Origin of the sequence: Streptococcus parasanguinis (assembly GCF_040908565.1) — a bacterium.
GTDB classification, from domain to species: Bacteria; Bacillota; Bacilli; order Lactobacillales; family Streptococcaceae; genus Streptococcus; species Streptococcus parasanguinis_AC.
Genome location: NZ_JBDGEA010000006.1, coordinates 1 through 56,313, shown reverse-complemented (window position 1 = coordinate 56,313; position 56,313 = coordinate 1). Strand labels below are relative to the sequence as shown.

General features: G+C 40.4%; 67 protein-coding genes, 2 tRNA genes, 1 other RNA gene and 1 pseudogene (1 of these 71 only partly in view). 7 read left to right on the top strand and 64 right to left on the bottom strand.

The annotated features are described in order from the left end of the window. The 7 genes from AB5Y61_RS04370 to truB all read right to left on the bottom strand — a co-directional run. On the bottom strand, positions 1-124 hold the 5' portion of the coding sequence (locus tag AB5Y61_RS04370; protein ID WP_368403295.1) for a phosphate ABC transporter substrate-binding protein PstS family protein. It extends 743 nt beyond the left edge of the window; 124 of the gene's 867 nt are visible here — the first part of the coding sequence; it begins with the start codon at positions 122-124; its stop codon lies beyond the left edge, outside the window. A 107-nt stretch (positions 125-231) separates the two neighbouring features. Further along, positions 232-1,536, bottom strand: a complete 1,305-nt coding sequence (locus AB5Y61_RS04365) for an RsmF rRNA methyltransferase first C-terminal domain-containing protein (RefSeq protein WP_368403294.1) — start codon at positions 1,534-1,536, stop codon at positions 232-234. Next, positions 1,537-2,307 (bottom strand): inositol monophosphatase family protein, encoded by a 771-nt coding sequence (locus AB5Y61_RS04360; protein WP_195189732.1) that lies wholly within the window; start codon positions 2,305-2,307, stop codon positions 1,537-1,539. Continuing rightward, the gene (locus tag AB5Y61_RS04355; RefSeq protein WP_288598793.1) at positions 2,297-2,575 is read right to left on the bottom strand and encodes a UPF0223 family protein; all 279 of its coding nucleotides are present in this window, start codon (positions 2,573-2,575) and stop codon (positions 2,297-2,299) included. The genes AB5Y61_RS04360 and AB5Y61_RS04355 overlap by 11 nt, the downstream gene beginning before the upstream one ends. A gap of 12 nt (positions 2,576-2,587) precedes the next feature. Beyond that, a complete protein-coding gene (locus tag AB5Y61_RS04350; RefSeq protein WP_195189730.1) occupies positions 2,588-2,989 on the bottom strand; it encodes a Spx/MgsR family RNA polymerase-binding regulatory protein in 402 nt (133 codons plus the stop codon). Between the two features lie 170 nt (positions 2,990-3,159). Further along, positions 3,160-4,080: a bifunctional riboflavin kinase/FAD synthetase gene (locus AB5Y61_RS04345; protein ID WP_368403293.1), complete on the bottom strand. Its 921-nt coding sequence runs from the start codon at positions 4,078-4,080 to the stop codon at positions 3,160-3,162. A 4-nt stretch (positions 4,081-4,084) separates the two neighbouring features. Continuing rightward, on the bottom strand, positions 4,085-4,981 hold the full coding sequence (gene truB, locus AB5Y61_RS04340; RefSeq protein ID WP_368403325.1) for a tRNA pseudouridine(55) synthase TruB: 897 nt from the start codon (positions 4,979-4,981) through the stop codon (positions 4,085-4,087). A 180-nt stretch (positions 4,982-5,161) separates the two neighbouring features. On the opposite strand from truB, the gene AB5Y61_RS04335 reads away from it, so the two are divergent. After that, positions 5,162-6,478, top strand: a complete 1,317-nt coding sequence (locus AB5Y61_RS04335) for an FAD-containing oxidoreductase (protein WP_368403292.1) — start codon at positions 5,162-5,164, stop codon at positions 6,476-6,478. 33 nt (positions 6,479-6,511) lie between these two features. On the opposite strand, the gene AB5Y61_RS04330 is transcribed toward AB5Y61_RS04335, so the two are convergent. From AB5Y61_RS04330 to pcrA, 3 genes are all read right to left on the bottom strand, one after another. Next, positions 6,512-7,312, bottom strand: coding sequence for an alpha/beta fold hydrolase (locus tag AB5Y61_RS04330; RefSeq protein ID WP_439145112.1), 801 nt, complete (start codon positions 7,310-7,312; stop codon positions 6,512-6,514). A 3-nt stretch (positions 7,313-7,315) separates the two neighbouring features. Beyond that, positions 7,316-8,590 (bottom strand): DUF2130 domain-containing protein, encoded by a 1,275-nt coding sequence (locus AB5Y61_RS04325; RefSeq protein ID WP_368403291.1) that lies wholly within the window; start codon positions 8,588-8,590, stop codon positions 7,316-7,318. Positions 8,591-8,960: 370 nt separating this feature from the next. Continuing rightward, positions 8,961-11,246 (bottom strand): DNA helicase PcrA, encoded by a 2,286-nt coding sequence (gene pcrA / locus AB5Y61_RS04320; protein ID WP_368403290.1) that lies wholly within the window; start codon positions 11,244-11,246, stop codon positions 8,961-8,963. Positions 11,247-11,397: 151 nt separating this feature from the next. Here pcrA and AB5Y61_RS04315 point away from each other — a divergent pair, with 151 nt between their 5' ends. Then, positions 11,398-12,588: a cation diffusion facilitator family transporter gene (locus AB5Y61_RS04315; RefSeq protein WP_368403289.1), complete on the top strand. Its 1,191-nt coding sequence runs from the start codon at positions 11,398-11,400 to the stop codon at positions 12,586-12,588. Positions 12,589-12,883: 295 nt separating this feature from the next. Here the strand turns inward: AB5Y61_RS04315 and AB5Y61_RS04310 are convergent. From AB5Y61_RS04310 to AB5Y61_RS04080, 47 genes and pseudogenes are all read right to left on the bottom strand, one after another. After that, positions 12,884-13,366: pseudogene (locus AB5Y61_RS04310) on the bottom strand (transporter substrate-binding domain-containing protein); the annotation flags it as partial. A gap of 204 nt (positions 13,367-13,570) precedes the next feature. Beyond that, positions 13,571-14,131, bottom strand: a complete 561-nt coding sequence (gene lepB, locus AB5Y61_RS04305) for a signal peptidase I (protein ID WP_254732604.1) — start codon at positions 14,129-14,131, stop codon at positions 13,571-13,573. A gap of 165 nt (positions 14,132-14,296) precedes the next feature. Beyond that, positions 14,297-15,802 (bottom strand): pyruvate kinase, encoded by a 1,506-nt coding sequence (pyk, locus tag AB5Y61_RS04300; RefSeq protein WP_368403288.1) that lies wholly within the window; start codon positions 15,800-15,802, stop codon positions 14,297-14,299. 69 nt (positions 15,803-15,871) lie between these two features. Continuing rightward, positions 15,872-16,885 (bottom strand): 6-phosphofructokinase, encoded by a 1,014-nt coding sequence (pfkA, locus tag AB5Y61_RS04295; protein WP_368403287.1) that lies wholly within the window; start codon positions 16,883-16,885, stop codon positions 15,872-15,874. 84 nt (positions 16,886-16,969) lie between these two features. Continuing rightward, on the bottom strand, positions 16,970-20,071 hold the full coding sequence (locus AB5Y61_RS04290; RefSeq protein WP_368403286.1) for a DNA polymerase III subunit alpha: 3,102 nt from the start codon (positions 20,069-20,071) through the stop codon (positions 16,970-16,972). Between the two features lie 84 nt (positions 20,072-20,155). Then, positions 20,156-20,243, bottom strand: a tRNA-Ser gene (locus AB5Y61_RS04285). A gap of 346 nt (positions 20,244-20,589) precedes the next feature. Continuing rightward, positions 20,590-21,903: a hypothetical protein gene (locus AB5Y61_RS04280; protein WP_368403285.1), complete on the bottom strand. Its 1,314-nt coding sequence runs from the start codon at positions 21,901-21,903 to the stop codon at positions 20,590-20,592. Between the two features lie 33 nt (positions 21,904-21,936). Continuing rightward, positions 21,937-22,683, bottom strand: a complete 747-nt coding sequence (locus AB5Y61_RS04275; protein WP_368403284.1) for a CHAP domain-containing protein — start codon at positions 22,681-22,683, stop codon at positions 21,937-21,939. Between the two features lie 9 nt (positions 22,684-22,692). Further along, on the bottom strand, positions 22,693-23,022 hold the full coding sequence (locus AB5Y61_RS04270; RefSeq protein ID WP_368403283.1) for a phage holin: 330 nt from the start codon (positions 23,020-23,022) through the stop codon (positions 22,693-22,695). After that, positions 23,006-23,470 carry a phage holin family protein gene (locus AB5Y61_RS04265; protein ID WP_368403282.1) on the bottom strand — a complete coding sequence of 155 codons (465 nt, stop codon included), beginning with the start codon at positions 23,468-23,470 and terminating at the stop codon, positions 23,006-23,008. The genes AB5Y61_RS04270 and AB5Y61_RS04265 overlap by 17 nt, the downstream gene beginning before the upstream one ends. 18 nt (positions 23,471-23,488) lie before the next feature. Beyond that, a complete protein-coding gene (locus AB5Y61_RS04260) occupies positions 23,489-24,160 on the bottom strand; it encodes a hypothetical protein (RefSeq protein WP_368403281.1) in 672 nt (223 codons plus the stop codon). Further along, complete coding sequence (locus AB5Y61_RS04255; RefSeq protein WP_368403280.1) at positions 24,160-24,381, bottom strand: hypothetical protein; 222 nt, start codon at positions 24,379-24,381, stop codon at positions 24,160-24,162. Before AB5Y61_RS04255 ends, AB5Y61_RS04260 begins: the two co-directional genes overlap by 1 nt. 11 nt (positions 24,382-24,392) lie before the next feature. After that, positions 24,393-27,800 carry a phage tail spike protein gene (locus tag AB5Y61_RS04250; RefSeq protein WP_368403279.1) on the bottom strand — a complete coding sequence of 1,136 codons (3,408 nt, stop codon included), beginning with the start codon at positions 27,798-27,800 and terminating at the stop codon, positions 24,393-24,395. A gap of 32 nt (positions 27,801-27,832) precedes the next feature. Beyond that, positions 27,833-28,558, bottom strand: coding sequence for a phage tail protein (locus tag AB5Y61_RS04245; protein ID WP_368403278.1), 726 nt, complete (start codon positions 28,556-28,558; stop codon positions 27,833-27,835). Next, positions 28,552-31,644 (bottom strand): phage tail tape measure protein, encoded by a 3,093-nt coding sequence (locus AB5Y61_RS04240; protein ID WP_368403277.1) that lies wholly within the window; start codon positions 31,642-31,644, stop codon positions 28,552-28,554. Before AB5Y61_RS04240 ends, AB5Y61_RS04245 begins: the two co-directional genes overlap by 7 nt. A gap of 278 nt (positions 31,645-31,922) precedes the next feature. Then, on the bottom strand, positions 31,923-32,321 hold the full coding sequence (locus AB5Y61_RS04235; protein WP_070594916.1) for a hypothetical protein: 399 nt from the start codon (positions 32,319-32,321) through the stop codon (positions 31,923-31,925). 15 nt (positions 32,322-32,336) lie between these two features. Next, positions 32,337-32,909, bottom strand: coding sequence for a major tail protein (locus AB5Y61_RS04230; protein WP_368403276.1), 573 nt, complete (start codon positions 32,907-32,909; stop codon positions 32,337-32,339). An 11-nt stretch (positions 32,910-32,920) separates the two neighbouring features. After that, positions 32,921-33,244, bottom strand: a complete 324-nt coding sequence (locus AB5Y61_RS04225) for a hypothetical protein (RefSeq protein WP_049483850.1) — start codon at positions 33,242-33,244, stop codon at positions 32,921-32,923. Next, positions 33,241-33,588, bottom strand: a complete 348-nt coding sequence (locus tag AB5Y61_RS04220) for an HK97 gp10 family phage protein (protein WP_070594919.1) — start codon at positions 33,586-33,588, stop codon at positions 33,241-33,243. The genes AB5Y61_RS04225 and AB5Y61_RS04220 overlap by 4 nt, the downstream gene beginning before the upstream one ends. Continuing rightward, on the bottom strand, positions 33,585-33,884 hold the full coding sequence (locus tag AB5Y61_RS04215) for a phage head closure protein (protein ID WP_021152936.1): 300 nt from the start codon (positions 33,882-33,884) through the stop codon (positions 33,585-33,587). Before AB5Y61_RS04215 ends, AB5Y61_RS04220 begins: the two co-directional genes overlap by 4 nt. 1 nt (position 33,885) lies before the next feature. Beyond that, positions 33,886-34,152 (bottom strand): hypothetical protein, encoded by a 267-nt coding sequence (locus tag AB5Y61_RS04210; protein ID WP_368403275.1) that lies wholly within the window; start codon positions 34,150-34,152, stop codon positions 33,886-33,888. A gap of 1 nt (position 34,153) precedes the next feature. Continuing rightward, complete coding sequence (locus AB5Y61_RS04205) at positions 34,154-34,492, bottom strand: hypothetical protein (protein ID WP_368403274.1); 339 nt, start codon at positions 34,490-34,492, stop codon at positions 34,154-34,156. 11 nt (positions 34,493-34,503) lie between these two features. Continuing rightward, a complete protein-coding gene (locus AB5Y61_RS04200; RefSeq protein WP_368403273.1) occupies positions 34,504-35,676 on the bottom strand; it encodes a phage major capsid protein in 1,173 nt (390 codons plus the stop codon). Further along, the gene (locus AB5Y61_RS04195) at positions 35,673-36,251 is read right to left on the bottom strand and encodes an HK97 family phage prohead protease (protein WP_368403272.1); all 579 of its coding nucleotides are present in this window, start codon (positions 36,249-36,251) and stop codon (positions 35,673-35,675) included. Before AB5Y61_RS04195 ends, AB5Y61_RS04200 begins: the two co-directional genes overlap by 4 nt. Beyond that, entirely contained in the window at positions 36,238-37,440 is a 1,203-nt protein-coding gene (locus AB5Y61_RS04190; RefSeq protein ID WP_368403271.1) for a phage portal protein, read from the bottom strand. The genes AB5Y61_RS04195 and AB5Y61_RS04190 overlap by 14 nt, the downstream gene beginning before the upstream one ends. A 20-nt stretch (positions 37,441-37,460) precedes the next feature. Then, the gene (locus AB5Y61_RS04185) at positions 37,461-39,191 is read right to left on the bottom strand and encodes a terminase large subunit (RefSeq protein WP_368403270.1); all 1,731 of its coding nucleotides are present in this window, start codon (positions 39,189-39,191) and stop codon (positions 37,461-37,463) included. Next, positions 39,184-39,576 (bottom strand): P27 family phage terminase small subunit, encoded by a 393-nt coding sequence (locus AB5Y61_RS04180; protein ID WP_195422981.1) that lies wholly within the window; start codon positions 39,574-39,576, stop codon positions 39,184-39,186. The genes AB5Y61_RS04185 and AB5Y61_RS04180 overlap by 8 nt, the downstream gene beginning before the upstream one ends. A 170-nt stretch (positions 39,577-39,746) precedes the next feature. Beyond that, positions 39,747-40,079, bottom strand: coding sequence for an HNH endonuclease (locus AB5Y61_RS04175; RefSeq protein WP_195422979.1), 333 nt, complete (start codon positions 40,077-40,079; stop codon positions 39,747-39,749). A 114-nt stretch (positions 40,080-40,193) separates the two neighbouring features. Beyond that, a complete protein-coding gene (locus AB5Y61_RS04170; RefSeq protein ID WP_347087750.1) occupies positions 40,194-40,397 on the bottom strand; it encodes a hypothetical protein in 204 nt (67 codons plus the stop codon). Next, positions 40,394-40,915, bottom strand: a complete 522-nt coding sequence (locus AB5Y61_RS04165; RefSeq protein ID WP_368403269.1) for a DUF1642 domain-containing protein — start codon at positions 40,913-40,915, stop codon at positions 40,394-40,396. Before AB5Y61_RS04165 ends, AB5Y61_RS04170 begins: the two co-directional genes overlap by 4 nt. A 138-nt stretch (positions 40,916-41,053) precedes the next feature. Continuing rightward, complete coding sequence (locus tag AB5Y61_RS04160; protein WP_049483908.1) at positions 41,054-41,596, bottom strand: site-specific integrase; 543 nt, start codon at positions 41,594-41,596, stop codon at positions 41,054-41,056. 42 nt (positions 41,597-41,638) lie between these two features. Continuing rightward, positions 41,639-41,711: transfer RNA gene (locus AB5Y61_RS04155), tRNA-OTHER, on the bottom strand. A gap of 99 nt (positions 41,712-41,810) precedes the next feature. Further along, positions 41,811-42,215, bottom strand: coding sequence for a transcriptional regulator (locus tag AB5Y61_RS04150; protein WP_368403268.1), 405 nt, complete (start codon positions 42,213-42,215; stop codon positions 41,811-41,813). 280 nt (positions 42,216-42,495) lie between these two features. After that, the gene (locus tag AB5Y61_RS04145; RefSeq protein ID WP_368403267.1) at positions 42,496-42,750 is read right to left on the bottom strand and encodes a hypothetical protein; all 255 of its coding nucleotides are present in this window, start codon (positions 42,748-42,750) and stop codon (positions 42,496-42,498) included. A 57-nt stretch (positions 42,751-42,807) separates the two neighbouring features. After that, a complete protein-coding gene (locus AB5Y61_RS04140) occupies positions 42,808-43,338 on the bottom strand; it encodes a DUF1642 domain-containing protein (protein WP_368403266.1) in 531 nt (176 codons plus the stop codon). A gap of 1 nt (position 43,339) precedes the next feature. Further along, a complete protein-coding gene (locus AB5Y61_RS04135) occupies positions 43,340-43,786 on the bottom strand; it encodes a hypothetical protein (protein WP_368403265.1) in 447 nt (148 codons plus the stop codon). Beyond that, complete coding sequence (locus AB5Y61_RS04130; protein WP_368403264.1) at positions 43,786-44,268, bottom strand: DUF1642 domain-containing protein; 483 nt, start codon at positions 44,266-44,268, stop codon at positions 43,786-43,788. The genes AB5Y61_RS04135 and AB5Y61_RS04130 overlap by 1 nt, the downstream gene beginning before the upstream one ends. After that, entirely contained in the window at positions 44,261-44,764 is a 504-nt protein-coding gene (locus AB5Y61_RS04125; RefSeq protein WP_368403263.1) for a MazG-like family protein, read from the bottom strand. The genes AB5Y61_RS04130 and AB5Y61_RS04125 overlap by 8 nt, the downstream gene beginning before the upstream one ends. A gap of 12 nt (positions 44,765-44,776) precedes the next feature. Further along, complete coding sequence (locus AB5Y61_RS04120; protein ID WP_061604983.1) at positions 44,777-45,166, bottom strand: helix-turn-helix domain-containing protein; 390 nt, start codon at positions 45,164-45,166, stop codon at positions 44,777-44,779. A gap of 20 nt (positions 45,167-45,186) precedes the next feature. Continuing rightward, complete coding sequence (locus AB5Y61_RS04115) at positions 45,187-45,384, bottom strand: hypothetical protein (protein WP_368403262.1); 198 nt, start codon at positions 45,382-45,384, stop codon at positions 45,187-45,189. Next, positions 45,384-46,277, bottom strand: coding sequence for a phage replisome organizer N-terminal domain-containing protein (locus tag AB5Y61_RS04110; RefSeq protein ID WP_368403261.1), 894 nt, complete (start codon positions 46,275-46,277; stop codon positions 45,384-45,386). The genes AB5Y61_RS04115 and AB5Y61_RS04110 overlap by 1 nt, the downstream gene beginning before the upstream one ends. A 14-nt stretch (positions 46,278-46,291) precedes the next feature. Beyond that, entirely contained in the window at positions 46,292-46,705 is a 414-nt protein-coding gene (ssb, locus tag AB5Y61_RS04105; RefSeq protein ID WP_368403260.1) for a single-stranded DNA-binding protein, read from the bottom strand. Continuing rightward, positions 46,698-46,997, bottom strand: coding sequence for a DUF3310 domain-containing protein (locus AB5Y61_RS04100; protein ID WP_256263201.1), 300 nt, complete (start codon positions 46,995-46,997; stop codon positions 46,698-46,700). Before AB5Y61_RS04100 ends, ssb begins: the two co-directional genes overlap by 8 nt. Beyond that, positions 46,994-47,203, bottom strand: a complete 210-nt coding sequence (locus tag AB5Y61_RS04095; protein ID WP_368403259.1) for a hypothetical protein — start codon at positions 47,201-47,203, stop codon at positions 46,994-46,996. The genes AB5Y61_RS04100 and AB5Y61_RS04095 overlap by 4 nt, the downstream gene beginning before the upstream one ends. Then, entirely contained in the window at positions 47,190-47,468 is a 279-nt protein-coding gene (locus AB5Y61_RS04090) for a hypothetical protein (RefSeq protein WP_368403258.1), read from the bottom strand. Before AB5Y61_RS04090 ends, AB5Y61_RS04095 begins: the two co-directional genes overlap by 14 nt. Further along, on the bottom strand, positions 47,465-47,632 hold the full coding sequence (locus AB5Y61_RS04085; protein WP_368403257.1) for a hypothetical protein: 168 nt from the start codon (positions 47,630-47,632) through the stop codon (positions 47,465-47,467). The genes AB5Y61_RS04090 and AB5Y61_RS04085 overlap by 4 nt, the downstream gene beginning before the upstream one ends. Positions 47,633-47,701: 69 nt before the next feature. Further along, positions 47,702-48,010 carry a hypothetical protein gene (locus tag AB5Y61_RS04080; protein WP_368403256.1) on the bottom strand — a complete coding sequence of 103 codons (309 nt, stop codon included), beginning with the start codon at positions 48,008-48,010 and terminating at the stop codon, positions 47,702-47,704. Between the two features lie 52 nt (positions 48,011-48,062). On the opposite strand from AB5Y61_RS04080, the gene AB5Y61_RS04075 reads away from it, so the two are divergent. Then, positions 48,063-48,785 carry a DUF4145 domain-containing protein gene (locus AB5Y61_RS04075; RefSeq protein WP_368403255.1) on the top strand — a complete coding sequence of 241 codons (723 nt, stop codon included), beginning with the start codon at positions 48,063-48,065 and terminating at the stop codon, positions 48,783-48,785. Positions 48,786-48,842: 57 nt separating this feature from the next. Here AB5Y61_RS04075 and AB5Y61_RS04070 read toward each other — a convergent pair whose 3' ends face one another. Both AB5Y61_RS04070 and AB5Y61_RS04065 read right to left on the bottom strand, forming a co-directional pair. Next, on the bottom strand, positions 48,843-49,589 hold the full coding sequence (locus tag AB5Y61_RS04070; protein WP_368403254.1) for a phage antirepressor: 747 nt from the start codon (positions 49,587-49,589) through the stop codon (positions 48,843-48,845). A 1-nt stretch (position 49,590) separates the two neighbouring features. Next, complete coding sequence (locus AB5Y61_RS04065; protein WP_070594941.1) at positions 49,591-49,776, bottom strand: helix-turn-helix domain-containing protein; 186 nt, start codon at positions 49,774-49,776, stop codon at positions 49,591-49,593. A 273-nt stretch (positions 49,777-50,049) separates the two neighbouring features. Between AB5Y61_RS04065 and AB5Y61_RS04060 the strand changes: the two genes are divergently transcribed. From AB5Y61_RS04060 to AB5Y61_RS04045, 4 genes are all read left to right on the top strand, one after another. Next, positions 50,050-50,394: a helix-turn-helix domain-containing protein gene (locus tag AB5Y61_RS04060; protein WP_368403253.1), complete on the top strand. Its 345-nt coding sequence runs from the start codon at positions 50,050-50,052 to the stop codon at positions 50,392-50,394. A gap of 11 nt (positions 50,395-50,405) precedes the next feature. Next, positions 50,406-50,786: an ImmA/IrrE family metallo-endopeptidase gene (locus AB5Y61_RS04055; RefSeq protein WP_155167831.1), complete on the top strand. Its 381-nt coding sequence runs from the start codon at positions 50,406-50,408 to the stop codon at positions 50,784-50,786. A 13-nt stretch (positions 50,787-50,799) separates the two neighbouring features. Further along, on the top strand, positions 50,800-51,294 hold the full coding sequence (locus AB5Y61_RS04050) for a hypothetical protein (protein ID WP_368403252.1): 495 nt from the start codon (positions 50,800-50,802) through the stop codon (positions 51,292-51,294). A 124-nt stretch (positions 51,295-51,418) separates the two neighbouring features. Next, the gene (locus tag AB5Y61_RS04045) at positions 51,419-52,504 is read left to right on the top strand and encodes a tyrosine-type recombinase/integrase (RefSeq protein WP_368403251.1); all 1,086 of its coding nucleotides are present in this window, start codon (positions 51,419-51,421) and stop codon (positions 52,502-52,504) included. A gap of 151 nt (positions 52,505-52,655) precedes the next feature. Here the strand turns inward: AB5Y61_RS04045 and ssrA are convergent. The 5 genes from ssrA to rpoD form a co-directional block, all read right to left on the bottom strand. Further along, positions 52,656-53,004, bottom strand: a transfer-messenger RNA (tmRNA) gene (ssrA, locus tag AB5Y61_RS04040). 102 nt (positions 53,005-53,106) lie between these two features. After that, on the bottom strand, positions 53,107-53,901 hold the full coding sequence (locus AB5Y61_RS04035) for a hypothetical protein (protein WP_368403250.1): 795 nt from the start codon (positions 53,899-53,901) through the stop codon (positions 53,107-53,109). A gap of 9 nt (positions 53,902-53,910) precedes the next feature. After that, entirely contained in the window at positions 53,911-54,618 is a 708-nt protein-coding gene (locus tag AB5Y61_RS04030) for an ABC transporter ATP-binding protein (RefSeq protein ID WP_049483884.1), read from the bottom strand. A gap of 172 nt (positions 54,619-54,790) precedes the next feature. Further along, positions 54,791-55,120, bottom strand: a complete 330-nt coding sequence (locus tag AB5Y61_RS04025) for a metal-sulfur cluster assembly factor (protein ID WP_049483885.1) — start codon at positions 55,118-55,120, stop codon at positions 54,791-54,793. Between the two features lie 309 nt (positions 55,121-55,429). Next, positions 55,430-56,313 (bottom strand): RNA polymerase sigma factor RpoD (rpoD, locus tag AB5Y61_RS04020; protein WP_368403249.1); only part of this gene is annotated, 884 nt, incomplete at its 5' end.

Genomic DNA, 56,313 nt, shown 5'->3' with positions numbered 1-56,313 from the left:
GCAAGGCAGTGGATCCAACAGCAGTGATGGATTCTCCGCGATTGATCCAAGAAGCACAAGCAGATAAACTTCCTGCTAATGCGATCGTCGCTAGTCCTAGGATCAGCTTTTTAGACTTTTTCAAATCATGTCTCCTTGATATTTCACTATTTCACTTATGATTTTGACAAGTTTTTTTCAAAAAAAACTGTACTTCCACTATATCATAGAACGGGTTCTTTGCCCAGCATTTTACCTAAAACGAAGCCCCTTTGGATAGAAATTTTTCAGGGTCTGTCCGGTCACTTTAGCAAAGCCCAAACCATTGCCTTCGACCAGGACCTGGTACCATCCATTTGGATGCGTTTCACTCAATTCAACCGTCTCTCCCGCCACATAATGAACAAAGTCCTCAGGCGTGATCGAAACTGTCTCTTTGACTTCACTCGGTCTCAATACTAGACCAAGGGCAAAACTAGGTTCAAATCGATTTTTCTTGAAGGTCCCTAGGTGCAAGCCATTTCGGGCGATTTTTACTTTTCGCAAATCTGGTAAACCTAAAGGAACCAAATACAGCTCGTCACCAAAGGTTTCGAGGACACCTTCTAGAGTGATCTTCAAGTGTTTCTTAGCAAATTCCTGCCACCATTTCTTTTGTTCTGCAGATAATTGGTCCTTCTTCGAAGGGACTTTGGCAGGTCGATTCTCTCCTAGATAGCGGAAGCGAGCGACAAATTGGCCCTCCCCTTTAAAGAGATGAGGATACATCCGTGCGGTTTCTGGATAGTCGATGCCTTCTGCCATACCATTGATCTTCTCAATCGTTTCCAGCTCCAGATCATAGTTTTCCACAAGCCAGGATACGATCTCTTCATTTTCCTCAGGAGCCCAGGTACAGGTTGAATAAACCAAGGAACCTCCTGGAACCAACATCTTGAGGGCATCCTCTAGAATCTCTCTTTGAAGGAGACTACACTCTCGAGGGTAATTGACAGACCAATAGTCCATGGCATCTGGTTGCTTGCGGAACATCCCCTCACCTGAACAAGGGGCGTCTAGTACAATCAGATCAAAAAAGCCTGAGAAAACTTTGGCCAGACGATCGGCAGACTCATTGGTTACTAGCACATTTCGCGCACCAAAGCGTTCGACATTCTCTACAAGAATTTTCGAGCGCCCCTTGTGGATTTCATTGGAGACCAAGAGTCCTTGATTGTCCAAATAAGACAAGAGTTGCGTCGTCTTACCACCAGGTGCTGCGGCTAAGTCTAGGACCTTCATCCCAGGCTTTGGCTGGGCAACTTGGGCCACTATCTGAGCTGCTGGCTCTTGCGAATAGACCAAGCCCGTTGCATGCTCAATGGATTTTCCTGAGACCTTTCCATAATGGCCCCAAGGGGTATTGGGAATCGGATTATCAAATACTTTTTGCGCTTCTTTCAAAGGATTAGTCCGAAAGGCCGAAACTGCTTCTTGATCAAAGGTCGCAAAAAAAGCAGCAGCATCCTCTCCTAGAAGATGCTGGTATTTTTCTTTAAAACCATTGGGAAAATTCATTTAACTTCTCCCTTTCTTAAGATAGGTTTGAATCTCTGTTAACTTCACTTTTGGAACCATCATAATGGGCTCTACTGTTTGGTAATTGGGTTTATCCCCATTTAGATTTAAAACGGTATAGCCTAAGCGTTCGCCCATAATCGCTGCTGCTGCATAATCCCAAGGCCAGATGTAACTAAAATAAGCCAGAACACCACCTGAGAGAATTTTTGCAAAACTAATACCGGCACTACCATAGACTCGAATTCCAAGAGAAGCCATACCAAGATCGGCCATGCCCCAGTCATTTTTCTCAAGCATGCCGACATTTGAAGCAATCAGAAAGTTTTCCAGAGGTTGGTCCACAAAAGGCGTCAATTCAAACTCATTGCGATAAACCGGGAATTCCCCACCCCCATAAAAAAGGTGATCCCGCATAACATCGTAGATCAAGCCAAACTGACCAATTCCTTCTTCAAAATAAGCCACCATCACCGCAAAATCTTCCTTTTGGGTCACAAAATTATTGGTTCCATCAATGGGATCGATCACCCAAACCGATCCTTCTGAAATCGGTGAACGTAGACCATCTTCTTCTGCAAAAATTCGATCATCTGGGTAGCGATTTGTGATTTTATCGACCAAATTTTGTTGAACCTGTTGGTCCATCTGGGTCACCAGGTCTGTTGGTCCTGTCTTTTTGGTAATTGTCAAGGCATCATGGAGATGAAGACGTAAATACTCTCCAGCCTCCAGGACGATTTGTTTAGCAAACTCTAATTTATTCTTCAAGAGAAAACCATCCTTCCTCTTTTTGCTTTGCAGCCTGGGTCGCGCGATAGAGAGAATAACCGCTCACTTCTTCAAACTCTCGTCCGAGACGCTTTTCTTCTCCGATACTAGGTACGACCTTCTTAAAAGCGCGGTAGACTTCCATATATTCTTTGGCCTCTACCTTACTTTCATAGGCTTCTTCGACTTTATTGAAAAAAGAAAGCACTGAAGCAAGCTCTTCAGTGCTCCACGATAAGTCCAGTGGGTAACTATAATTTTTTTGCATTCGACATACTTCTTAGTTTATTTCTGCTCTTAGAGTGGCAGAGCGTAACTCTTGTTTGCGATAACTCCGTGGCAAGAAGGCCCGAATTTCATCTTCGTTAAAACCTATTTGCATGCGTTTGTTATCTAAAATAATGGGTCTGCGTAAGAGACTAGGATTTTCCTCAATCAAACGGATCAAGGCTGAAATCGATAGCTCTTCGACATCAACATCCAATTTTTGAAAAATTTTTGAACGAGTTGAAATAATGTCGTCTGTTCCGTTTTCGGTCAAGGCCAATATACTTGTCAACTCCTGTTTGCTCAAAGGACTTGTCATAATATTGTGTTCTTTAAATGGAACATCGTGCTTTTTTAACCAAGCCCGAGCTTTTCGACATGATGTACAACTCGGTGATAAAAATAATGTAATCATGTGGTTCACTTCTTTTTTTATATATAACTATCTAACTCTATTATACAAAAAAAATAGGTGCTTGAAAAGCGCTTTTTTGATTTCTCTAAGATTTTTCTGCATTTCTTCAAAAATATGAAATTGCTTTCATTTTTTTATTTGGAAAAGATAGAAAAAGATTAGGTCTTCTCCTAATCCTCTCTCCAGTTTCGTGCGACCACCTCATCCTCTTTTAATTGAGCCACAAGCTGGTCGATCGTATCAAATTTAATCATCTCACGGATCTTATCCAACCAATGAATCGTCAAAGTATGCCCGTAGATATCTCCAGTAAAGTCAAAGAGGTTAGCCTCGAAACGAAGCTCTTTCCCGTCAAAAGTTACATTTTTACCGACAGAAGCCATCCCCCGGTAAGTCTGCCCCTTATATAACACATCAACCACATAGACACCATCAGACGGCAGATAAGTTCGGTCAATCGGTGCTAGATTTGCAGTAGGGTAACCAATAGTCCTTCCCCGTGCATCCCCATGCACCACGATTCCACGACTGGATAAGGGCTCCCCTAGCAGTCGAGCAGCTTCCTTGACACGCCCTTTTATAATAGCTTGACGAATGCGGGTCGAGCTAATTTTTTCGCCCTGATCCAATACAGGTGGAATGACTTCGATCTGACCATCAAAATAAGCGGATAAGTTAGAGACATTATTTTTATCCGAACCAAAACTGTAATCAAATCCTGCAATTAAGACTCGAGCTCTCAAAGCTCTAACATACTGATCAATAAATTCTTTCGCTGTCTTAGAGGCAAAATCTGTCGTAAAATCGATAAGAAAGAGCTCATCTACTCCTAGTTCTTTTAGTTTTTGGAACCGATCCTCAGGGCTCTGCAAATGGAGTAATAATTCTGGTTGGTAGCGAACAAAGGCTAACTTAGGTGATTCAGGAAAGGTTAACAAAGCCACCTTCAATCCCTTTTCATCCGCAATCTGACGTGCCTTTTTAAAAAGTTTTTGGTGCCCCAGATGCAGACCATCAAAATAGCCTAGAACCAAAACGGTCTCACTCTCCAAGTGGATCTGGTTAGCAGTAGTTATCAAACGAATATTCATAAATTTATTGTAACACACTTTCTGTCAGAAAAACCTTGCGAGGTTTGTAAAGTTCTTCCCTTTTTTCCAAAATGGCTACCAATTTCCCTTGGTAAAAAGCAGCTAACTCTCTGGCTTCGCTCTCAACTGGAATAAAGCGTCCCACTTGGACTTCACCGACCTCTTCTACAGTCAGCTCTACTTTTTCCAGATCTCCGATCCCAATCTCAAGTGGGTGAAGGAAGCTCAAATCTCCTTGCGTTACCTTTTCAGCAAGCTCTTCCAGGGTCAAGGCATCATCCAGTGACAAACCGGCAGCACTTGTCCGTGTTAAGTGGGACATATGAGCCGCATAACCCAACTTTTGACCAAGGTCCACCGACAAGGTCCGGATATAGGTTCCCTTGCTGCATTTTACCCGGAAGCGAAAACGGGCCAGGCCTTCTTCATAGCTAATCTCACTAGTGCGCGTGAATTCATAAATCGTCACCTGTCGGACAGGCCGTTCCACTTCTTCTCCTGCCCGTGCATATTCATAGAGTTTGCGCCCATTGACCTTGACAGCTGAGTACATGGGCGGAACTTGAGTAATGGTTCCAGTCAAACTAGCAATCGCTTGATCTACAACGGTTTCATCTAAAGGAGACAAGACCGGCGTCTCAGCAACTACTTCTCCACTAACATCTTCCGTCGTGGTAGAAAAGCCCAAAGTGATTTCTCCCTCGTAGATTTTACCTTCATCCTGCATAAATTCAACCATCCGGGTCGCTTTTCCTACGGCAATCGGAAGCACCCCGACCACATCCGGATCCAAAGTTCCTCCATGGCCAATCTTCTTGGTGCCTAAGATTTTCCGCAGTTTAAAGACCACATCATGCGAAGTCATGCCCGCTTCTTTTTTTACATTGATAATTCCGTCCATCTGATTTGCTCTTTCTAACTCATGTGTGACCATGACGGTCACCGACCTCTTATTATACCATGAAAGCAGGCTTCTTGTCCCTCTTTCCCCCTTCCCATGAGCTTCCAAAAAATCCCGTAGCAGAATTCAGACTTTTTAAAATGGGTTTGATACAATAGAAAACGAAAGAAGGTGTAACATATGTTAATGTATGATGTTATTGTGATTGGATTTGGTAAAGCTGGTAAAACACTTGCAGCGAAATTATCAAGCCAAGGAAAAAAAGTCGCTCTGATTGAAAAGAGCAAATCTATGTACGGTGGTACTTGTATCAATATAGCTTGTATTCCCACCAAGACCTTGATTGTTGCCGCAGAAAAAGGCTTGGATTTTGAACAAGCCATGAATGAAAAAAATGCGGTCACTACTCGTCTCAATGGCAAGAACTACGCAACCATTGCTGGAACTGGTGTAGACATCATCGACGCGACTGCTCGTTTCCTTTCCAACAAGGTCATCGAAATTCAAGCTGGAGATGAAAAGGAAGAATTGACAGCTGAAACCATTATTATTAATACTGGTGCTGTGCCAACTATTCTTCCAATCCCAGGATTGGCTGAAAGTAAATTTGCTGTGGATTCAACTGGTATTCAACGGCTGGAAAACCTACCAAAACGCCTGGGCGTCCTTGGTGGTGGACCTATCGGATTGGAATTTGCCCATCTCTACAATACCTTGGGTAGCCAAGTAACAGTATTGGATGCTTCTGAAGCATTCTTGCCACGGATCGAGCCAAGCATTGCAGCTCTTGCAAAAGGCTACCTTGAAGAAGATGGCATTCAATTCTTGCAAGGCGTTCATACCCAAGAAATCAAAGATGGTGAAGCTAGTTTAACCCTTGTAACCGATAAAGGAGACTTCGAGTTTGATGTCCTTCTCTACGCAACAGGACGTAAGCCAAATACAGCTGGTCTTGGTCTTGAGAACACAGACATCCAAGTTACTGATCGTGGAGCGATTCAAGTCAACCGTCATTTGGAAACCAGCGTCCCTGGTGTATTTGCAGTTGGGGATGTCAATGGTGGTCCTCAGTTCACCTATATGTCCCTCGATGACTTCCGCATCGTCTTCAACTACCTTACAGGAGATGGTAGCTACAATCTCGAAACACGCGGAAACTATGCGACAACACTCTTCATTGCTCCTCCATTGGCCCAAGTCGGCTTGACTGAGCAAGAAGCACGCGACAAAGGACTTCCAGTGGCTGTCAAAGAATTGCCAGTTGCTGCCATGCCACGTGGCCATGTCAATGCAGACCTTCGAGGTGCTTTCAAAGCCGTAGTCAATCCAGAAACCAAAGAAATCCTTGGAGCAACTCTCTTTGGGGAAGCCGCAGGTGAACTCATTAACCTGATCACCATGGCCATGGACAACAAGATTCCTTATACTTACATCGCAAAACAAATCTTTACCCACCCAACCATGGCAGAAAACCTAAACGATCTCTTTGCGATTTAACTAACATAAAAAAGCTGGAAAATTCCAGCTTTTTTAGTTTAAAAATCCACAGACAGCCTCTTGAAATGCTTTATTTTCTTCATACAGAGCATGACCTGAATGCTTAAGAATAAGGAGCTGACAACCCGAAATCGCTTTTGCCAGTTCCTTGGATCCCTTCACACCAATCACATCATCTTCAAGGGCACCAAGGATCAGGGTCGGACAATGAATGTACTTTAAGACCTCAAGGCTATTATGTTCCAGGCAAGACTGAGATTGAATGGCAATTCGTTTCTTATCCTTAATTCGTCCCAAGCGACCCATGATATTATAAAGCAACCGCCACTTTTGATAGCTCTTTTGCGTGTAGGAGTGCTTTGCAATATCCAGCATGAGATCTCTAAAAGTTCCAGATTGACTAAGCTTTTGCCAATGCTCAATTCGCTCTCTAGCAAGTTGACTAGGCTTCGCTGTTGTCACAGCTAGGATGAGCTTTTGAACCCTTTCTGGAAAATCTGCAGCTAGCCATTGAGCAATCATTCCACCTTGTGAAATCCCTATGACATAAGCGGCATCTAGGTTTAGTGTCTCCATTGCTTCTGCTACATCTGCTGCCATATCCCGTGTTGCATAGCCCTGCCTCAACTCATTGATTCGAGAAAAAACATAGATTTTATAATGCTTAGCAAGTAGACGATAAGAGAGGGAAAAGAGTTGGGCCTTTCCTTTAACCGTCTGCGGCCCATCCCCCAAGCCTGGTATGATAACGAGAGGCTTCTTTCCTTTACCAAATGTCACATAGTCCATGGTTTTCCCATTCATGGACAAGGTAGCGTTCTTAGCTGAATACAAAGATTATTCCCCCTTCAAGGCATCAAACTTTGCTTTCATAGTCGGATTCTTCCGAGTCAATTTTTTAACGGAAACATCATCCAACTTGTTGTTGGCAAGGCGGAGTTGATTTTCTGATGTGGTCAAGAATTTCTTGACTTCTTCCATCCGCTTGATGGCCTTGTCGATTTCATCAATGGCCTTACCGAAGTTGACCGAAGCTGAATTGTAGTTCTTAGCAAAGGCAACCTTGAAGGCGTCTAGGTCCTCTTCAAAGTGAGTGATATCAATATTTTGTTCACGAATAAGCGATAACTCCTGCTTGTATTTAAGAGAGTTAAGAGCCGCATTGCGTAAGAGACCAATCAACTGGATAAAGAACTGAGGACGAACGACATACATCTTATCATACTCATGACTGACATCCACAATCCCTGTGTTGAAGTAGTCATTATCGGCTTCTAACATCGATACTAATACAGCATACTCACAGTTCTTTTCTCGACGATCCTTATCCAATTCCTTGTAAAAATCAGCGTTTTTATGCTTCTTCTCTGTCCCGTCGGCTTCATTCTTCATCTCAAACATGATGGAAATGAATTCCAGCCCATTTTCATCAAAGTCACGGAAGATAAAGTCCCCTTTAGAACCACGAGCAGAGACCTTGTTGTCCTTTTCGAAATAAGCGTTTGGAAAGGCGAAACTACGAACCTTGTTAAACTCGCTCTCCGCATACTGTTCTAGACTTTCCCCAATGGCCTTGGTCGACTGTTGGGCCTTGAAGTTCTTGTAAAACTCGACCTGTTCATTGGCCGCCTTAAGCTGGGCTTCGTAGTTTTGCTTAACAGAAGTCAGAGAAAGCTCATTTTCTTTTTCTTGTAATAGGAGCTGATTTTTGACCTGATCTCTTTCTTTCTCTAGATCAGACAGTGTTTTTTGAAGCTGATTTTCATGCTCCAAGCGCAAGGTAGCCAACTGATTTTCCAGCGCTTGCACTTCTTTTTCTTTCTCTAGCAGGCTTTGGCTAGCTGTTTGCTCCACCTCTTTTTTGGCCAATTCTTTTTCAGTATCAAACTGTTGAATCTGGTTTTGTAACTGGGCAATTTCTTGGTCCTTCTTGGCTAACTTCTCTTGCTGCTCATTAAGGGCCTTTTGCTCAGCTAAAGCCAACTCTTGCCGAATCCGCTCATGAATTTCCTTGTCAAACTCCGCTGTCCGTACCTGTGACAAGAGTTCGCTGTATTGACTTTCATTGACTGTAAAGACTTCCCCACAGTTGGGGCACTTGATTTCGTTCATAGCATGCCTCTTTCTCTATTCTTAGTATATTATATCATGCCACTTGGAAAATAAAAACCAGCAAGCTAAGCTTGCTGGTTTCAACTGAATATTCATTCCTCTATAGAGACTTTTCTTAGGTGAGGACGGACGGCAGCGACTCCCTTTGGGATTCCATACCTTAGATTTGAGCCTCACGTCTCAAATCTACCGAGCACCAGAAACTGATGTGTTTCTGGTGCTTTCCTCACGGCGAAAAGTCTCAACCTATTCTGCACTATTCCCAGAAGTTCTTTTCTTGGAACTTTTTCTTGCAGTAACAAATTAGATCCTCAAGGAGATAGTGCATGTTTATGATCTGAAACAGTACACTTAGCTTACTGGCTTTAGTTTATTTCTTCTCAATCGGCGCGACACTGGCCAAGAGTTTCTTGAGACCCACTTCTGGGAAGTTGATCTTGAGCTCTTGGGTGTTGCCACTTCCTGATACCTCAAGCACGGTTCCTTCGCCCCACTTCTTGTGAATGGCAATGTCGCCAATAGACCAAGCGACAGTTTCTTTGGCACCCGCTCGGTTACCATTGCCAAAGGGTAGGCTTGATGACGTGAGAGCACTTGGAGCTGCTTGTCTCTTGCGCTCTTGAAGGGCTTGTGACAGACTCATGCCTTTTCCAAAGGTTGTTCCGCCACCATTGCTATAAGATGCCTTAAAACTTGTGTTGACTGGACGGGCCAATCCTTGGTAGGTTAACAAATCTGAGCTAATTTCATTGATAAAGCGCGTCGGACGGTTGTAGCTGGTCCGCCCAAAGAGCAAACGAGAATTGGCATTGGTCAAAAAGAGAACCTTCTCTGCCCGCGTGATCCCCACGTAAGCCAAACGACGTTCTTCTTCCAACTCATCCGGATCCTCTGCCGCCCGACTAAGAGGAAAGACGTTTTCTTCCATCCCAATCAAGAAGACCACTGGGAATTCCAAACCTTTGGCCGCGTGAAGGGTCATCAAGGTGACTTCTGAGGTCTCTTGCGCTCCATCGTCTGTATCGGCAATCAAGGCTAAGTCGTTCAAGAAACGACTCAAGGTGTCCACACCTGATTCGTCTTCGACGGTTTCCCCGTTTTCATCAAAATTTTTGGTAACAGACAGGAACTCTTGGATATTCTCAATGCGGGCCTGACTTTCTAAATTCCCCTGATTGGTTAGGGCCGTCATGTAACCTGTCTTATCAAGGACTTCTTCGACCAATTCTGTAATGGTCAGCTGGTCCAATTTTTCTCTCAAATCAAGAATGAGATTGGCAAAGTCCCAGATGGCTTGGGCTGCCTTTCCTTTGATGCCAGAGAGCATGATATTGGCTGAAGCATCTAGGAGTGAGGACTCTTGCATTTGGGCAAAATCGCGAATCTTATCCACTGTACCTGGCCCGATTCCACGCTTGGGTTCATTGATAATCCGCTCAAAACTGATATTGTCACTGAGATTAGCAATCAAGTTTAAATAAGCAATAACATCTCGAATTTCCTTCCGGCTGTAGAACTTGGTGCCCCCTACCATGGTATAGGGAATATTGGACTTGAGCAGCGCTTCTTCAATGGTTCGTGACTGGGCATTCGTCCGGTAGAGAACCGCAAAATCACGATGCTTATAGCCAGCTTCGCGACTGAGCTCTTCAATGGTTTTGGCAACAAAGACCGCTTCATCCTGCTCATCATTGGCCCGGTAATAAACAATCTCTTCACCGTCTGCATTTTGGGTCCAAAGATTCTTCGGACGGCGGTTCCGATTGTTTTTGATGACGTCATTGGCTGCTTGCAAGATCGTCTTAGTCGAGCGATAATTTTCCTCTAACAAAACGACCTTGGCATCAGGATAATCCTTCTCAAAATCCAGGATATTCTGCATATCCGCTCCCCGCCAGCCATAAATAGACTGGTCCGCATCCCCAACGACACAGATATTTTTAAAACGTGAAGCCAAGAGTTTGACCAACTGGTATTGGGCATGGTTGGTATCTTGGTACTCATCTACATGGATGTATTGGAACTTCTGCTGGTAATAGGTCAGCACATCAGGATGCTGGTCAAAGAGACGCAAGGTCAGCATAATCAAATCATCAAAGTCTACTGCTTCTGACTGTCGGAGTTCCTTTTGGTAAGCCTCATAACACTTGGCGACGATCTGGGTATACATATCCCCCGCTTGGGCAGCATAGGCCACTTCATCGATCAAGTCATTTTTGGCATTGGAAATAGTTCCCAAAATGGTCCGTTCATTCCATTTCTTAGGATCCAAATTCAAGGACTTCAAGATCCGCTTCATCAAGGTCCGTTGCTCACCTGGATCGACAATGGTAAAATTCCGATTGTAGCCAATGTGATCTGCATCGCGACGAAGGATGCGCACACACATGGAGTGGAAGGTCGCAATCAAGCAATCTTGGGTGGCTGGATTCAATTGATAAGCCCGCTCCTTCATCTCCCGAGCGGCCTTATTGGTAAAGGTAATGGCCAAGATATTCCAAGGATTGACCATTTTTTCATCGATCAAGTAAGCAATCCGGTGGGTCAAGACACGTGTCTTACCTGAACCAGCCCCCGCCATGATCAAGAGGGGACCTTCTGTCGTTTGGACCGCCTCTGCTTGGCGATCATTCATACCATTCAATAAAGGATTCATCTCATACTCCTCATTCATTCAATCGTTCTATTATACCACAAAACCAGCCTAGCTTCTTTTAAAAAAGGGCTGATTTGAATTTACCTTCCAAAAACGATATAATAGTAGCTTAAAGAGAACAGGTTCACATCCGAGGTTGTAGGAGGAAATTTTGGAAAAACCATACAGTAACTTAAAACTGGCCGAACGTGGTGCCATCATCAGTATTCTAGCCTATTTACTGCTATCTTCAGCAAAATTAGCTACTGGCCATCTGCTTCACTCCTCTAGTTTGGTAGCTGATGGATTTAACAACTTATCAGATATTATCAGCAATGCTGCCCTGCTCATCGGGATTCGTCTCGCTCGCCAACCAGCTGACCGTGATCACAAGTTTGGTCACTGGAAAATTGAGGATCTAGCTAGTTTAGTCACCTCCATCATTATGTTTTATGTCGGTTTTGATGTCTTACGCGATACCCTCCAAAAGATCTTCAGCAATGAAACAGTTAGCATTGATCCACTCGGTGCTGGTGTCGGAGTGGTTTCAGCCCTTGTCATGCTAGGCGTTTATTTCTACAATCTTCGCTTAGCAAAACGGGCCAAATCAAAAGCCTTAAAAGCGGCCGCAAAAGACAATCTTTCAGACGTCGTCACATCTCTTGGGACGTCGATTGCGATTGCTGCTAGTGCTTTTAACTATCCAATTGTCGATAAAATCGCAGCCATCATCATCACCTTCTTTATCCTCAAAACAGCCTACGATATTTTTATGGAATCTTCCTTTAGTCTTTCAGACGGCTTTGACGATAGTCTCCTCGAAGATTACGAAAAAGCTATTTTAAAACTCCCTAAGATTGCGCGTGTGAAATATCAACGCGGGCGGACCTACGGAAGCAATATCTATCTGGACGTTGTCTTGGAGATGAATCCCGATCTTTCAGTCTATGAAAGCCATGCCATCACTGAAGAAGTCGAGGATCTCTTGACAGAAGAATTTGGAGTCTTTGACATTGACGTCCATGTAGAACCTAGCTCAATTCCTGAAGATGAGCTGATCGAAAACGTTGAAAAGAAACTCTTGACCTACGAAAAACGCCTCTATGCTAAGCAAGAATTTGATACATTGCTAGCGGATAATTATACCTTGATTGACGATACCGGTCACGAACACCACAAAGCGGAATTAATAGAGGCTCTCGCAAGCGACCAAGTTCAATTCCAAAACTTTGAACTGGAGTCCATCAGCCAAAAAACCAAACTCATACGCTATGAACTAGACGGTCAAATCCATACCAGTCTCTGGCGTCGCCACGAAACTTGGCAAAAGATTTTCCATCAAATTACTAATAAAACAGACTAAAAAGCTAGGAAGTATTTCCTAGCTTGAGAGAGTATCCAAACCTTATAAAAAAAGTTAATTGATTCTCTAAAAATTTTCTAATTTTTAAAATGAATCAAAAGTATACCAAAACTTTCCGCTGTGAGAAAAGTGCTAGAAACAGTGATGTTTCTAGCACTCGGGAGTTTTGAAACCTTAGGTTCAAAACTAAGTCATGGAACTTTGTAGAAGTTCGCTGACGTCCGTACTCACCTAAGGAAAGTTTTTAAGATAACTTTGTCTTTAATCTAAAGCTAGGAATGATTTCCTAGCTTTTTTACTTGATGTCATCTGTCGCTACATCCGTTCCGAACCACTTCTTAGAGATCTTTTGGAACTGACCCTTTTGATAGAGTTTTACGAAAGCTTCATCAATTTTTTTCTTCAAGGTTTTATCTGCCTTGCGTACCCCTACTGCAAAGGATTCTGTCTCAAAACCGACAGGAAAGACATTGTAGTCTTTTAAAATTCCTTCTGTTTGTAGATAATAGTTGGCATAGACACGGTCGATTAAGAGGCCATCGATCCGATCGTTCTGGAGATCAATCAGTGCCTCGTTAAAACTCTGGTATTGGGTGGCCTTTTGATTTTTGACCTTATTTTTTAAGAATTTAGGATTGGCTTCAAAATCCATATAGCCAGAAGATCCTGTCTGGGCACCTAATCGTTTCTCTTTCATCCCATCGACTGATTGGATCCCAGATGCTTTCTTTGTGACCAAGACTTGCTCGTTTTTCATATAGGGCTTGGTAAAAGCAACAACGATTCCTAATGGAATCGATAAAATCAATACGAAAGCAAACACTTGCAAGGTGAGGCTTGCTCCCTTTAACAAACTTGGTAAAATTTCCAAAGCATACTGCATAGCATTCTCCTCCTAAAAAAATATTTAATGAATATCTTACCACAAAAATGAAAAAAAACTAGTTCATTTTGATATTTATAAAAAAAAATAGCCTTTCGGCTATTCTTCTACTTTTATAAATCCAAATTTATTAAGGGGATAGAGACGCAGATTCACGACTCCTTCGATCTGATTTTTATGGATATAACCAAACTCACGACTATCTTCTGTATCCCCACGGTTATCATTTAAGACTAGAAAGGTATCGGATGGTACACGACCAGCCTTGGTCCCTTTTAACTCTGATAAAAAGAAATCATCCGTATAATACCCATTACTCGTTGGGGCAGCTAGATGTTTGTTCAGCATTTTATTTAGGTAAGGTTCTGGTGTTGCCTGTCCATTCAAATAGAGGACATCATCTACGTAACTGACTTCATCGTTTTCTTTAGCAATGACACGTCCAAGGTATTCTTTTCCACCGACCTTGTATAAGACCAAATCACTGCGATCTACCTGAGCATTTTTAGTTGCTACCACAAGATCTCCATTTTTCACAGAAGCATTGGCCATCTTATCATTGATACTAAATGGATGAAATACAAAGATACGAAGCAAAATCAGTGCCAAAACCAGAACACCGACAATGATGACATTTCTAATTAAATCTCTCCTTGGCATGTATGTCTCCCTTCCTTTTTGTTTATTATACCATTTTTTTGATCTTTAAAAAAGAGAAAGTAAGCACTAGTGAGAATTCTTGCCAACACACTAAATAAGCAAAAGAAAAACCTCGCGGTCAATCCTTTTGGACCAACCAGCAAGGTTATAAGAAAAATTTCTTTATTAACGTACAGTACGGATACGCATCGTGTTTGTACGAACTGCTTCACCAAGTGGCACACCTGCAACGATAACGATATCGTCACCAGATTGTACAAGACCTGCTTCAACTGCTTTACGTTCAGCAATTTCAAACATGTCATCAGTTGATGATGGAGCTTCTGTCAACATTGGGATCACACCCCAGTTCAACATCAATCCACGTTCTGTCAATTCGTCAAATGTCAATGCCAAGATATCAGCATTTGGACGATATTTAGAGATCAAACGTGCTGTGTGACCAGTCTTAGTAAGAGTTACAACCAATTTGATGTCCATTGAGTTTGTAGCATCTTTAACTGCTGAAGCCATAACTTCTGTCTTAGAGTTACGTTCAAATGAATCTGAGTTCAAACGTCCGTATTCGTTAAGAAGAGTTTGAGCGTTCTTGTCGATGGTAGCCATTGTACGAACAGACTCAAGTGGGTATTTACCATTTGCAGACTCACCTGAAAGCATGGTAGCGTCAGTTCCGTCAATAACAGCGTTAAATACGTCTGATACTTCTGAACGAGTCGCACGTGGTTTTTCAGTCATTGTTTCAAGCATGTTTGTTGCAGTGATAACAACTTTACCAGCAGCGTTTACTTTCGTGATAATCATTTTTTGGTAAACTGGAACCATTTCGAATGGTACTTCGATACCCATGTCACCACGAGCGATCATGATACCGTCAGCAGCTTCAATGATTTCGTCCAAGTTGTCGATACCTTGTTGGTTTTCGATCTTCGCAAACAATTGAACGTGACCGTTACCAGTTTCTTCACAGATAGCACGAACTTCGTTTACGTCTTTTGCAGTACGTACGAATGAGATCGCGATGAAGTTGATACCTTGTTCCAAACCGAAACGAATATCATCATTATCACGTTCAGCAAGAGCTGGGAAAGGAATTTTCGTGTTAGGGATGTTAACACCTTTTTGTTTAGCGATCACACCGTCGTTTTCAACCTCAACGACAAATTCACGAGTTGCGTCGTCTTTTTCTACAACACGAAGACCCAATTTACCATCGTCAACCAATACTTGGCGACCAACTTCAACGTCATCATAGATGTCAAGCCCACCTGCAACGTTCAAAGCAATCACTTCAAGAGTTGATTTGATACCTTGTTTAGTTGCAACACGAATCTTTTCTCCAGTTTTGTATGAGTACTCTTTCGCTTCACCTTCGAACAATTCAGTACGGATTTCTGGTCCTTTAGTATCAAGAAGGAAACCAACTTTTTTACCTGCAAGTTTTTCTGCAAGTTTAACAGTTGCCATACGTTCACCTTGTTCTTGGTGGTCACCGTGTGAGAAGTTGAAACGGAAAGTGTTAGCACCAGCTTCGATCAATTTAGCAATATTTTGTGCTGAAGCTTCAACGTCAAGTTTTTCACCCCAGTATCCATCTTCACCAAATTTTTTACCGCCACGGATTTCTACCGCAGGACCTAAGGTTGCAACGATTTTAACACGTTTGTTCATGATATATGTGACTCCTTTTTAAATATATCTGTCTATTTAGACAAAGTTAACAAATTTAATAAATAGAAATTAGATTGAAGACAAGCTACGGTTCAATTCAGCAAGACCAAGATCAGCTTTATGAGGATTATTTACAACAATCTTGCCATCTTCTGTCAAGCTAAAGAGAGCTCCTTCTTCTGCCTTACCAAGGATTGGATTTTCAACCATTTCTTCATTACGGATACCAACGGCAACCCCACCGATTCCTTGTTTAAGCAATTTAACAGCGTGCGCTCCCATGCGTGAAGCAAGAACACGGTCACGCGCAGTAGGTGAACCACCACGTTGGATATGGCCAAGCTCAGTCACACGAAGGTCACTTTCATCACCAGCCGCTTTCAAGGCTTTACCGAATTCATCTGCAGACATCACGCCTTCAGCCAAAACGATGATGTTGTGCGTACGACCCTTTGCATAGCCTTCTTTGATACTTTCAACAACTTCTTCGATTTTGAAACCTTCTTCTGGAATGATGATTTCATCTGCACCTGAAGCAATCCCTGCCCAAAGAGCGATATCTCCAGCATTACGGCCCATAACCTCAATAACAAAAGTACGACGGTGACTAGATGAAGTATCACGGATCTTGTCGATCGCATCCATTGCAGTAGTCACTGCAGTATCAAAACCAATTGTAAAATCAGTTCCGACGATATCGTTGTCGATCGTACCAGGAAGACCCACTGCTGGGAATCCAAGTTCTGTCAAGCGCATCGCACCATGGTAAGAACCATCTCCACCAATAACAACAACACCTTCAATTCCATGTTTCTTCAATTGCTCAATCCCTTTTAATTGACCTTCGCGTTGAGCGAATTCAGGGTAACGAGCTGAATGAAGGAAAGTCCCACCACGGGAAATAATATCACCAACAGATGAGGTATCTAGTGGCTGAATTTTTCCAGCAACCATACCTGCGTATCCATCGTAGATACCAAAAACTTCCATTCCTTCAGAAATTGCTTGACGAACAACTGCACGGATAGCAGCATTCATACCAGGGGCATCTCCTCCACTAGTTAAAACAGCAATACGTTTCATTTCGTTTTTTGCTCCTTTTTTTCTTTTACATTCTAAGTAATTATAACACAAAGAAGACTAAAATTCTCGTATTTTTCGCAGTTTTTAACGATAAATCGTTTTCATAACAAGATTCTTTAATTCGTCTTCTAATTCTTGGTTTTTCTGGACTGTATAGCCCTTCAATTGAAGCGTTTTTTTCTCGTCTTCATAGCGTAATACCACAGGATATGGCCCTGGATATTTTTTCAAGATAGATAGAATCGTTTTGTCCTGACGATGATCGAGCAACTGAATCCAGAATTTTTCATTAGTCGCTAGTTGCGCCTCTGCTAGAATCATCTGTAAGCGCCCATCACGCTCTTGTATTTTCCCCGTCAAGTAATAGAAGCCACCTTCTTTTATCAAGGAGGAAAATCGATTATAGGTTTCAGGGAAAAGGGTCACATCCAATTTTTTCTTGGTATCACTGACTTGTAAGAAAGCCATGAGATCGCCCGACTTGGTTCGAATGGTCCGGATGGCTTGCACCTCTATGAGGATTCGCGCCTGCTCTCCTTGAACTAATTGGGAAATTGGCTGAATCTCGTAGGGACTCGTTTGCCCAATTGCCACCAATGGGTGGGTACTGAGCCCGATGCCAATAATGGCCTCTTCCTTCTGGTATTTTTCAGCCTGACTAAAGTCCTCTGCCTCTGTCCAAGAATAGTTAGAATCCGCAAACAAGCTGCCTAGCTCATCAGCAAAGACAAATAAATTCGGCAAATTGTGAAGCACCTTGCGTCTATTCTTCTCAAAGTTATCAAACAACCCTAGTTCTACTAAAGGCGTCAATAGAGGTAATTTATGATACTGATTAGGAAGGCGTAAAATAAAATCTTCGACACTTTCAAAGGGACGATTGTCAATGATCCAATACGCTAAATCTCTTGGGAGTCCCTTGATATTTTTCATGCCCAAGTAAATTTTTCGATCCTGAAACTTATCTCTGTAAGGGATGGTATTGATCGATAATGGAGCGATTTTAAAATCAAACTGGAGAGCATCTGTCAGATAATCGCTGCTTGAATAATTGAGCATGACATCAAAGAAAACATCTGGATAATGGACCTTGAAATAGGCCATCTGAAAGGCCAAGGCAGAATAGGCATAGGCATGGGAACGGTTAAACCCATAGCCTGCGAATTTTTCCATGATCGCAAAGACCTCTTTGGCTTTTTCTTCCGTATGCCCAAGTTTAAGAGCACCTACAACAAAATCGTCTTCCATCTGATGCATTTCAGCTGCATTTTTTTTGCCCATAGCCCGACGTAAAATATCGGCTTTCCCTAGGCTAAAGCCTGCAAAACGCTGGGCAACCTGCATCACCTGCTCTTGGTAGAGCATGATCCCATAAGTGGGACGTAAAATTTCTTCAATAGCTGGATCCAGAATGTCAACCGTTTCCTGGCCGTGCTTTCTTTTGACGAAATTATCAATGTAATCACTAGCTCCTGGACGGTTGAGAGAGGTGGTCGCTACCACTTCTTCGAAATGATTGGGTCTCACACGTCTCAAAAGGCGGATAGCTCCAGCTTGTTCAAATTGGAAAATCCCCTTGGTATCCCCAGCAGCAAATAAGGCCAAGGTTTCTGCATCTTCTAAATCAATGGCTTCAATCACGATCTCTTCTTGGTACTTTTCATAGACGGCTTCCTTCATTTTCTGAACAAAGGTTAAATTTCGCAGACCCAAAAAGTCCATCTTCAACAGACCATTGGCTTCAACCGCATGGGCATCATACTGGGTGACAAACATGTCTTCTCCATACTTGAGAGGAATGTGATCCGTCAAATCCTGGTCACTCATCACAACCCCAGCCGCATGGATAGAGGTCTGCCTTGGTTGGCCTTCTATTCTTTTGGCAATTTCAAAGCCACGCTCAAATTCTGCTCGGCTATGAATCACTTGTCGAAATGCTAGATTCTGTTCATAAGCTGTCGCCAGTGTATCCCTAAAGCCAATCCGCTTGGTAATGGAGGTCAATTCGTACTCTGGTACTCCAAAACGTTTAAAGACATCTCGAATGGCTTGTTTGGCCCCAAAGGTTGAAAAGGTCACGATCTGAGCTGCATGGTAACTCCCATAACGGTCTCTCACATAGCGGATAAATTCTGGACGATAAATATCAGGAATATCAATATCAATATCCGGCATGGTGTAGCGCTCCACATTTAAAAATCGCTCAAACAGGAGGTTCTTCTCCACTGGATCAATCCCTGTAATCTCCAGGGCATAAGCTACCAGTGAGCCTACAGCAGACCCACGCCCCATTCCCATATAATATCCCTGACTTCGTCCGAAACGAAGAAGATCCCAGACAATCAAGAAATAATCATCAAAGCCCATTTGGTGAATAATGTCTAATTCATGCTCCAAACGTTCTTGATAGACCGGACTAGTCAAGTTCTTTCGAAGAAGACCCGCTTGGGCTAATTCTCTCAGTTCCGCAACAGCTGGTTTCTGAGGATTGAAGCGAGGCAATTTCAACTGGGTATCAATGTCGTATTGAATCCCTTGGACAAGTTTTTCAAGATTTGTGATGGCTTGAGGAAATCGCTCAGCAAAATCATTCTGTAACTCCTGAGGAGTTTTTAAGACTGTTCTAGGATCAATTTGTCCTGTTTCTGTCAAGCTTTGATTGTCCTTGATGGCTGCCAGCATCTGCATGGCTTCCATATCTCCAACCTCAAAGAAACGCACAGTATGAAGAGGGAGCACAGGGTGGCTAAACTCTTGGAACGGCGTATCTGCAAAAACTCCGATGTGGTAATCTAGACCAAGCAGCAAGTCTCCACTAGCAAAAGGCGCTGGGACAATAACTGCTACTTCTTCTGTTAGGTGCTTTACATCCTCCCAATTGCTCTTCCCCATCATTTTGACGGTCGACATCTTCATCAGATTCTGGTAGCCCTTCGTTGACAAGGCCATCATCCTAAAAGGAATTGTTTCATTGTCTACCTCTAGTCCAACTTCTAAACCGACCAAGGGGATGAGGTTGTGGGCCCGACAGGCTTCGATAAATTCATAAGCACCATACAAATTATCTACATCCATGATTCCCAAAGCGTCATAACCCATGCTTTTAGCCACTTGTACATAGTCTTTTATGGTCACAAGGCTCTCCATAAAGGTATAGACTGATTTGGTATCTAGCTGTGCAATCACTTTTTCTCCTCCCTCACTGGTCTATTTTTTGGGACTCTTTATTGTACAAAAAAACACCACTGCTACACAATGATGTCTCAACAACGGAAGACATGGGATTCGAACCCACGCACGCTATTACACGCCTACCGCGTTTCCAACACGGCCTCTTAAGCCTCTTGAGTAATCTTCCATGAATAATAAATATGGAGCCGGTGGGAGTTTCTAAAACTCAATCATATCGCTATTTTTAGATTTTAGGGTCTGCTTTAGGTACTGACTTCTAAAAATCCACAAGTTCATTGCTCACATTGTTAGTTTAGCATAGCTTTCAAGAAAGTTCAAGTTTTATTTTTTATCTTGGACATAAAGGGAAGTTATTTAAATAGGAAAAGATTTTTTTGATAAGCATTTGAGTTTATAACAGACATCTATGAAATTTTCCGTTATAACAGAAAAGAGCCACGAGGTTTCTAATCTGGAACTAGTTTCAGACAAGGGTAATAAAAAAGCCCTCCCAATTTGGGAGGGTGTGTGTCTTATTGTAGACTTTCCGGCCACGGGTCATCTGTCGTGTACGACATATTGGTGAAACGTAGGTCTCCAATGTCTCGATCTGTTGGAACAGGATCATCGAACTGTAAGCGGAGCTGGTTGTTATCTCCATACCCGCCTAAGTACCATGTCCCAAAACGTTGGCCCTTGTCATTCGTCATAACCCCCAATTTTGAGGTAGGGGCACGGAAGCCGGAAGGGACGCTGTTAACATTCAAAATCACCACATTTCGCTCACGGTCGCTTCCTTGCGGAACGTAACCGGGCGCACCTCGTCTCTTAATGCCAAACCAACCCCACGATAGACCACCGAAGCTAATTTCTACCGTGGAGTTTACGCGTCTAAACTCAACATACGCATTAGATTGAGTTGAACTGATATTTTTGGGCTTACATTTAACATCGCCAAACAATACGGCCCAAGCGCCAAAACCAGTCCCCGGACCTTTCTTGATCCACTTTACCGCTCCATTTTTAGCCGTGGTGTCGGTGTATATTGTGCCGATGTCAGCATTGATAGCGTATGGGAAGCCTTGACCTTTTAGCTCTGTGCTTGCACTGCTTCCAGCTCCGACCGATCGTTTCAACTCTTCAAGATCGTTTTTGCTTGCAAGCTGGCTTGTGTCAATCGTTGGCAATTTTGAGCGTGTGACAAATGGATCACCGCCATTTTCAAGTTTATCATCTATCAGGGCATCAATTCCAAGTTCTAGATGTTTGTCCTTGATGTTAGTTGTCATCTGAGATTGAAGAGCGCTGTAGGTCACAAATGTTTGATACGATTGATCTGATGTCAAATAGTTTGTTAAGTTAACCGTCTCTGGATCTGCTTGTGGCCTATTTTCTAGTGTTTCAATTCTCTTGATGATTTGGCTGTCGTTGTATGGTTGAATTTGGTGTGTGGTCATGTAAGTGGCTATTTCTTCCTGTATGTTGACCTTATCAATTTCAACAATGTCGCTTATTTGATAATTTTCAATAGATTGAATTATATCAATTTTAGCACTCTTGTCACTAGGGAAGATAAAGCCATCACATTCAACCTCGACTTGATAGATGCCGGGAGGTAGAATTTTTTCAAGTTTGAATTGAATTCTTGAATTCTCTACAACAGCTACAATTGTTTTCTTTCCTTTGGCATTTGCGATTTTTATATTAGCGTTTTTGCCTTCAAGAGAGCTGACTTTGTTTCCATTATAGTCTAGTAATTCGTATTCAAAAATAGAAGAGAAGTCACCTTGTTTGATGACTTCACCGCCTTTTGTCTGTTTCAGATTTGTTGAATTTTTTTCACTCATCTAAATCCTCTCGTTCTAACATGCTATATGGATCTATTTAAAAGATCCAAAGTCTGTGATGCGTTGCCCGTTTTCGGATTGCCCCACAGCTACATATCTACGATTTCCGGAACCGCCAATGTAAGAGATCCAAATATAACCATCATTATCAATCCATCCATCATAGATGATTTCTTGACCTGCACTATATACTGCTACAATTTCAGCGCCAATCCCTGCTTCTGCTCGTACGTTTAGAGCAGAAACCTCAACAGTGAATGTTCCTGTTTCTGGATTAAAACCGTTTGATTCAATTGTCAATGGTTCTGATGGTTCTGGCTGTTCAAATGCTACAGATGTTCCATCAGTTGGGAAATAGAACCATCCAACGATTCCATCAAAGTTGCGTGTATTGTATCTTGCAGGCCCTCCTACATACAGAGAATCAGCATTTCCATCAATGTTCTGTTCAATGGTTCTCATAGTGACTCCATCACTATCCTCAATTACAATTCCTGTGTGACCATAAGGATGACCATACAGATATTGTGTATCCATGACGAAAATGGCCCCTGCTCGTGGATTGACTCCTACTGCATCATATACTACTTCATACCCTAACCCAGCGGCTGAATTAAGTAGGTCAATAGCATTTCCCCAGAGAGCTTTCCCGAAAAAATTGATAGAAATTGAATTTGGTAGGTCCACACATTGGGTTCCGTATGCACCATCTGCATCAGCTCCCACACCTTGATTGGCCAAAGATTCTGAATAACTTAAAATATCATTTGTTGCTACCATTTTTGAACCTCATTTCTTCCATTGTTCATTGGCTTTTTTTACAGCGGCTTCAATAAATGTGTTTAATTGGTCATTGGTCAAATTGATGTTATATGCTTCTAGCCCTTCGATCAAGCTAGTCTTAGCATGCTCCATTTTATCCTTGCCGTGGATGTCCAATGTTCCTGCCACTTGTTCAGTGGCATTTACAGCGTTGTTTGCAAGAATTTCAGCAACTTCAATGGCTTTCTTGCCACCACGAGTCAAGAGGTATTTCTTGACTGCTTGGACAACAATTCCAACCAAAATTACAAGAATACTCATTGCGCTACTTGTTACAATATCAGTGATTTGATTCATTTTTCTTTTCTCCTTTTTTGATCAATTTGTTTGGCTCTTCCAAGCCATATTTTAACTGAAATTTTTCATGATCAATATTTTGTTTCACAAGGTGATCTAGACCAGGAATTTCAACTCCTAGAGCTGAAAGGCTGGCAAGAATGCTGGAACCGTATGCTGCCATCATTGCGACAATAAAAGCATCAACTACAGGCCCAAGATTCATATAAAGAGCGAATGGATAACCAATGGCTACAATTAAAATCATAGCTGTGTGGCTCACCAGCCCTTTTCTCCATTTTCTACTTGAAAACTCATGATAGGCCCACGCTCTAGATACTCCTATAACGATATCTAGAGCAACAATGGCCATCAATAGAAATACAATCATGTGTTCATCAATTCCGTGATCATAGAAGTCACGGACTACTTCAATAATTCCAAAGATTCCATCTGGTTCTTTATACATCAATCACACTCCATTCAATTATGATTCAGGCTGTGCTACCGGTTGAGTTTCAAGATCTCCTGATGGCTTATTCTGCTTCTCTTCTTTGGGAACTTCCCAATTGTAGATTGCAAGTTTCCCGTTTTGAAGAAGTGGGCCTTTCAAGTCTTTGATGGATTCGCCATTATAGACAAAATCATAGTTGACTTGTACCAGCACACGTTTACCTTCACTGTATTTTTCAGTGTGGTCTGGGTCAATCAAAGTGAAGATGTCATGTTGTTTGTAGGCTTTACCTACTTGAGCAGCTTCCACAAGTTCAAGCGCTCGCTTGTAAAGAGTTGGATCAAGTGGATTATCTTGATTGGTCACAGCTACAAGTACAGACCAATCAGCAAGTGCTTTGTTATTTTGAATTAGGACATCTTTCTTTTCGTTTTCCTGAGTGAGTTCTTGAATTTTATTGATGGCATCCTTATTGGCATCAACAGACTTGTCAAGCTCTTTCTTGAGGGCCACGATAGCGCCAGATGGGTCTAGTTCCATCCGGACAAGATTCAAGATAGCATCCACAAGGGTTGCTTCTTCATCTCCCATGCGGTTATTTGAAAGGGATTCTTCAAATACCCGGTATGGATAATCTTGCTTGATGGAAACCTTTGTGGTATTCGCTACGGGGTCATAGGATTTGAACTGTACTTTATAATTCATTAAGCATTTACCTCATTTTTGTTTTTAATTTCTTCAAATAGGTCCTGCAAATCTTTGTCAGATTCCAGAACAGAGCGATATGTTTCCAGCTCTTGAATGAGCTGTGCTTTCTCCTGCTGTGCTTCTTTTAAGCGTGCTTTGAATTCAGCTTCATTGATTGATTTACTAGCTAATTGACTAGCTAGATCCGTGATGATTGATATATAAGTATTTTCTTTCATTTTGTTCCTTTCTATCTAAAACCATGTGCATTAACAACTCCTTCAATATGTCTTTTGACATCTTTACTTTTGAATTCGCTGTATTTAACCATTTGCCCAAAGCAAGTTATTAGATCCCATAAATATTGCCCGATATCGACGCCACCATTCATATAGAAATGTTTTGAATAAACTCCTTCTAGGAATTTATCCCCACGTCCGATAAAATGTTTTACACTATTCTCATTCTGTGGAATAAGATATGTATTTCCGTCATTAGTGTTATTATGGAAATTCCAAGGGCTACGATATCGCCCGTTATTGTAGATAAGTACACGGTCACCAATGAGTTCCGTAAGGCTTTCTTCTGCGCCATTACCTTTCCCTGACCACAAACGAATTCCTGCGAAAGTTTCATTATCGTGCCGCTCAACTTCTTTAGGATCTTTGTTATGATTTGTTCCGAAAACCATAAGAGCGGCATTCCTGTCCCTGAATTGTTCAGCAACAAACCCACTTTTCATCAACTTGATGAATTGTGATGAATTTGTATCGTCAATCCTGCGAATGGTTCCAGTGTTAGAATACATATTCAATGTCCCATCACTTAAATCAAAAACAGTTGTCCCATTGTTAGCACTCAAGCGGCCGCCTTTGATATGTTCAGCAGTAAAGTCAATTGACCCTAATTGGGTGATGAATGCTTTCTGTGATGTCAATTCTCTGATGAAAGCTTGATTTGAGATCAGTTTATTTATTAGAGCATAGTCGACTAGTAGCTTATCTGCTGTCACTGCATTGCTGGCCAGAATCTGAGTGGTTACTGAGCCAGATTCCATGTGACCAGTTCGGACGCTCTGGGATGCCAGATGCCTGCTTGTGATAGATCCATCAACTACCATGTCACCCTTTACCTTGATCAATTGAGCAATCAAAGCAATGGCTTCTGGTTCCTGTACCAGTAAGGAGCTGATAGTCCTTCCGTTGATGGTCTTACCTGTACCGAATGAGATTTGACCATCAGTGATGTTGATGTCTGTTTTTCTCAACATATCACCCATACGATTAGTGATTGTTGTGAACTGTCCGTCTACTGTTTGCTTGTATTCGGCAATCTTTGAAGATATGACTTGATCATTGTTTTGTTTTAAATCTTCGAATCTTCTTGTGATCCCAGCAACATCCTCAGTGTATTGTGACTTAGCAACATAACCTTGCGCTAAAATCTGTCTAGTCGCTTTCAGGGCGTCTAAGGCAGCTTTCTCCGAATAGGTCAGCATGCGTTGCTCAAGTTCACCGCTTGGACCAGTCTTGGTCTCTAATTTAGTTAATTGAGCGGATAGGCCTTCCACTGTCCTTTCAAACGTTGCTTGTGCTTGCTCTACCAAATAATTTTGATCTTCTGGAGCAGGCTGCCATTTACGGTCATTGGTACCTTCGTAGAAATCAAGCTCAGCCATAAATAGACCAGCCCATTTATTTGGATTGTTGCGTTCGTACTCAAATTGAAGATAACCATCATCAAAATTTCCAACATTAAATTGGAAAGATTTCTTGATTGCTTTTGAATCGTTAAAAACAGGCCCGTCTGTATATTGTGGCTTCCCGTCAAATACCAATTGTTTCTCTTCAAAATCTGCTGTTGATCCTTTTTTACGCTTACAGAAATATATTCGGAAATATTTAGAGTTAGTATCGAATCCAAGGATATTCAACACATAGTCGACGTTTTGCTTTACAATAAAGCGTGGGCTTTGTACGACTGCGCCAGGAAGCAATTCAAACATCCTCTTCTGGCCATTGAAGTAGAATTGATGGGCTGTGAATGCTAATTTGTTATTAGCTTCAGTCCAATATTTCAACCCCTCATCTGCCCTTGAGTTCCTGAGCATGTTAGGGCCACCACCAACACCGATTGTGGTGAACTCTTCTTTGACTCCTGCCACTGTCTGCTCAACAAATGACCGATCAGCTTTGCCATTCGTTACATTGGTCAGGTCAGAGATAGCTTTTTCTGTGGTCTGTTCAAATCGTGATTGTGCGCCTTGGACTCCTACAAATTGGCTTTGTGTTTGATCTTTGAAGTCATTGATTATTTTCTTGATATCTGCATCACTGGCCTTTAATTGGTCAGTAGTAGCCTTAAAGCCTTCCATTTTGACTTCAATGCCATTGTATTGAGCCTTAAACTCTTCCACAATTTCATTTTTGTTAGCTTGGTTTGCTGCTTTGATCTTCTCAGTGACTTGTGCTGAGATCTCCTCTTTGACCACTTCAGCTTGTGCTTTGGCTTGCTCGATTCCATCAGTGATCTCTTTCTCCAAAGCTCCTGCCTTGTCTTCAAAAGCCCTGTTAGCATTGTCAACCAATACTTTCAATTTCTTGTAGTATTCATCATCCTCTTGAGTCTTTTGGACTGTATCAAGGATTTCAGATGCTACATCAGAAATTCCATTTGAGCCTGATAGGCCTCCACCGTGACCAGCCTTGTCATCGAATGTAAGAGAGATATACTCTTCTGACAGAGCATCATAGACATAGCCCACAGCTTTTTTCTTCAACATGACATCATGCTTCAAGCTCATGAGGGCTGCTGTGTCACCAAGATGGACAGTTTGCCCATCAAGCTCATAAGCTTCAATTTTGATCTGATCAGTGGGCTTGTCAATATTCCCATTCTTGAACTTGGCTTCACCCCATTTTCTCAGTTCTTCCTCTGTAGTAAGATCATTGTTCTCATACTCAGCTTCATTGATGTAAGGATAATTTCCGATGAGGGGGCTGTCCACGGTAACTTTCAGAACCGTGTCTTCTTCTGCTCCCTCTGGTTTGAAGGTTGATTTCAGATGCAGTCTTGTGATGATGCTAGAACTGCTCTTGTTTCGTTCATACTGTTTCAGGTTTTGATGTGTGGTGATTACTACACCACGATCAATCCCCCGACTTTTAGGAATATCAATCAGGAAGTTGTCACGAATCATCTCGCCTTCCCAAGCGCCTACGATGGAATGTTTCCCATCCATCAGGATCTTATAGAGCGTTTCATCTTCTGTAGTGTTGAAGGTTCTATTGTCCATGATGTTACTTGTGAAAGAAAACTTCCCAAGTGGTGTCTTGACTGCTGAAATCATAGCATTCAAGGCGATTTGACAGGTTGAGTTTGAAACCTTGATAGGACGAACAGAGCGCTTGAAGATGTCCTCTGTGATGTGCTGACAAGTCAGGCTTACTGTGTCATCTTGCTCGCTGATTTCCTTGATCCGGAATAATTGCCGGCCAGTCACAGGAGTTGGAGCAATGATGAGCATATCTTCCTGAAATTTCTTATAAATTTCAGTGTCCGTGATTGGATAATCAACCTTGAGAGTGTAGCTCACGTTGATTACTTCTTCAACTTCTGCTTTTGTTGCTTCATGGAGTGGTTGACCATTCCATTTCACTGTTTGAACATTTCTGTCTAATAGATATAGAATTATAACCACCCCCAATTAGTTTCAAAGACAAGTGATTGAATACCTGGTCCCAAAACCACACCAACAGTCTTCTGATTTTGGTTAGCGTCAATTGTGATGAAGTCTCCTGACCACTTCACCAGATTCCCTTTCTTGTCCAAAAAGCTTGGATTCTGTGGATCGTTTACCATCACAGCGCTCTCAGATAACTGTTCAAGCTTGATGGTTTGCTTCCCAATCGTGAAGCTAGTCTCAGATGAGCTGTTTCCTTTAATTGTGATTTTAGGGAACGCTAGTGAACTACCTTGGAGCCTGAGAACACCATTTGAAGCGAGAGTTTGAACATCATTGTTCTTCATGTATTTTGTGGGGTGACAAACAAATGTCACTTCCACAGAATACATTTTAGTTTTATCTCTCTGAGTGTCAGACACCTTTGTCTGATAGCAGAACCATCTTGTGAGCTTGTTCTGTTGATTCTCAAGCCAGAAATTCCTTTTTGAGAGAAATTGGACAAATTCAAGGACTTGCAACTCTGTTGGGTTGATGAGTTGAAGAGTGTATTTCTTTTCAATTGCTTCTCTGTGAGGATTCGACTGAACAATATATCCACTAACTCCATCATGGCTCAAAAGTTTGTCCTTTGAGAGACCTACTTGAATTGTAGGACCTTCCAGCACAATCACATCAAATGGGAATGATGAAGTTCCAACTCCATCAATTATCAATTCATTGTACTTTACCATGCAGGCGCTCCTCTCAATTCTTTCTGTCTCCTCAATTCAGCAGCTATCTTCTGAGATACCTTATTAGCGATCTTCTCAATATCTGCTTCTTCTCTGATGATGTTGTCAGAGATGTTGATGTTGATCACGGTTCCTTGTGGATCCATTGTTTGGGCAATGCCTCGACCAATGGCGCTCAAGTTACGTTCATTCAGTGGTAGGACTGCTTCTTTTCCAGCTTCACCACCAACCATGAGGCTATTCCCATTCATGCCAAATGCTGTGGGCTTAGTTAAGATCCCACCTTTGGCATACCATTCAATGCCAATGCTTGGAATCCCTTTACCTTTCAGCCAGTCCATTGGGTTCAGTGATCCACTTGCCTTGAAGTGAGGCAGTGGAATGTGTGGCCACTTGAATTGGAAATTGAAGAAGCCTTTAATTCCATCAATAGCTTTTCCTACTAGGTCTTTGGCTCCATTGATAGCACCCCCAATTGTGTCTTTGATCCCGTTCCAGATTCCTGATGCAGTTGAGCTGATACCGTTCCAGATTCCTGAAATCGTGCTTGAAATTCCATTGAACACACTTGAGACCGTGCTTGAAATTCCATTCCAGATACCTGATAGGGTTGAGCTGATACCATTCCAAATGCTTGATGCAGTGCTTGAAATAGTATTCCAGATGTTAGATAAGATCTGAGCCATTGCATTGAATACAGATTCAGCAATGCTCTTGATACCATTCCAGATACTTTCAGCGATGCCTTTGATAGATTCCCAAGCGCCAGACCAGTCACCGTTGATGATTTGCATCACAGTCTTGATGATGCCTAAAACTACATTGATAGCTGTTTCAACAACCGTCTTGATGGTGTCCCAGACCGTAGAAATTACTGTTGAAATGTTATTCCATGCCGTTTGAATAAATGGACCAAGAACATTCATGACCGTTGTCACTACTGCTGAAATAGCATTCCAAACTGTTTCGGCTGTTTGTCTGATCAATTGCTGATTGTCATTCCACCAACTTGTTAGCGTCCCCCAGATTTGCATTACAAAGTCAGAGATAGCTTTGACAACAGTGTTGATGACTGACATGATAGCGTTCCAGACTGTTTCAACAGCGGTCCTGAATCCCTCATTGGTTTCCCACAAGTGCTTGATAACCAAGACTATTCCTGTGACTGCTGCAATAACAGCAGCTATCACTCCAATGATTGGCAATGCAGCCGCTATCAGCCCTCCTATACTTGCTCCCACAGCAACAGCAGCCGCCTGAAGAGCAAGGAAGATTGGGGCAAGTACACCGGCCACTGTTACAATTGTTCCAAAGACTACAACAAAGTTTTTGATGGGTCCAGGTAAGTTGTTGATCCATTCTGCCACTTTCTTGAAGACATCCACAATGATGTCAAGGGCAGGAGCGAATGTTTCAGCAATTGCACCACCGACCTCAGCCATGACAATTTTCAAGCCATTTTGTGCTGTTGTGAATTTATCAATAGGATCTAGAGTGCTTTCATAAGTTTGTGAAACCACCCCGGCTGACTCTTTAGATGTTTTTCCTAATTCATCAAAGCTCAATGCCCCACGCTTGATGGCATCGACCATTTGAGGGGCTTTCTTAGCACCAAAGATCTCCATAGCGATTCCCATCGCTTCGGTTTCTGATTTGCTGTTCTTGATGGCTTCAATGGTCTCTTTGAGACCTTCTTTCATGGTCTTCCCTTTTTTGGTGTAGACTCCTGCTGCCTTTGTCATTCCTGACAATGCTGCTGATGAGTCAACCCCATGTTGCTCAAGTTGACCAATTAAGGTGACAGCTTCATCAAATTCAAGACCAAGCATCTTGATTTGGGGCGCTCCATCTGTTGCTTTCTTCATCAAGTCATCAACAGAAACCCCTGTGGATTGCGCCACATAAGTGGTACTATCCAATACATCAGAAAGATAGTCAACAGAATATCCGTAGGCTTCCAAGGCTTGCTTGGACTGAATTGTTGCATTCGTGATGTCAGATCCGTTGATTTCTGCAAACTTGAGCATGTCAACAGATGTAGTTTTGAGCGCATCCCCTGTCAGTCCAAATTGAGTGTTAACTTCACCAACCGCATTCCCGATTTTGTTGAAATCAGTGGGCATTTCAGTGGCTATGCCATTAGCAATTCCTTGCATCTGCTCAAGTGATTTGCCACTTGCACCAGTCTTTGTGACAATGGTGTCCATTCCTTCATCAATTTCCCGGAACGCATCTAGAGCGCTTTTCCCAAAATCAACCAACTTTTGACTGATCTCAGATAACTTTTCAGAGAATTGATTCAGTAACTCAGCTTTCAGAAGCTTGTTTGTCTCTTCAAGACCACTGCTGGCTTTCTTCCCTGATTCGCCCAGATTTTCCATCTCATTAGCAAGCCCGTTGAAGGCAGCCTTGGACTCATTTAGTTGAGTTTCTAGCTTATTGACTTCTGTTGAATTTTCGCCATACTCTTGTTTTGCAATGGCAAGTTGTTTCTCAAGGTTCTCGACCTGTTGAGCAACAATCTCACTTTGCTTTCCAATCTTCTGTTCAGCAAGTGCCAGCTTATCTGCTTCACTAGCATTGGAACCCATCTGGCTTTCTTGCAGTTTGAATGAGCTGACAACTTTGTCACCTTCACTGGCAAGACGCTGTTGCTCGTTTTGAAGCTCTTTCAGTTGTTCACGATTGGACTTAGTGGCATTCCCATTTCCGTCCAATGCCTTATTGACATTCTCAAGCTTGTTCTCATAGCCCTTCAGGATGTTCTCTGTCTGGACCACTTCCCGTTGAAATGCACGGTATTGATCAGCACCAATATCACCACTTTTGAACTGAGCTTCAACTTGTGCTTGAGCCTGTCTCAATGTTTCCAATTTTTCCTTGGTTGTTGAGACTTGCTTTTGGAGGACTTCTTGCTTCTGAGCCAATAGAGTCACATTCCCTGTGTCAAATTTCAGAGCCTTGTCAATACTCTTCAATTCTTTTGCTGCTTCAACAGAAGCAGAATTTACTTTTTTCAGGGCATTTTGAAGGGGCTGTGTATCGCCACCAATTTCAATTTTTATCCCTTTAATATTACCGGCCATATTTCCTCCTTTCACATAAAAATATAAAGAGCGCCTAAAGGCTTCTTGTGATCAATTGTCCATCCATTCGATGAACTTGACCTCAGATTCTTCCTCTCAGCACTCTGTTTCAGACTAAAATGAGTCAAAATCTGACTGTGTGGCCTTGCGTGTTTCTGATTTGTTTTCAGTACGCAAATTCACATAATCTGTTTGATAGTCAAGAGCCATTCCAATTGAAATGTGCTTCAGATCATCAATTGTAAGTCCAGTTTCTTTACAGCAAGAAAGATATGATTCTACTGTAAAGATTTCATCACTGGCTGATTCTGACTCATCTGGTTTTTTTTTGATGTCATTGTGTCGTTGATCATTTCCATTAGAATTGGAGCGATGTCCTGCAAAGGAAATTCCTCCATTTCCATGAAAAATTGTTCATAAGGCTTGATGTGTGGATTTCCTGATTTTGTGAAAACCCAAAACAAGCGATTGAAGAAGGTCATGTCAAAATTGGCTAACATGTTGATGTCAACTTCATTGTTGCCATTCTCAGCCATTTGCATGATATTTTGGTTTGAGATCATTCCAAATAAATCTTGGAAGAAATCTTTTCCAAATTCGCTCTTATAAGCAATAGGAGTGTAAGCATTGGTTACAAGCTCATACTCCTTTTCACTAATGATCACACTCTTACGCATTTAAGGCCTCCTTAATTACAAAGCTTGAGTAGGTTCATAGACCTTTTCAAACCATTTCTTATAAACTTCTTGATCATCTGCTGATGTGATGGAACGTTTCACCACTTGATCACCAGGGCGAGGACTAGCATTGAAGCTCAATTCACGTTCATTCACGTTAGTTCCGTTCTTAGTGGATGATCCACTAGAAGGGCGGCTTGCTGAACAGTAATACAGGACATGACGTGTCTTGTTAGCATCGCCAGCGAATTCAAACATAAGAGCAAAGTTGGTTGTCTTTGCATCTGCTTTTTCTGTGACAACTCCTGTTGAAGGGTCTTTGACATCACCCAAAATCTTTGTAGCAAAGGCTTCAATGATGTGTGGGATTTTAAATTTACCTTCATAACCTTCATTTGAGTTGATGAAGTGATAATCAATGTTATCAGCTTTCACTGACCCAGAATCTCCTTTAGGATCCAGGGTCAATTCCATCGCTCCCGGAAACCGGAAAACTGGCCCATAAGTGATCACTCCTGTTTCACTAATGGATTGGATTGGTGCCACATGGACATTTTCAAGTCCATAGGTAACTTTGTTTTCAGTCATTTCTTTCCTCCTCAATATAGATAGACTTCATAAGACTTCACAAACAGTCTTTCTGATTCAATAAAATTTTCTTCTTGAACATCATAAAAGAGCTTATGGTCATTCCACAGCTCTTCTAATCGTTCTTCTAGTTCCTCATCTTTTCTTTCAAAGGCCAATTCCACAGTGACAGCACGGATCTTGTATGATGCTTGATTGTCTGTCCCTGTGATAGATGGCAAGCTTTCAAAATAGATGAGGTAGGGCAGTGAAGGGACATTTCCTTCCCTGAATGCCTTGTAGGTGACTGGCAACCCAGCCTGTTCCAAAATTTCTGCAAACTCTGACAGCTTCATCTTCCAAGCTCCTTCAATTTCTTTTCAAAATTCTCAATAGCGTGATCTTCTGCCGGCTTGATGTGTACAATGCCGGAAACCCGTCCCCCGTTCCTTTTGATATGTCCAAATTCAAGCAAATGAGGGAGACGGTAATTTGTGTTATGCACTACAAAGTTACCTTTCCCCATTTTCTTCTTCTTCCACGTTTTAGCATACTTCCCAAATCGTTTGGGACTTGTCGCTTTCAATTCTTGGACGGTCTCTTCTGCTGTTTCTTCTGCTATTTTGTCAACTTTCTCTTCAACCTCTGTGGAATAATCTGCTAATGCTTGAGCGATTTGACTGGCTAGATCTTGGCTCATGTCATTTTCTCCACTAGAGTCAATTCAAGGATGTTGAGGTTGATTGGATATGTTTTCAAAATCCGGTACTCCTTACCGCCAAATTCAGCAAATTCCTGATTGTCATATTCAAAGCTGTGAATATCAACAATCAGATTTGGACGAATGCCAGCCTGGTTGGCTTGGTAAAATTCGGATCGTGTGATAGATTTTTTCTTACAAAAAATTGTAGTCTTTACTTTCTCAGTCAGATCTTGCTTGAGCTTGTCCTTACCTGTAATTTTAAAACCTATCAATGTGATTTCATCATTCCACATCTCACACCTCTTTCTCGGAAGAGATTTGCAGATTGTGCAAGCGCCATTGAAGGTGACGTGGTAAATCAACACCACCTTCATAGCGATAAGCAGCAAAGTCAACAATGAACATTTCATGGTCAGCACGATCTGGAACCAATTCAACACCCAGATTGTTTGTTAATTCGCTGATGACGCTTGAGACAATCTTCTCTAGTGTTTTATCTCGCAAATTTGAAGCAATTCCTAATTTGATTTTAAGTAATTCCACTAACTGACCAGTGTCCATGCTATTCTTCCTCTTTCTTAGTTGCTTTCTTGCGCTTTGGCTTCTCTTCAGTGGTTTCTTCTACTTCCTCAGTAGTTGTTTCCACCTCTTCAGCGGTCTCTTCTGCTTTCTCAGCAGTTTCTTCCACCTCTTCAGCAGCCTCCTCTACTTTCTTAGTAGCTTTCTTTACTACTTCATCAGTGATAAAGATTGAACCTGCTGAATTAAAGCCTGTCAAGAGTCCTTTAACAAACTCTTGATCAGGTTCATAGCCTTTGCGTGGAAACACATCATCAATTTTATATTCATGTTGTTCTTCATCACGCATGTCCTTGAATGGACGGATTACAGTATAGGTCATCTGATACCTCCTTACGCTACAACATCAGTGTATGTGCCAAAGAATCCAGCAGCAGCATCTACTTTCTTCACATCCAAACGGATGAAGAGTCCAAGCAATTGGCCATAGATGTCATTGTTGACCCATTTAACAGATACTTGAGAACGGTCAAAGAGTTTTACAAATTCAGAAACATCACCAATGAAGAACTTCATGTCTCCTTCAGATCCAAAGACTGTATCATCTACCGGGTAGATTGTTTTGCCACCAAATGAGTAGCCTGTAGGTGATGCAACATCCGTTTGAAGCATGTAGCGACCATTTTTGTCTTTCACTTTGTCAAGTGCTGCAAACATTGATTGAGTTACAACAATACTTGCTTTGTAGATTGATTTAAGTTTCTTGTTGTAGATGTCCTTGATGCCATCGAATCCAGCAGCATCTGCTTGAGTTGCTGATTTGAGGATGGTAGCGACCAATGACAATTCAGTGTTTTCACCTTGATTGAATACTTCATCTTCTACGATTGACATGATGTCATAATCTGCATCATCAATCATTTCTTGAGATACAGGGATGTAACCACGGTAAGTCTTGATTGAATAATCAATTTCGCTGATGCTTGGTTTTCCAAGTTCAGGATTGGCTTTCAATTCATCAGTTGAAGCCATTTTGCTGTCTGTCTTCTTGATAACTGGATATTTACCAGAACCACTATTTACTTGAACACGTTGGACAAGATCCAAAAGTGGATTGCGTGTTTTTTCAAGGAAGTGAGGTTTTAACACTTCGGTTGGGATCAAAGCAGCGCTTCCAGAATCAGTTGTTTTGAGACCTTCAATGTCACGAGTTTGACCAGTACGAATGAATTTAGCAATTGCGTCACGTTGTTCCAATTTCTTTCCTCCACGTTGCTCAACATCTTTGAATGTTGGGGCTTTTCGATTGTTTTCATCAACTTGTTTTTGAAGCTCTTCAATTTCTTCTTCAAGTTTTGCTTTTTCTGCTTGTTTTTCTTCCAATTCTTTTTGGATGTCTTCAAGGCTCTTTTCAACCGCTGAAACTTCTTCTTCAGTTTCAGCACGGTCCAGTTTTTCTGCTTCAATTGCAGAACGGTTGTTCAATTCTTCAATTGCTTCTTCCAATTCAACAACCTTATTTGTTTTTGTGCGCATACGTGCGCCCAGAATCAATGCTTTGTTCATAGATTGTATTTCTCCTTAATTTTCATTTTGCGTTCATTTAACGCTTCACTGTTAGCACGTTTCAGACATTCAAAGTCTTTCTTGCGTGCAGAAATTTCAGTCTGTGGATAGGCCGGGAACGTGCAAGGGCTGACCTCAAAGATTTCAAGCTCTAACACGGTATCAAGATAAGAACCATCTTCACGCTCAATAGTGTCCACCTTGATTGGCATAAATCCAAAACTGCATCCAACAATATCCCCACGCTGTACACGGGCATAGGCTCCCATAGCGTCAGGATCATTCCTATTGATGATAATGTCACCATAAAGGCCTTTGTCATCAACTTTGAGATTCACTGTGCTGTTCCCTGTGCGTCCTAATACTATGTTATGATCATGGTTAAACAATGCACGGATGTCAGCATTCTTGATTGCTTCTTCCACTCCTGCACGTTTAATCACTTCAAAATAGCCTGGCCACAGCTCAGTTTCTTCATCGAACCGGATAAAGTAGCCACTCAAAATCAAGTCACCAGATTCTTGTTCTTCTCGTGTCTCAAATTGAGTAGCTATGTATGAATTACGTTTCTTCACTGGCATTTCCTCCTTCCTTGTTTAGTTTGCTCTGATTGCCTAACTCGCCTTGTGGCAGATAGTTTTCAAGAACAATGATTTCATCCATTTCAGGATCCGGAGTCATACCAACCCAATCTCTCCACTCGTTCCTACGCATTGCAGCGCTGTTTGTCATCTGTTGAGCAACAGTTGACAGCTCTGTGATGTCGTAAGAATATAGTGAACGTGGATTGAATTTGAAGTAGCGTGTGGTTGAAGTCAGTAGGTCTCTTGTGAGCGTCTGAGTGATCGTTGTTGCGATGCTCATGATGGTTGTATTTACAAAGTTGTTGTATTCTTCTTTGTTGAAATCTCCTACGCCCAAAACAAAAGCCGGAACTCCTAACATCCCAGCTACTGTCTTCTTATCAATTTCTACTGACTCATTCAAAGCGATGTCATTCAAACTTAATGGCTTCACTTGCTCCACTTCCAGCAAAGCTTCTGGAACAATCCAAGGTTCACCGGACTGGCTTGTGGTCAGATATTTCTTAGCGATTTTCTCACGACCTTCCACTGTTCCAAGTTCCTCACTTGATGAATCCACCTTGATAATAAGGCTTGGAATGTTTTTTCCATTCATGAAGCCTTTCTTGGTCTGTGTAGCCATGTTCAAATTGCGAACAATGTCTTTCAAAGCAAATCTAAAACCGGTCCCAATATAAGGCCGGTCTGGATCTGGATTGATGGCAAAGTGAACCACTTCATCTGGATTGAAATCAGTGTCTCTGAAATGGATCATGTATGTTAGATCATTACTCTTGAATGACACTTCCGACATTGGGAATGGTCTGAGATTGCTGATGTAGTCAGTCATTGGATTATATTCCACATGTAGCACAGAATTTCCGTCACCAAACAGGAGCAAGTCCCGGACAATCTTGAAGATCCATGATTTTCTTGTCATGTGATCACAAGGGTTGATGTCAATCTTACGGGCCAACCCGTCCTTGATTCGTACATCACCGGATTCTGTATTTTCCATGAGCTGAATAGTCATGTTTGAAACCATGTCAGCAATTTTATTGACAGCCATGATCACATCTGGATTTCTTGCTAATGGAATATAGCCATCACCATCATACATGATGCCCAAATCAGAATTGCCAAAGCTTGTGAACATCGTTTGAGACTTCCCACGCTTGAATAATTTGTCAAAGATTCCCATATTTCTCACCTCCTTTCTACCTAATCAAAGTAAGCCATCACATTCTTATTCTTACCAAGGTTAGCAAGTGCCTGAATACAAGCGAATACACTTGCATCAAACAAGTCAATTCTTGCTGTACCGCCATCCCCGTCCAATTTCTCATACTGGACAGCATCATCTACTTTCTCAATGGCTCTGACATTGCTGACACAATACTCATAAGCGTCCGAATGCACATAATAAAATTCTTTATTTTTAACTTTCAATTCAATCCTTCTGAAGCCTTCTGACTTCAAATAGAACAATTGAGGCTGGTCAATCATTTTGAATTTAGCTTGCTTCATTTTGAGCATGAACTCTCTACCAAATTTCCTATCCATACCGACAGCGGCAATTTTGAAGCCCTTCTGTCTCATCTCTATGAACCATTTAACAATGTCATCATAGAGGACTGTTGGAGTGTTGCTCATAGTCAGCCAGCCATCTGATTGCCACCCAAATAGTGGGATTCCATCGTCATTGGCTTTCTTTTGAGCATTGACACGAGGGAAGAAAGCGTGTGTGATACAGATATCAACATCTTTTTCACCATCGTTATACACACCGTATAAAGCAGCAGCGGTCAAGTCATGCAGTCTTGAAAGGTCAGCTCCTCCATACCAGCGAATAGGAAGCTTTGCAAGCTCCTCAATGGTCCAGTCATAACAGTCATCACTAGCAATGAACTCATCAGGATTGAAATAAGCGTTCATTGAGTTTGTGAAGACATTCAGTGTCTTATTGAAGAACTCATTTCTAGTCTGTGGATCATTCAAAGCTTGTTCTGCTTCTTCCTTGAGGGCCTTTAGTGATACAGTTACACCCCATGAAGGATTGGCCATCTTCAACACATTCTCATCCAAGTAGTCTCCCACATCTCCATCTGTTGCCTGATTGGCCTTACAGATGAAGATGAAGAATGAATCATCTTTGACTAGCTCTTTCAACACCTTCTGACAATATTTTAGACGGTTAGCAAGGAAGCCTGTTGGAATGTCCCCGGCTGTTGAAATAACAAAAAGCATACTGTTCCGGTATGCTGACATTGTTTTCTTCATAAGACCGTATTTCTTGGAATTTCTCATGGTATGGGCTTCATCTAGAATGATGACATTCCCATTGAGAGAGTCAAGCCTGCTCTCATCATTGGCCAGTGCTTGGATAAAGAATGAACCCTCCTCACCAAAATTGGCAGTGATGGAGTGTTCTTGGTTGTTGTCCTTAATACGGATGTTCTTGTCATTCCATCGCTCAACATTAAACCTCAAGAATCCAAAGGCTTCCAAGGCTTGCTTGACAGAATTGGCTACGATATAGCATTTTGAACCGCTATCTGTATCTAGAATCTGATAAGCCAGAGCGATTGCAGCAGTGAAGGAAGTCTTGCCATTCTTTCTGGCAAGCATGATCAAGGCTTCTTTGAAGCGTCTCTCATTTGTTCCCTTAATGTAGAAGCCAAAGAGATTGACCACAACAAAATGTTGCCACGGTTGAAGTAACAGTGGCTTGTTACGGATTGAGACCGCAAACATATCATCACCCTGCTGATGGACAATTGTGTTTTCGATAAAATGAACGACAAAATCAACCATGTCTTCATCCATCTCGAATTCTGGATTGTCTAAATCTCTCAGAAAGCGTGATGCTGCCAAAATGTTCTCTTCACAATGCTCTTCCTGATGGTCCAGAACGTGTTGAGCGTATTTTTTAGCTTTGTCCACGTTACCCATCGGATTTCACTCGTTTCTTTTTGATCTCATCCTTGAATTTCAGAACCTCTGTAAGAACTGATCCATTGTCTTGCTCCACTACTTCACCAAGTGATTTAGGATTCATCATCAATTGATTAGAATAGCTGAGTATGTCTTTCCGTAGAATTTCCATCGCTGTCAGGATGGGGACCTTACGTTCATTCTCAGCCCCTGCCTTATTCACATAGACATCTGTGACAGGGTAGCCCATATCAGCATAATCCTGAGCAAGTTTCTGATACTGAAATAGCATTCCTGAAAAGATGTCAATGATCATGTCAAATTCTTTGCGATAAGTCCCAAGCTCTTTCATCTGTTTGATGACTTTTGACTTGATTGATTTAGCTGTGACTGGTTTTGCCAAAAACTAGGCCTCCTTCCCAAAATCCCTTTAGTTTTTATCCCCTTTTTGTCTGGAGGCCTCCGACTTGGAAAAAGTTCCCTTCACCGGTTCCCAGATGCTCGAAAAAAATTTTTTTCGATGGGGGGGATAATCGAAAAATTCAAAAATTCAAAAATTCAAAAATTTGATTTTTACAAAATTTCATTTTTTCGATTTTTGTAAAAATTTAAAAATTCCCTTTTTCGTTTCTTTTGCCAAAAAATTCCTTGACCAATAACTTTATCATTGGTTCTGTCGTGAAAAGTATTGTGTCGCTTGTTAGTAAGTGGCAGGCAATTCCATTCTTGGAATTCTAGTTCAGGATATTCCGATACTGGAAAAATATGATGAACCATTTCAGCCGGTTCTGATATTCCGTACCTCAAACTTTCCTGACAAAGATAATTATGTTTTCTTAGAATCTTATCTCTGAACTTCTCCCACTTCTTTGTCTTCAAAGAAGGTCTGACAATTTTGTTATACATATAATCCTCCTCACACAAAAAGGACAGCCAATCTCTTTGGTCTGTCCCTCTCATACTTGAAAGCTATGCTATCATAATATTTTATTTTATGTGAGAAAACAAGAGCTTATTTTCTCATTTTTTTTGGAATGGTGTTCCTTCCCAATGTACAAGGATACTTGAAACGGTTGTGCAGAATGTTTCATCTTTACAAATTGAATATCCTACAATCTCATATTTTAAACCCGGATTATTCTTGATGTCCATGTTCAATTCATTTACTGCACTTTTTAGTAACGGAATATCTGTGTATTGTTTTATCGTCATACTGTTGTTCATTCCTCTTCCTCAACTTCCTTAACTTCAACACCCTCACAATCAAAGACCCAACCAAACCCGTATTCTTCTAATTCCTTGCGAGTGTGTTCATTTCTTTTTGAACTGTCATAGGTTCTTGCAAAAAAATATCTGTTTATACCTAATCCATAGACTAAAAGGTTTTCTGCAATTTCCCCTTTTATCTTTACTGAATACCGCTTTTCTTTCTCGATCTCGTAGCCAAACTGGTGCATATTGACCAGTGTTTGAAATGGTTTGGTTTCACCACTAATAAACCATTCTTGGAACTGGTTTAATTCTCCATCTTCGTACACTCTAGGAATTATATCGACACATCTAAATAAAGCCGTCTCAAGATCGTCCATATGTTCTCTGTACCAATCGGCAACAAATTGCGGAACTTTGACTTTCTGAGATTTTTTTATTTTCTTCAAATCATCAATAAGAGAAAAGATCTCCACCTTATCCGCAAAATTAGATATTCTTTCTAGTCCACCTATAAATTCATCAAGCTTCATTTTACTCCTCACTTTCACATATCTTATATTTTGTTAAGCTCGCCTTGTTTCTGAAATCCTTTTAGAATATGGCTTTCATTCGTTTGTCTTTTTCTAGCTTATGCTTAACTCATTATGTTAATGTCAAAAATATAAAAATTAAATAACAAAGTTTCTCAAGGCATCATCTAGTTCAGCTTGTTCAATTCCAATATATCTCAGCGTTATGGCTGGAGACGAATGGTTGAACATCTTCTGTAGTGTGCCTACGTCCTTTGTTTTGTTGTAGTATTTATATCCAAATGTTTTGCGCATCGTGTGCGTTCCCACGTTGTCAATGCCTAATTCTTCAGCGGCCTCATGGATGATCTGATAGGCTCGTTCACGAGTGATGGCCTTGTTCCCTCCTTGCCTGCTCTTGAATAAGAAATGATGGAATGGCTTCCCTTCAACATACTTCCTCATTTCTCGTTTCAGCTCTTTCGTCATTCTACGGGAAATCTGCTTGCCAGTCTTTCTTTCTCGTAGTTTGATGTGCCATCCCTGAACATCTTTGACTTTGAGTGTGAGGATATCACCAACACGCAAGCCTGTATTGAGACCAGTGATGAATAGCATGTAATACATTTCATTCCATTCTCTCAGATAGTCTTTCATCGCTTGAATGTCATCCGTGTCTTTAATAGGTGAGACCTCTTCCATACGGTTCCCCCTCTCTATATTAAAATTGATTTTCATAAGGAATTGGGAGTACAGGAATTGAACCTGCATCTGCTGTTTTCCGCCAGCATGCTCTAACCTTTTGAGCTAACTCCCTAACCACTATTAGGAGACTCTCTCATCCATGATATGATTATCATGAACAAGATTATAGTATTTTATTTTGTGTGAGAATACAATAACTTATATTCTCAATTTATAGTACACCTTTCATTCTGGCATACGTTTCCAAGATGCCAGCACGCTTGCGGTAAATTGTAGCATTGCTGACAAATTGCTTTTCTGCAATTTCTTCCCAATCAAGATTTGCTTGTCCCCATCTTAGGTAGAAGATGTCAAGCTGTTCTCCTGTCAGTTGCTTCTTAAAGGATTCAACAGTCTCTTTGAACAGCTCAAGATTCTTCAGAGTCACATCAGTAGCAAATTTCATGACTGTGTTTTCCGTTGGTTTGCTGATTCCAGACTTACCACCGCCAACAATATCATCACCGTTCTTTGCCATCAATTCCGCCTTGCGTGTCCAGATTGCCCTGTCAATTCCACGATAATTGAATAATTCTTGATCAAGGTTAAACAATTCTCTGTTGTTTAATTTCTTCATTCAGTAACCTCTCTTTGATAGATTTCTACTATCCCTTTCCCTTTTAGTCTCTCACAATGAGCAAGAGCTTCATGTCTTGTCTCAAATTAAGCTTCAGTGTATTCAGCTAAATGTTTAGGATCAATCCAGCTTGAATGACCGTGATACTTTCTTACAACATACATCTTCATTTCTTTCTCCTGTTTTTAAAAGCTATCACGCTAGCCCAGATCAGACCAAAGAGCCAGACTGCTGAGAATAATAAATAGATAAAATTTTGTAGATTCATGTTAATCCCCATCTATTTGTTATACAGTATTACATTGCTTGAGTGAGTGTAATATACCTCGCCATTTTCAAAAGTCACACGAACGCTATCTTGGTCGTCATATTTTGCCCATTGCTTTACTTCACCTTCGACAATTCGTCCGTCAACTAGTCTAATTTTTGCGTATTTGAAAGTAAAAGTTGTTCCAAGAATATCTTTATTTCCACACCCCGATAGTGTTATAAAAGACAAACAAACAAAAACTGTAATCAATAATTTTTTTATCATATTTCTACCTCTTCCCCTACTTCAATATTTTATATCGTTCTTCACTCTGTGTTTCTGTCATCCTTCTACCTCCTCAACTTCAAACAGTGGGCTGTTGAATACTTCCCCAAACCCAGCATCTTCTAGTTCTTTGCGGGTGTGGTGTCCTATTTGATGATCTATCTCATAGATTGAAGAAAAAAACCATTTTTTATTTCCTTTGTCAAAAACTAAACAGCTATTTAAGTACACTCCTTTAGCTTTCACAAGATACCGCTTTTCTTTCTCAATATCGTAACCGTTTTTCCAAGCTCTCACAAATAAATTCCAATTTGAACGGACCCATTTTATACATGTTATCAAGTCCCATTCATAGACATTAGATGAATTTTCTGGGAAATTGTAGAATGGATAATAGGCTGAACGCAAACTCATGTTATTGGTTTTACAGAACTCAATCCAATCTGCTACTGGTTGCGGTATTACGGCTTTAGGCGATTCTTCAAGTTGCTCAATAAGGGAAATGATTTTTATTTTTTCAATGTTGAATCTATCTCCATTAAGTCTATCTAATTTTTCTATTCGTTCTATCAACTCTCGATTATCCATTTTATCCTCCCAAATTACTAAAAGGGACCTCCCACTGATATTCATCGTATTCATAACAAATATCTTTGGTAATTTCACCTTTTGTAATTTCAATTTCCTGAGTGAATTCCATGCCACACTCAAATGTAAAAATTTTAATGTCAACATCAAACTTGCTTGAAATTTTTTTATAATTTTCTGGAATAGCACTCCATGCTTGCTTGAAATTATCCAGTTCAACGGTACAAAATTCTTCTTCAAACCAAACTTCTATTTGCTTTTTATCAATAAACGCTCGTCTTGTTCCATTGATGTAAAAATAGGGAGCTGTGTTGTTGAATATAAGTAGAGCGCCATCCCATTTATCTTCTAGTGTCACAGTGTCGTTTAATAGCATTTCTTTCAATGCTGATGCAATATTTTCGCTTTTTCCTCTTAATTTAAGAGATCCTTCGGCCCAATTTGGCATTATTCTTTCACCTCCTTGATCCAAATTCCCGGACAATCAAACACCCAACCAAAGCCGGCTTCTTCTAATTGTTTTCTAGTAAATCTTTCAAGATCGCCATACACTTTTTCAAAATCAAGACGATCCTCACCCTGTCTGTACACAGTTTTCAACGACTGTCCATTACACAATATCACTTCATACTGCTTATCTTCCTCGACTGTGTAACCGTCCAGCCAAGCACGGACAAAGAGTTCAGAATTATCCCAATACCATTCTGCAATTATATCAGACATGCATGCATCTATTGAGTAGGACAGCGTATGACTTAGTTTTTTCTGTTCTGTGATAAAATCCGCCACAAACATTGGGATCTCTACTTCCTGCGTTTCGTCTAGCAACTTAATCAATTCCAACGTTGTTAATTTATCAATCATCGGTCTTGGTCTGCTACAATCTGAAGGTAAATGATTGATACTCTCAATTAACTCCTGCTTATTCATGTGGCAAATCCTCTTCTTTTACGAATGATCCATCAATCCATTTACCCTTGCGATCTTTGATCTCGTTATAGGCGCCTTTGAAACATTCCAGGAATTCATATCCTAAAATATTTCCGATTGATTTCAAGTAGGCTACAATGCGCACAAGGTTGTGGCGACACATTTTTTTACTTGCTAAATCTTGAGATAGTTGAAACTCACTGATATTGGCATTTAGCAGTTTGAAGCAGTCCATTGCTTCTTTTCGTCTAATGTTATTAGACTCTTTAAAGATGCTCTGTACATCCTCTTTGATCAGCAATGCTAAACCTACAACTACTACAGCACAATCACCAATGCTGTCTTTTGTTAGTGCTTCATTCTTTTTCAAGAATCCTGCACATAACTCACCAAATTCCTCACTTAATTTTAAGGACTGTTTATCTAGCCGGCCCCCGTTTTCTAGATCTCGATCAATAAACCATTGTTTTACTTTGTTTAAAATTAAATTCTCCATTTTTACCTCTTTCTATTTTTTCACAAGTTTTAGATTGCCAGTCTCTTTGCCTTTTTTGTTTAAATCTGCATAGAATTTCAATAGCAATTTATCTTTCCCTGTAATTTTGCTTAACTTCTTCAATGATCCGGTGCATAAATAACGTCCGTTCTCATATAGCTTATAATCAGCTAACTCATCTGCATCACCCATGAGAGAGTTCTCTCCGATTTGAAAATATTGGCAAATCAGTAGTATGTGACGTTCGTGTACTTTTATTTTGCCAGTCAATAGACTGCTTATTGTATTCATTGAGTAGCCTATTTCTTCGGATAATTTTCTAGCTGTTAAGTTATGGCTTTTCATTAAGAGCTTGAGTTGCTCTTTGAAATGTTCTATCTGATTTTTGGTGTAGCCTGCCATGATACATTACAACTCCTTTTTCAATTATCAATTTCTACTGGATAGAATGTACCGAATGACTTTCTTAAAGCATTTCCTACCTGGATAGCTACCCCACGAGATGCGAATTTCATTGCTTTCGCTTCCTCAGAGAAAGAGACATCCAAACCAGTGGTCCCAATCACTACAGATTTTACAAATGGTTTTGCTTGTTTTGATCCATGTTTTAAAATAAACATTACTTCCCATCCTTTTCTAATTTCTGTAGCATTTTATTTTTTGCTTCCTCCAAAGCTTTTTTCTCTTGATCACTTGTTTGATTGGTATAATTTGGTTTTGACCAATCTGGAACGTTTGATTGTTGCTTTGTTGGTTGTCCTTTTGTTTTGCTTTCCTGAAACTTCCGTTCTCGTTCGTTTACTGCTGCAATTGATAACAATCCATCGTTTTTCCAATTTTGCAAAATAGCTCTAATATAGCTGAAATTTCTTTTACCATTGTCAGCGGCCAAACTGATAGCTTTTAAAACTACATCTGGTTCCATACCATCCAGAGTGATGAATTCTTTTAAAGTTTCAAATTGGATTCCATCAATTGGTGAAATACGAGACTGATATTCATCTACGATGATTTTGAGCGTATTTTTATCTAAATCTTTCTTTATATCTATCTCTATTTCTTTCTCTATCTCTAACTCTGGTGGATGTTCGTCCGACATTTGTCCGGACAAATGTCCCAACAATATTTTTTGTTTTTCCTTCTCAATTCTTCTGCGATAGTCACGCTTTCTATCAGCTTCCGTGTTCGATTTTCCAATAAATGATTCAATGTCTAGCATAAAAATGGCGCCATTATCCAAAACATCAATTAGGTTCATTTCCTTGAAAATGCTGACAGCTTTTTCTACTACTGCCACAGGATGCCTTGTTATTTTTGAAAGCATTTCAGAATTGAATGGGATTCGATCATTGAACATCAACTTACCATTGTTTTTCAATGACCTCAGATAGAGTTTGATCAAAATGTTAGAGTATAGAAAACCATCTGGCATGCTTTCCAAAATAATCATTTCATCACTGTCATAAAAATTTTCTTTCACTCTCAGATAGTAGTATTTCTTATTATCTGACATTTCATTCCTCCATTCTAGAATGGTAAACCATCATCAGGGATATTCATTTGATTACTCTCAAATGAAGGAGGCATTTGCTCATCCATAGAGTTCCGGTTGGCTGAATTGTCACGCTTTTCTAAGCTTCTGAAACTATCAATAACAACTTCAGTGACATAGACACGTTGACCTTGCTGATTCTCATAATTACGGGTTTGGATATGGCCAGTGATTGCTACCAGATTTCCTTTCTTGATCCAGCTTGCGAAGTTTTCCGCTAATTTCCGCCAAATCACGCAATTGATAAAATCTGCATCATATCCACCATTTTGATTTTTAAAATTTCGATTTACAGCAAGTGTAAATTGTCCAACCGCTTGATCTTGAGGTGTTCGATGTAGTTCTACATCACGAGTTAAGCGGCCGATAAGTACAACATTATTAATCATTTTTACCTCCAATCAATGCATCTGTCTTTGACAATGCTTCTTCTACCTTTTTCGATGCCTCTAGCTGAAGCATTATAGCCTTCTCTTTCTCGATCAACCAATCCATGTGAACCTTTGCTTTCTCCAAATCCTCAATCCCATTTTTTTTGCGATAGCGAAGGAGGTATTTTAGGGTATTACCCAAATGATATCCTGTTAACTGTTCATCATTCATGAAATTGCGATGAACATCAATTGCTTCTATGCCATTCCGGCCTTGGTAATGTTTTGGATTTTTTACATTGTCGTTCATAGTTCAGACATTCCTTTCACTGTTCTTTTTTGATGAATTTCTGACATTCTCTTATTCCACATTTCACGCTGATATTTTGCTGATTTGTAATACTTCATTTTAGTCTTTTGGCGAACGATTACTTCACGCATCACATAGATTGTGAATACTGAAAGTAAAATGTATGTTACAAGAGCTACTGCTAAAATAATTTCAATTGTTGTCATTTTCTTCTACCTCTTTTGTTTCTTTTTGCGGGAAAAGTTCCCGGTTGAATTTGTTGATCATCACATCTTGAGCCTTATTGGTCTCTTTGATTTTTTCGATACTTTCGGCCCAATGACCTGTACTTTCAAAGTTCATTTGGACCGCATTTTCTAGATCCTTGATGTGCTGTTCTTGTTCGTACATAATTTTCATTGTTGCGCCTGCAAATAATAAGAATAGTGTTGTAAGTGATAAAACAGTAAATTTTAATTGTTTTAAGCTCATACTCTAATCACCCCATCATTCTTAAAATCCAGAGCCATCTGATGGAGTTTATTTTCAAATTCATTGTCTGGCAATTTCATCAATTTGGCTTTTTCTTCTACTTTTAATGTCCTATTGGCATCTTGCCAATCCATCAATTTTAGTAATCTTTTAATAGGATCCATTTCTTCTCCTTCAAATTGTGTTATAATTAGTTTATAGTTCTTTCAAAGTGCCTTTCTCAAGGCGCTTTTTTATTTTTGCAAGCTTCGACAGAATCGCTGAGCATCTTCCAAATTATACAGATACTTCCCACCTTTGCCGGACTGTTGAAATTGAAATTTCCCTTGATCACGCCATTCTTCCAGCTTGGTTCTTCCCCAGCCAGTAGATGCTTGCAACTCTTTGATGGACACCCATGTAATCTGTCTGCTTGTTCTGCGTTTAGCTTCTTCCATTGCTTTGATGTTTAGAGATACAAGTTCTTCAAAGAGTTGATTAATATAGTTCTCGTTATGTGTTTGAGTTATTTGATTTAGAATAGGATATTGCATTGTTTTCATCACGTCCTTTCAAATTTTGATATAATAAATGTAAAAAATATAAGAGGTTAATATGCAAAAATTTGATATTGATTCAATAAATTATCTTGCTGGAGATGGCGGGCACTCTCGTCCATTCTCTTGCCCTTTTTGTAATGGAATAGCTGTGCATGATTGGAAATACGAAATTTTGAATTTTTCGAATCATCAAGCGAATATTTTACATGTTGGTAAATATTTAATTTTGGCAAAGTGTCAAGGGTGTGAAGAGGTTTCTATATGGTTAACAGAGGAGTTAACAAATATAATTTCTAGTCCTACAGAATTTTTTGGGGAAGATTCTCCTGAACTTCTTTTGTATCCTTTCACTACTCCTGATCTTCCAAAAGCAAATGAAGATATGCCAGAGGATGTTAAAAGAATATATGATGAAGCTTGTCTTGTTTTGAAAGCTTCTCCTAGATCGTCTGCTGCTCTTTCACGCTTAGCAATAGAGAAATTAGTAGATCATTTAGAAGCGGACGGGAATAATTTGAATTCAAAAATTGCTGATCTTGTTTCAAAAGGGTTACCAGTACGAATTCAACAAATGCTTGATAGTGTCAGAGTTATCGGGAACAATGCTGTTCACCCTGGAGAAATAGACCTGTCAGATAATGCTCAACTAGCTTCTTCACTACTGAAATTTATTAATTTAATTGTTGAGAATCAAATCAGCCAACCTAAAAGAATTAATGAAATTTATAATAATTTGCCAGAATCTAACCTAAAATCTATCGAAAGAAGAGATTCATGATTTTTAAACTATTACTCACAGCCCAATAAAGGGCTTTTTTATTTAGTTTCACTCCCGTTACTCCTGTTCAATCAATGGTAGAATGTCATGTTTTTTCAATAGTTCATACAAGAACAGCCGGCCTTTTTGAGTCCATACTGTCTGCATTCTGACCCTACCAGAAATTTCAATCGTCTTGCTATCCGTGTATCCTTTAGCCATGTACTTTCTGTATAGAATCCATTGATTATTCACTTTGTGTTGGATTCCTAAAGAGTTCAAAAGTTGATTGAATTTAATAGCGCTCATTCCATAGTCAGCAGCTATTTGAGTAATGACAACAGCAGATTTGCTTTCAATAATTAAATCCAAGTAGCGTGCCTGTTCCTGTGCTTGTTCCAACTCAATTTCCAGACGGCTGTTTCTCTCCCGTTCGTGCTTTAGATCTGTTGCTAATCTAATGATCGTGTCAGGATTTAGCAAAGCTTGTTCAATCATGCTATCTGTAAGGTATCCCCCGTGTTTCCGTATTGCTGGAAGGACCTCACTTGTAATCCATTTTTTGAACTCTTTCGCTTGTGGTAATTTGCTCGCTAATATTAATGAATACAAACCTGATTCATTAATGATTATCATATTTCGATTTTGACCTGATGCACTAAATTGATGCATTAGCTTATCATCATCATCAACATGACTTCTTATTGCATTGTCTGCTCTTGAATATCCCAAAATATCCGCAACATCTTTTCCAACAAAATAAGGTTCACTGTTTAAGATTATTGTGCGGACCTGTTTTCCGTTAAAATTAAAAATCTCATTCATTTTATTCCTCCATCAAGTCGCTTATTGATACACCAAGATATTTAGCGACCTTATTCAATGTTTGGGAAAGCGGAATGCTCGAATTCCATTTTCTGATGCTTCCATTGCTAAGATCCAGATCTCTTTCTATTCGATAAATAGAAATATTGTTTTCTTTTGCTATTTTTTTAATTTTGTCATATAGCATCTTTTTCTCCTTTCTTTGGAAAATTTTATAAGAAAATTATCTTTTTTATTGACAAATAATAGAAAATATTCTACTATTAGGGTATAGAAAAGAACACTACTAAATAGGTTTTGATATCTACTGTCTTGGCGGACCACGTTGATATGTGTAAAACTTATTTATAGCTTTGAATTTAACTTACAAGAATAGTATAATAGAAAATTTTCCTCTTGTCAACAGATAAAATAGAAAATTTTACATTTTTTGTAAGTTTTTTTAAAAAAGGAGGAAAAAATGAGTCTACTTGATAGAATCAAGTTATTGGCAGCTACTCATCAGATGACCATGGCTGAACTAGAAAGAAAGCTAGATTTCAGCAATGGTAGTTTAAGGAAATGGGGAAGCTCTATGCCTAGCGGTGACAAAATAGAAAAGGTTGCTGATTATTTCAATGTCTCTACAGACTACTTATTGGGAAGAACTAATAACCCGAATATCGCAAACCATGGTTATGCTTCTGCACCATTGGATCTGCGTGATATTGCGGCTCAATCCATGCTGTTTGATGGAAAACCACTTACAGAAGAAGATATTGATTTCATCACTGCTGTTCTTGAGGCTCATTTAAAAAATAAATAGAGGTACATTATATGACAGTACAAGAGCTTTGTGCCAAAGAAGGCGTAAATCTCTGCTACTTTGATGGAAGTAATTGGCACAGTCCTGGATTTTTCAATCCTGCTCTAAATATTCTAGCCCTAGACATTAATTTGTCAGTAGAAGATCAAAAACAAGTAGCTCTTCATGAATTAGGGCATAAAGAACATACTCCTATTCAGTATGAGTTGAATAGGGAGCTTTGCGAATTACAAGCTGATAGAAGCATGATTCATCATTTGCTTGAAGAAGAATTGAAGCTAATGGATGATATTAGGGATTTTAATTATCTTCATTTTATGGAGAAATACAGTCTGAAAACCATCGCTAATGAAACGATGGTTAAAGACGAGTTTAATTCACTAATTAGTTAAATAGGAGGATCTAATGAAAAAAAGTAAGCCTTTTTATAAACAAGTTTGGTTTATTATATTTATTATTTTGGTTGTTATTGGCGGTATAAGTTCTTTAACTAAACCAAAATCAAAAACTACAAGTAGTACGGAAACTTCTGCTACTATAAAAAACAACACATTCAAAATGACGGATAAACTTGGGGAAGAGTTCGCAATTTATTTACGAGAAAATGCTGAAGTCTTAAATAATGGTGAAAAAATTGAATTTGCTACAGGTGGAAATTCTACTAATGTTTCTGTCCGTGTTGGTGAAGCGTGGAAATATGAAAGTGTAAGCCGTAAAATCTATCTTGCCAATTCATTCTTTAAACAAAAAAATGAGCTGTTTAAAAAATGGGCAAAAGAAAACAACTATAAAATTAACCCAGAGAAAGATATTCCTGAATTAATAGTTAAAGTTTCTGATGCAGATAAAACAACAATTGCTCAAGAGCATGGTGGAGAGATGAAGATACTTAATAATTAAGTAATCAAAAAATCCCCACACTCGCCTTCGCCAAAAATTGAGTGTGAGGAAACTTGTGATAAGAAAAGCCATTAAAAAGGGCCTTTTCTTATACCCATTTTATCAGGAAATGAGGTGAAATTCAATGGAAATAAAATCATATAAAAAGAAAAATGGCGATACTGCCTACAAATTCCGGGTCTATATCGGTAAAGAGAATGGAAAGGATAAGTATGTGAAGCGTCAGGGCTTCCAGACAAAAGCCAAAGCAAGAGCAGCACTTCTCCAACTTCAAGCTGACCTTGAAAATAGCGAGGAAATCACTGTCAAGGAAATCACTGTTGAGGAAGTCGCTGGAAAATGGCTCAAAGAATATGCTGACACAGTACAGGATAGCACCTATATCAAGACCGAACGGAATATAAAAAATCATATCTATCCGACTTTAGGAGATAAGAAGATTTCTACTCTCACTCCTCTGCAACTTCAGGAACAAGTCAATGAATGGTCCAAAAAACTTGTTTATGGACGTAAAATGAAAGGCTTGATGAATAACATATGTAAGTACGCTATCAGACATGGCTACATCTCCACCAATCCGGTTGAGAGTGTAACAACGCTTGTCAGAAAGCAAGTAGATACAGATAGCGATTTTTACGACAAGGAGGAACTGAAATCTTTCCTTGAGTTAGTAGACAAAACAGATGAACTGAGAAAGAAAGTCCTCTTTCGTCTTCTAGCCTTTACAGGAGCTCGAAAAGGGGAGGTTTTAGCCCTCAAATGGGAAGACTGGACCAATAACACTCTGAGCATAAACAAAGCCATCACAAGAGGATTTGGCGGGGAATCTGTCGGTCCTACAAAAAACAAAAGTAGCAACCGATTGATCAGCTTGGACGAAAAGACAAGTGAACTACTCACAGAGTGGAGAAAAATGAATCCTACTACTACTTTTATCTTTGAGAATGAATTTGGAAAACCAATACCAGGAACACTACCACGGAAATGGCTACAACAAATTGTCAAAGATTCGGATGTACGTCCTATTAGGATCCACGGCTTCCGACATACACATGCCAGTCTATGCTTCGAAGCTGGAATGACACTCAAACAGGTCCAGTATAGACTTGGACACTCAGATTTAAAAACAACCATGAACATCTATACGCACATCACCAGAGAGGCTAAGGATGACATTGGTGAGAAATTCGCAAACTATATTGATTTTTAAACAAATAACAAAAAACAGACCCTTTGGATAAAAAAGGGTCTGTTTTTGGGTCTGCCGGTTTCAAAAAGGTTCAAAAAGGAATAGAAAGTATAAAACAAAAAACGTTGTTTTTACAACGTTTTAGAAACTTTTAGAAAACTTTAGAAAGTATATATGGAGCCGGTGGGAGTCGAACCCACGTCCAAACACCTGCCAGCATATTTGTCTACAACCATAGGTTATGTCTTATTTTAACAGCTACATGACACATAACTCAAGCCCTGTACCTGCGAGTCTATCACTCTCTTATCTAACTCCTAGACAAAGTTAGATCGTATCTCGCTAAAATAAAGACCTGTCATCAAACACGAGCGATTCGAATCGGGTCACGCCTGCTGGTGTTTAGGCAGCTAAAGCGTAAGAATTATTATTTTTTGCAGTTATATTTAACTGGCGTTTTACATCCGCTAGATGAGTTGCAAAATATACCTCATAATGCCTGTCGAATCCGTAACGACCCCAAAACGAATACAAATAGTATATCAAAATCTAGCTAAAAATGCAAAAGAAAAAATTGAACAAGAAACCTTCCATTGGGAAGTTCCTTGCTCAATTTGCTGTACTTATTGAAGATTCAACTTGTACTTGCTGATATAGTGAATGGTGAAGTACATAGAAACAATTTTAATGACTTCATAAATGAGACCTGGAATGAAGTTAATATCAATATAATCGGAGTTTCCAATCAATAAAGCATACGTGACATTCACAGAATCTTTGAAAGGATTAAAGATCGAACCAATAATACTTAAAACAAGGCACAAGAGGAAACCAAACAAAATAGCTTTAAGGCCTCGACGATTTTGGAACAGTTGCCCAAGTGCAATCGACACATAAAACATCAAGATCCCTGAAGCTGTTGTAAAGATCCACCATACAATCAACCAAATAATAAAGGAATCTCCAAAAATGTTAGATAAAAGAGTAAATACTGGAGTAAGTTCTCTTCCCATCACAGAACCCATAACTAACAGAGTAACAAATCCACTAACAAAGAGAAGAAATAGACAGTAGAGACTGGCTATCAAAGCCCCAAAAAATTTAGATAAGAGAATCGCATGTGGGCTAGCCGGAAGGGTCCACGTCAAATATCCCTCACGTCCATATAGGTTCGTATAGAAACGACGAATAATAATATAGTAGTTACTGAGATAGAGACCTACGATCCCTATTACAAGAATCAGTGCAAAGATCCCTTCAACCACTTCACGGGTATTAGTCCCATAATTTTGAATATCTGTGCTACTATTTCCACCAAATACTCCTGCTAAGACTGACATTCCCAAGGCAATCAGGGTGATTAACAAATACCATTTCCCTGTTGACTTAAATTCGTATTTTAATAATTTACCAAACATGGGTTCCTCCTAATAAACACGGAATTGATCACGGAAGATCTCATCGATTGATTTTCCGTGTTGATTGCGTAAAACGGTCGTATTTTCATGCAAAAGAATTCTTCCTTGGTTGATGAAAATAGCTTCATCTAAAACCTGCTCGATATCAGCAATCAAGTGAGTAGAAATTAAGACTGAAGAGTTTGGACGTCTGTTTTGAATAATGGTCCGCAAAATATAATCACGCGCCGCTGGGTCAACTCCACCGATTGGTTCATCAAGAACATACAAGTCAGCTTCACGACTCATCACCAAAATCAATTGCACTTTTTCCTTATTCCCTTTTGAGAGTGTATTCAATTTTTGATTTGGATGCAAATGCAAATCGTTGAGCAACTGGTAAGCACGTTGTACGTTAAAATCTGTATAAAAATCTTGGAAATAACGAATAGCATCATTAATTTTTATGTTTTCATTCAGGTAAGTGGTATCTGGCAAATAAGAAACAACTTTTTTAGACGCCGGGGAAGGTAATTGTCCATGGATATAGATATTTCCAAGACTTGGTTGCAACAAACCATTAATCAGTTTAATGATGGTTGTTTTCCCGCTACCATTAGGGCCCAAGAGACCAATAATACGGCCAGGTTGGATATTTAAACTAACATCCATGAGAGCAACTTCATGCCCATAATTCTTTGTCACATGGTCCAAGTAGACCAAAGGATACTGATTCATGTAAATCTCCTTTATTTTCTATTTATGTTATTATACCTTGTCGCTTTGATGATTGCAACTTTATCTGAAAATTTACTAATAATTTGTAAATGGTTGCTCAAGAATACAGGTGTAAACAAATCAGAGGTTAGGGAAGCCCCTAACCTCTAATTTATTTTGATGAATAGAATTTTTAACTAATTCCAAGTGCGATCCGTGCATAACGGCTCATCTTTTCAACCGTCCAAGCAGGGTACCAGACCAACTTCACATCCACCGATGTTACTTCTTCTACTTCTGCTAAAACATCATGGATTTGATCCGTTAGCAGATCTGCCAATGGGCACCCCATGGTCGTCAAGGTCATATCAATGATGGTTGCTCCAGTTTCTCCGTCAAAATGGATCTCATAGACTAGACCTAAATTGACAATATCAATCCCTAGTTCCGGATCAATTACTTCTTCCAAAGCATTTAAGATTTTATTTTTAATTCCTTCAATTTGCTCAGTTGTATAAGCCATTTGCTACTTCCTTTTTGTGCTATTATCATTCGATATACTAGGTTTATAAAACTCACTAAACCTTGCTATGTTCTCATATCTTGGTGACCGTTAAAAATGTCCACTGGACCTAGGTCGCTTTTTCATTTCTTGGCGACCGTTAAAAATGTCCACTGGACCTAGGTCGCTTCTTCATTTCTAGGCGACCGTTAAAAATGTCCCCCGGACATTCCTCGCTTCCGAATTTCTCGGCTCGGGTTAAAAATGTCCCCCGGACATTCCTCGCTTCCGAATTTCTCGGCTCGGGTTAAAAATGTCCCCCGGACATTTTTAATCCTCAATAAAATCACGCAATGGTTTGCTTCTGCTTGGGTGGCGGAGTTTGCGAAGGGCTTTGGCTTCTATTTGACGGATCCGTTCACGGGTCACGTTGAAGACTTTCCCCACATCTTCCAAGGTCCGCATTTTTCCATCATCCAAACCGAAGCGGAGACGAAGCACGTTTTCTTCCCGATCTGTCAAAGTATCGAGGACTTCATCCAACTGTTCACGTAGAACCACTCGAGTGGTGTAGTCTACTGGATTTTCAATCACTTCATCTTCGATGAAATCTCCCAAATGGCTATCGTCTTCTTCCCCGATTGGCGTTTCCAAAGAAACAGGCTCTTGGGCAATCTTCAAGATTTCACGCACCTTATCAGGCGTCATATCCATGCGTTCAGCGATTTGTTCAGGCGTTGGGTCTTGTCCCAATTCTTGCAAGAGATTGCGTTGTTCACGAACCAACTTGTTGATGGTTTCCACCATGTGTACAGGAATTCGAATGGTGCGGGCTTGGTCTGCAATGGCACGAGTGATGGCCTGACGGATCCACCAAGTCGCATAAGTTGAGAACTTAAACCCTTTGGTATAGTCAAACTTATCAACGGCCTTCATCAAGCCCATATTTCCTTCTTGGATCAAATCCAAAAATTGCATTCCACGACCAACGTAGCGTTTCGCAATGGAAACAACCAAACGAAGGTTGGCTTCTGCTAGACGCTGCTTGGCTTCCAGGTCCCCTTGTTCTACCAGAATGGCCAATTCTTGTTCCTCTTCATTGGTCAACAGAGGAACGACCCCAATTTCTTTCAAGTACATCCGAACTGGGTCATTGACCTTGGCTGAGTTACTTCCAAGCAATTCCTCATCTGACAACTCCGGCTCTTCTTCAT

Coding starts and splice junctions, on each gene's coding strand:
- AB5Y61_RS04090 (WP_368403258.1), bottom strand. CDS start 47,468: ATGAGCTTAAAACAATTAAAATTTACTGTTTTATCACTTACAACACTA.
- AB5Y61_RS04170 (WP_347087750.1), bottom strand. CDS start 40,397: ATGAACAACAGTATGACGATAAAACAATACACAGATATTCCGTTACTA.
- AB5Y61_RS04275 (WP_368403284.1), bottom strand. CDS start 22,683: ATGGTAGCAACAAATGATATTTTAAGTTATTCAGAATCTTTGGCCAAT.
- AB5Y61_RS04230 (WP_368403276.1), bottom strand. CDS start 32,909: ATGACTGAAAACAAAGTTACCTATGGACTTGAAAATGTCCATGTGGCA.
- AB5Y61_RS04065 (WP_070594941.1), bottom strand. CDS start 49,776: ATGCTATATGACAAAATTAAAAAAATAGCAAAAGAAAACAATATTTCT.
- ssb (WP_368403260.1), bottom strand. CDS start 46,705: ATGATTAATAATGTTGTACTTATCGGCCGCTTAACTCGTGATGTAGAA.
- AB5Y61_RS04255 (WP_368403280.1), bottom strand. CDS start 24,381: ATGAAAGAAAATACTTATATATCAATCATCACGGATCTAGCTAGTCAA.
- AB5Y61_RS04235 (WP_070594916.1), bottom strand. CDS start 32,321: ATGCGTAAGAGTGTGATCATTAGTGAAAAGGAGTATGAGCTTGTAACC.
- AB5Y61_RS04115 (WP_368403262.1), bottom strand. CDS start 45,384: ATGTTTATTTTAAAACATGGATCAAAACAAGCAAAACCATTTGTAAAA.
- AB5Y61_RS04075 (WP_368403255.1), top strand. CDS start 48,063: ATGCAAAAATTTGATATTGATTCAATAAATTATCTTGCTGGAGATGGC.
- AB5Y61_RS04150 (WP_368403268.1), bottom strand. CDS start 42,215: ATGAAGAAATTAAACAACAGAGAATTGTTTAACCTTGATCAAGAATTA.
- AB5Y61_RS04260 (WP_368403281.1), bottom strand. CDS start 24,160: ATGAATTATAAAGTACAGTTCAAATCCTATGACCCCGTAGCGAATACC.
- AB5Y61_RS04035 (WP_368403250.1), bottom strand. CDS start 53,901: ATGTTTGGTAAATTATTAAAATACGAATTTAAGTCAACAGGGAAATGG.
- AB5Y61_RS04125 (WP_368403263.1), bottom strand. CDS start 44,764: ATGGAGAATTTAATTTTAAACAAAGTAAAACAATGGTTTATTGATCGA.
- AB5Y61_RS04205 (WP_368403274.1), bottom strand. CDS start 34,492: ATGACCTATACTGTAATCCGTCCATTCAAGGACATGCGTGATGAAGAA.
- AB5Y61_RS04350 (WP_195189730.1), bottom strand. CDS start 2,989: ATGATTACATTATTTTTATCACCGAGTTGTACATCATGTCGAAAAGCT.
- AB5Y61_RS04045 (WP_368403251.1), top strand. CDS start 51,419: ATGGAAATAAAATCATATAAAAAGAAAAATGGCGATACTGCCTACAAA.
- AB5Y61_RS04135 (WP_368403265.1), bottom strand. CDS start 43,786: ATGCCAAATTGGGCCGAAGGATCTCTTAAATTAAGAGGAAAAAGCGAA.
- lepB (WP_254732604.1), bottom strand. CDS start 14,131: ATGCCAAGGAGAGATTTAATTAGAAATGTCATCATTGTCGGTGTTCTG.
- truB (WP_368403325.1), bottom strand. CDS start 4,981: ATGGACGGAATTATCAATGTAAAAAAAGAAGCGGGCATGACTTCGCAT.
- AB5Y61_RS04070 (WP_368403254.1), bottom strand. CDS start 49,589: ATGAATGAGATTTTTAATTTTAACGGAAAACAGGTCCGCACAATAATC.
- AB5Y61_RS04335 (WP_368403292.1), top strand. CDS start 5,162: ATGTTAATGTATGATGTTATTGTGATTGGATTTGGTAAAGCTGGTAAA.
- AB5Y61_RS04355 (WP_288598793.1), bottom strand. CDS start 2,575: ATGCAAAAAAATTATAGTTACCCACTGGACTTATCGTGGAGCACTGAA.
- pcrA (WP_368403290.1), bottom strand. CDS start 11,246: ATGAATCCTTTATTGAATGGTATGAATGATCGCCAAGCAGAGGCGGTC.
- AB5Y61_RS04085 (WP_368403257.1), bottom strand. CDS start 47,632: ATGGATCCTATTAAAAGATTACTAAAATTGATGGATTGGCAAGATGCC.
- AB5Y61_RS04240 (WP_368403277.1), bottom strand. CDS start 31,644: ATGGCCGGTAATATTAAAGGGATAAAAATTGAAATTGGTGGCGATACA.
- AB5Y61_RS04145 (WP_368403267.1), bottom strand. CDS start 42,750: ATGATAAAAAAATTATTGATTACAGTTTTTGTTTGTTTGTCTTTTATA.
- AB5Y61_RS04210 (WP_368403275.1), bottom strand. CDS start 34,152: ATGGACACTGGTCAGTTAGTGGAATTACTTAAAATCAAATTAGGAATT.
- AB5Y61_RS04280 (WP_368403285.1), bottom strand. CDS start 21,903: ATGAGTGAAAAAAATTCAACAAATCTGAAACAGACAAAAGGCGGTGAA.
- pfkA (WP_368403287.1), bottom strand. CDS start 16,885: ATGAAACGTATTGCTGTTTTAACTAGTGGAGGAGATGCCCCTGGTATG.
- AB5Y61_RS04140 (WP_368403266.1), bottom strand. CDS start 43,338: ATGGATAATCGAGAGTTGATAGAACGAATAGAAAAATTAGATAGACTT.
- AB5Y61_RS04100 (WP_256263201.1), bottom strand. CDS start 46,997: ATGAACGACAATGTAAAAAATCCAAAACATTACCAAGGCCGGAATGGC.
- AB5Y61_RS04345 (WP_368403293.1), bottom strand. CDS start 4,080: ATGAATATTCGTTTGATAACTACTGCTAACCAGATCCACTTGGAGAGT.
- AB5Y61_RS04110 (WP_368403261.1), bottom strand. CDS start 46,277: ATGTCAGATAATAAGAAATACTACTATCTGAGAGTGAAAGAAAATTTT.
- AB5Y61_RS04265 (WP_368403282.1), bottom strand. CDS start 23,470: ATGTATAAAGAACCAGATGGAATCTTTGGAATTATTGAAGTAGTCCGT.
- AB5Y61_RS04175 (WP_195422979.1), bottom strand. CDS start 40,079: ATGTATAACAAAATTGTCAGACCTTCTTTGAAGACAAAGAAGTGGGAG.
- pyk (WP_368403288.1), bottom strand. CDS start 15,802: ATGAACAAACGTGTTAAAATCGTTGCAACCTTAGGTCCTGCGGTAGAA.
- AB5Y61_RS04220 (WP_070594919.1), bottom strand. CDS start 33,588: ATGAGCCAAGATCTAGCCAGTCAAATCGCTCAAGCATTAGCAGATTAT.
- AB5Y61_RS04325 (WP_368403291.1), bottom strand. CDS start 8,590: ATGAACGAAATCAAGTGCCCCAACTGTGGGGAAGTCTTTACAGTCAAT.
- AB5Y61_RS04270 (WP_368403283.1), bottom strand. CDS start 23,022: ATGAATCAAATCACTGATATTGTAACAAGTAGCGCAATGAGTATTCTT.
- AB5Y61_RS04030 (WP_049483884.1), bottom strand. CDS start 54,618: ATGAATCAGTATCCTTTGGTCTACTTGGACCATGTGACAAAGAATTAT.
- AB5Y61_RS04245 (WP_368403278.1), bottom strand. CDS start 28,558: ATGGTAAAGTACAATGAATTGATAATTGATGGAGTTGGAACTTCATCA.
- AB5Y61_RS04055 (WP_155167831.1), top strand. CDS start 50,406: ATGACAGTACAAGAGCTTTGTGCCAAAGAAGGCGTAAATCTCTGCTAC.
- AB5Y61_RS04095 (WP_368403259.1), bottom strand. CDS start 47,203: ATGACAACAATTGAAATTATTTTAGCAGTAGCTCTTGTAACATACATT.
- AB5Y61_RS04160 (WP_049483908.1), bottom strand. CDS start 41,596: ATGGAAGAGGTCTCACCTATTAAAGACACGGATGACATTCAAGCGATG.
- AB5Y61_RS04190 (WP_368403271.1), bottom strand. CDS start 37,440: ATGGGAATCTTTGACAAATTATTCAAGCGTGGGAAGTCTCAAACGATG.
- AB5Y61_RS04225 (WP_049483850.1), bottom strand. CDS start 33,244: ATGAAGCTGTCAGAGTTTGCAGAAATTTTGGAACAGGCTGGGTTGCCA.
- AB5Y61_RS04025 (WP_049483885.1), bottom strand. CDS start 55,120: ATGGCTTATACAACTGAGCAAATTGAAGGAATTAAAAATAAAATCTTA.
- AB5Y61_RS04165 (WP_368403269.1), bottom strand. CDS start 40,915: ATGAAGCTTGATGAATTTATAGGTGGACTAGAAAGAATATCTAATTTT.
- AB5Y61_RS04185 (WP_368403270.1), bottom strand. CDS start 39,191: ATGGGTAACGTGGACAAAGCTAAAAAATACGCTCAACACGTTCTGGAC.
- AB5Y61_RS04215 (WP_021152936.1), bottom strand. CDS start 33,884: ATGTGGAATGATGAAATCACATTGATAGGTTTTAAAATTACAGGTAAG.
- AB5Y61_RS04120 (WP_061604983.1), bottom strand. CDS start 45,166: ATGGCAGGCTACACCAAAAATCAGATAGAACATTTCAAAGAGCAACTC.
- AB5Y61_RS04365 (WP_368403294.1), bottom strand. CDS start 1,536: ATGAATTTTCCCAATGGTTTTAAAGAAAAATACCAGCATCTTCTAGGA.
- AB5Y61_RS04200 (WP_368403273.1), bottom strand. CDS start 35,676: ATGAACAAAGCATTGATTCTGGGCGCACGTATGCGCACAAAAACAAAT.
- AB5Y61_RS04050 (WP_368403252.1), top strand. CDS start 50,800: ATGAAAAAAAGTAAGCCTTTTTATAAACAAGTTTGGTTTATTATATTT.
- AB5Y61_RS04080 (WP_368403256.1), bottom strand. CDS start 48,010: ATGAAAACAATGCAATATCCTATTCTAAATCAAATAACTCAAACACAT.
- AB5Y61_RS04130 (WP_368403264.1), bottom strand. CDS start 44,268: ATGAATAAGCAGGAGTTAATTGAGAGTATCAATCATTTACCTTCAGAT.
- AB5Y61_RS04060 (WP_368403253.1), top strand. CDS start 50,050: ATGAGTCTACTTGATAGAATCAAGTTATTGGCAGCTACTCATCAGATG.